This window comes from Allobosea sp. 05T439, assembly GCF_056396005.1.
Genome location: NZ_JBFTKP010000016.1, coordinates 57,672 through 115,342 on the forward strand (window position 1 = coordinate 57,672; position 57,671 = coordinate 115,342).

Annotated in this window: 53 protein-coding genes and 1 pseudogene (1 of these 54 only partly in view); 31 read left to right on the forward strand and 23 right to left on the reverse strand. The window is 66.2% G+C overall.

Annotation, left to right across the window (positions count from 1 at the left end):
• The 4 genes in view from AC1DIO_RS19385 to AC1DIO_RS19400 are tightly spaced (at most 12 nt apart) and all read left to right on the forward strand, a layout consistent with a single transcriptional unit that may run on beyond the window.
• Positions 1-682: the 3' portion of a carbohydrate ABC transporter permease gene (locus AC1DIO_RS19385; protein ID WP_476853925.1), read on the forward strand. It extends 194 nt beyond the left edge of the window; only the last 682 of its 876 coding nucleotides appear in the window; its start codon lies off the left edge, out of view; the stop codon is at positions 680-682.
• Positions 679-1,503 carry a carbohydrate ABC transporter permease gene (locus AC1DIO_RS19390; protein ID WP_476775962.1) on the forward strand — a complete coding sequence of 275 codons (825 nt, stop codon included), beginning with the start codon at positions 679-681 and terminating at the stop codon, positions 1,501-1,503. Before AC1DIO_RS19385 ends, AC1DIO_RS19390 begins: the two co-directional genes overlap by 4 nt.
• Positions 1,504-1,510: 7 nt before the next feature.
• Entirely contained in the window at positions 1,511-2,290 is a 780-nt protein-coding gene (locus AC1DIO_RS19395) for a metallophosphoesterase (RefSeq protein WP_476775963.1), read from the forward strand.
• A gap of 12 nt (positions 2,291-2,302) precedes the next feature.
• The gene (locus tag AC1DIO_RS19400) at positions 2,303-3,073 is read left to right on the forward strand and encodes an inositol monophosphatase family protein (RefSeq protein WP_476775964.1); all 771 of its coding nucleotides are present in this window, start codon (positions 2,303-2,305) and stop codon (positions 3,071-3,073) included.
• 97 nt (positions 3,074-3,170) lie between these two features.
• Here the strand turns inward: AC1DIO_RS19400 and AC1DIO_RS19405 are convergent, their stop codons facing one another.
• The 6 genes from AC1DIO_RS19405 to AC1DIO_RS19430 all read right to left on the reverse strand — a co-directional run bounded on the left by AC1DIO_RS19405 (position 3,171) and on the right by AC1DIO_RS19430 (position 11,250).
• Positions 3,171-3,890 carry a class II aldolase/adducin family protein gene (locus AC1DIO_RS19405; RefSeq protein ID WP_476853926.1) on the reverse strand — a complete coding sequence of 240 codons (720 nt, stop codon included), beginning with the start codon at positions 3,888-3,890 and terminating at the stop codon, positions 3,171-3,173.
• Positions 3,883-5,577 (reverse strand): ABC transporter permease, encoded by a 1,695-nt coding sequence (locus AC1DIO_RS19410; protein WP_476775966.1) that lies wholly within the window; start codon positions 5,575-5,577, stop codon positions 3,883-3,885. Before AC1DIO_RS19410 ends, AC1DIO_RS19405 begins: the two co-directional genes overlap by 8 nt.
• The gene (locus AC1DIO_RS19415; RefSeq protein WP_476775967.1) at positions 5,577-6,659 is read right to left on the reverse strand and encodes an ABC transporter ATP-binding protein; all 1,083 of its coding nucleotides are present in this window, start codon (positions 6,657-6,659) and stop codon (positions 5,577-5,579) included. Before AC1DIO_RS19415 ends, AC1DIO_RS19410 begins: the two co-directional genes overlap by 1 nt.
• A gap of 82 nt (positions 6,660-6,741) precedes the next feature.
• Positions 6,742-7,752 carry an extracellular solute-binding protein gene (locus AC1DIO_RS19420; protein WP_476853927.1) on the reverse strand — a complete coding sequence of 337 codons (1,011 nt, stop codon included), beginning with the start codon at positions 7,750-7,752 and terminating at the stop codon, positions 6,742-6,744.
• An 81-nt stretch (positions 7,753-7,833) separates the two neighbouring features.
• Positions 7,834-9,132, reverse strand: coding sequence for an L-rhamnose catabolism isomerase (gene rhaI, locus AC1DIO_RS19425; RefSeq protein ID WP_476853928.1), 1,299 nt, complete (start codon positions 9,130-9,132; stop codon positions 7,834-7,836).
• Between the two features lie 3 nt (positions 9,133-9,135).
• A complete protein-coding gene (locus AC1DIO_RS19430; protein WP_476853929.1) occupies positions 9,136-11,250 on the reverse strand; it encodes a bifunctional rhamnulose-1-phosphate aldolase/short-chain dehydrogenase in 2,115 nt (704 codons plus the stop codon).
• A gap of 227 nt (positions 11,251-11,477) precedes the next feature.
• Here AC1DIO_RS19430 and AC1DIO_RS19435 point away from each other — a divergent pair, with 227 nt between their 5' ends.
• Positions 11,478-12,293 (forward strand): DeoR/GlpR family DNA-binding transcription regulator, encoded by an 816-nt coding sequence (locus tag AC1DIO_RS19435; protein WP_476775971.1) that lies wholly within the window; start codon positions 11,478-11,480, stop codon positions 12,291-12,293.
• On the opposite strand, the gene AC1DIO_RS19440 is transcribed toward AC1DIO_RS19435, so the two are convergent.
• Both AC1DIO_RS19440 and AC1DIO_RS19445 read right to left on the reverse strand, forming a co-directional pair.
• Positions 12,288-13,655, reverse strand: coding sequence for an FGGY-family carbohydrate kinase (locus tag AC1DIO_RS19440; RefSeq protein WP_476853930.1), 1,368 nt, complete (start codon positions 13,653-13,655; stop codon positions 12,288-12,290). The genes AC1DIO_RS19435 and AC1DIO_RS19440 overlap by 6 nt on opposite strands.
• 296 nt (positions 13,656-13,951) lie before the next feature.
• Positions 13,952-14,857 carry a LysR family transcriptional regulator gene (locus AC1DIO_RS19445; RefSeq protein WP_476853931.1) on the reverse strand — a complete coding sequence of 302 codons (906 nt, stop codon included), beginning with the start codon at positions 14,855-14,857 and terminating at the stop codon, positions 13,952-13,954.
• Between the two features lie 177 nt (positions 14,858-15,034).
• On the opposite strand from AC1DIO_RS19445, the gene AC1DIO_RS19450 reads away from it, so the two are divergent.
• The 6 genes from AC1DIO_RS19450 (at position 15,035) to AC1DIO_RS19475 (ending at position 20,958) form a co-directional block, all read left to right on the forward strand.
• Positions 15,035-16,663 (forward strand): ABC transporter substrate-binding protein, encoded by a 1,629-nt coding sequence (locus AC1DIO_RS19450; protein ID WP_476853932.1) that lies wholly within the window; start codon positions 15,035-15,037, stop codon positions 16,661-16,663.
• 44 nt (positions 16,664-16,707) lie between these two features.
• Positions 16,708-17,553, forward strand: coding sequence for an ATP-binding cassette domain-containing protein (locus AC1DIO_RS19455; protein WP_476853933.1), 846 nt, complete (start codon positions 16,708-16,710; stop codon positions 17,551-17,553).
• Positions 17,554-17,556: 3 nt separating this feature from the next.
• On the forward strand, positions 17,557-18,528 hold the full coding sequence (locus AC1DIO_RS19460) for an ABC transporter permease (RefSeq protein ID WP_476853934.1): 972 nt from the start codon (positions 17,557-17,559) through the stop codon (positions 18,526-18,528).
• A gap of 2 nt (positions 18,529-18,530) precedes the next feature.
• Positions 18,531-19,394, forward strand: coding sequence for an ABC transporter permease (locus AC1DIO_RS19465; RefSeq protein ID WP_476775977.1), 864 nt, complete (start codon positions 18,531-18,533; stop codon positions 19,392-19,394).
• Between the two features lie 4 nt (positions 19,395-19,398).
• Positions 19,399-20,436, forward strand: coding sequence for an ABC transporter ATP-binding protein (locus AC1DIO_RS19470; protein WP_476853935.1), 1,038 nt, complete (start codon positions 19,399-19,401; stop codon positions 20,434-20,436).
• A 78-nt stretch (positions 20,437-20,514) separates the two neighbouring features.
• The gene (locus tag AC1DIO_RS19475; RefSeq protein ID WP_476853936.1) at positions 20,515-20,958 is read left to right on the forward strand and encodes a gamma-glutamylcyclotransferase family protein; all 444 of its coding nucleotides are present in this window, start codon (positions 20,515-20,517) and stop codon (positions 20,956-20,958) included.
• A gap of 153 nt (positions 20,959-21,111) precedes the next feature.
• Here the strand turns inward: AC1DIO_RS19475 and AC1DIO_RS19480 are convergent, their stop codons facing one another.
• From AC1DIO_RS19480 to AC1DIO_RS19505, 6 genes are read right to left on the reverse strand one after another with little or no spacing between them, the layout of a single operon-like run.
• Positions 21,112-21,993, reverse strand: a complete 882-nt coding sequence (locus AC1DIO_RS19480; protein WP_113511875.1) for an ABC transporter permease — start codon at positions 21,991-21,993, stop codon at positions 21,112-21,114.
• A 3-nt stretch (positions 21,994-21,996) separates the two neighbouring features.
• A complete protein-coding gene (locus AC1DIO_RS19485; protein WP_476775980.1) occupies positions 21,997-22,938 on the reverse strand; it encodes an ABC transporter permease in 942 nt (313 codons plus the stop codon).
• A 3-nt stretch (positions 22,939-22,941) separates the two neighbouring features.
• Positions 22,942-24,063, reverse strand: coding sequence for an ABC transporter ATP-binding protein (locus AC1DIO_RS19490; protein WP_476853937.1), 1,122 nt, complete (start codon positions 24,061-24,063; stop codon positions 22,942-22,944).
• The gene (locus tag AC1DIO_RS19495) at positions 24,060-25,076 is read right to left on the reverse strand and encodes an ABC transporter ATP-binding protein (protein ID WP_441507365.1); all 1,017 of its coding nucleotides are present in this window, start codon (positions 25,074-25,076) and stop codon (positions 24,060-24,062) included. Before AC1DIO_RS19495 ends, AC1DIO_RS19490 begins: the two co-directional genes overlap by 4 nt.
• 55 nt (positions 25,077-25,131) lie before the next feature.
• Entirely contained in the window at positions 25,132-26,652 is a 1,521-nt protein-coding gene (locus AC1DIO_RS19500) for an ABC transporter substrate-binding protein (RefSeq protein ID WP_476853938.1), read from the reverse strand.
• 57 nt (positions 26,653-26,709) lie between these two features.
• Entirely contained in the window at positions 26,710-28,542 is a 1,833-nt protein-coding gene (locus tag AC1DIO_RS19505; protein ID WP_476853939.1) for a gamma-glutamyltransferase family protein, read from the reverse strand.
• 210 nt (positions 28,543-28,752) lie between these two features.
• Here AC1DIO_RS19505 and AC1DIO_RS19510 point away from each other — a divergent pair, with 210 nt between their 5' ends.
• Positions 28,753-29,466 carry a GntR family transcriptional regulator gene (locus AC1DIO_RS19510; RefSeq protein WP_441507362.1) on the forward strand — a complete coding sequence of 238 codons (714 nt, stop codon included), beginning with the start codon at positions 28,753-28,755 and terminating at the stop codon, positions 29,464-29,466.
• A gap of 24 nt (positions 29,467-29,490) precedes the next feature.
• Entirely contained in the window at positions 29,491-29,907 is a 417-nt protein-coding gene (locus AC1DIO_RS19515; RefSeq protein WP_476853940.1) for a nuclear transport factor 2 family protein, read from the forward strand.
• A gap of 72 nt (positions 29,908-29,979) precedes the next feature.
• On the opposite strand, the gene AC1DIO_RS19520 is transcribed toward AC1DIO_RS19515, so the two are convergent.
• The gene (locus AC1DIO_RS19520) at positions 29,980-30,681 is read right to left on the reverse strand and encodes a L,D-transpeptidase (protein WP_476853941.1); all 702 of its coding nucleotides are present in this window, start codon (positions 30,679-30,681) and stop codon (positions 29,980-29,982) included.
• Between the two features lie 241 nt (positions 30,682-30,922).
• On the opposite strand from AC1DIO_RS19520, the gene AC1DIO_RS19525 reads away from it, so the two are divergent.
• From AC1DIO_RS19525 to AC1DIO_RS19545, 5 genes are all read left to right on the forward strand, one after another.
• Entirely contained in the window at positions 30,923-31,975 is a 1,053-nt protein-coding gene (locus AC1DIO_RS19525; protein ID WP_476853942.1) for an ABC transporter substrate-binding protein, read from the forward strand.
• A gap of 85 nt (positions 31,976-32,060) precedes the next feature.
• Positions 32,061-33,017, forward strand: a complete 957-nt coding sequence (locus tag AC1DIO_RS19530; protein ID WP_476853943.1) for a FecCD family ABC transporter permease — start codon at positions 32,061-32,063, stop codon at positions 33,015-33,017.
• Positions 33,010-33,474, forward strand: a complete 465-nt coding sequence (locus tag AC1DIO_RS19535; protein ID WP_476853944.1) for an ABC transporter ATP-binding protein — start codon at positions 33,010-33,012, stop codon at positions 33,472-33,474. Before AC1DIO_RS19530 ends, AC1DIO_RS19535 begins: the two co-directional genes overlap by 8 nt.
• Before the next feature lie 39 nt (positions 33,475-33,513).
• Positions 33,514-33,906: a hypothetical protein gene (locus AC1DIO_RS19540; protein ID WP_476853945.1), complete on the forward strand. Its 393-nt coding sequence runs from the start codon at positions 33,514-33,516 to the stop codon at positions 33,904-33,906.
• Entirely contained in the window at positions 33,896-34,702 is an 807-nt protein-coding gene (locus tag AC1DIO_RS19545) for a substrate-binding domain-containing protein (protein WP_476853946.1), read from the forward strand. Before AC1DIO_RS19540 ends, AC1DIO_RS19545 begins: the two co-directional genes overlap by 11 nt.
• Before the next feature lie 624 nt (positions 34,703-35,326).
• On the opposite strand, the gene AC1DIO_RS19550 is transcribed toward AC1DIO_RS19545, so the two are convergent.
• On the reverse strand, positions 35,327-35,875 hold the full coding sequence (locus AC1DIO_RS19550) for a GNAT family N-acetyltransferase (RefSeq protein ID WP_476853947.1): 549 nt from the start codon (positions 35,873-35,875) through the stop codon (positions 35,327-35,329).
• Between the two features lie 479 nt (positions 35,876-36,354).
• Here AC1DIO_RS19550 and AC1DIO_RS19555 point away from each other — a divergent pair, with 479 nt between their 5' ends.
• From AC1DIO_RS19555 to ltaE, 6 genes and pseudogenes are all read left to right on the forward strand, one after another.
• Positions 36,355-36,507, forward strand: coding sequence for a hypothetical protein (locus tag AC1DIO_RS19555; protein WP_476853948.1), 153 nt, complete (start codon positions 36,355-36,357; stop codon positions 36,505-36,507).
• Between the two features lie 238 nt (positions 36,508-36,745).
• On the forward strand, positions 36,746-37,264 hold the full coding sequence (locus tag AC1DIO_RS19560) for an alpha/beta hydrolase (protein ID WP_476853949.1): 519 nt from the start codon (positions 36,746-36,748) through the stop codon (positions 37,262-37,264).
• A 481-nt stretch (positions 37,265-37,745) separates the two neighbouring features.
• Positions 37,746-38,978: an HlyD family secretion protein gene (locus AC1DIO_RS19565; RefSeq protein WP_476853950.1), complete on the forward strand. Its 1,233-nt coding sequence runs from the start codon at positions 37,746-37,748 to the stop codon at positions 38,976-38,978.
• Between the two features lie 517 nt (positions 38,979-39,495).
• Complete coding sequence (locus tag AC1DIO_RS19570) at positions 39,496-41,148, forward strand: arylsulfatase (RefSeq protein WP_441507351.1); 1,653 nt, start codon at positions 39,496-39,498, stop codon at positions 41,146-41,148.
• A 177-nt stretch (positions 41,149-41,325) separates the two neighbouring features.
• Positions 41,326-41,476 (forward strand): annotated as a pseudogene (locus tag AC1DIO_RS19575) (L-serine ammonia-lyase); the annotation flags it as partial.
• 159 nt (positions 41,477-41,635) lie between these two features.
• The gene (gene ltaE / locus AC1DIO_RS19580) at positions 41,636-42,682 is read left to right on the forward strand and encodes a low-specificity L-threonine aldolase (protein ID WP_476775994.1); all 1,047 of its coding nucleotides are present in this window, start codon (positions 41,636-41,638) and stop codon (positions 42,680-42,682) included.
• Positions 42,683-43,205: 523 nt separating this feature from the next.
• On the opposite strand, the gene AC1DIO_RS19585 is transcribed toward ltaE, so the two are convergent.
• Positions 43,206-43,676 carry an NUDIX hydrolase gene (locus tag AC1DIO_RS19585; protein ID WP_476853951.1) on the reverse strand — a complete coding sequence of 157 codons (471 nt, stop codon included), beginning with the start codon at positions 43,674-43,676 and terminating at the stop codon, positions 43,206-43,208.
• Between the two features lie 294 nt (positions 43,677-43,970).
• On the opposite strand from AC1DIO_RS19585, the gene AC1DIO_RS19590 reads away from it, so the two are divergent.
• Together AC1DIO_RS19590 and AC1DIO_RS19595 are read left to right on the forward strand one after the other, a co-directional pair.
• A complete protein-coding gene (locus tag AC1DIO_RS19590; RefSeq protein ID WP_476853952.1) occupies positions 43,971-44,879 on the forward strand; it encodes a universal stress protein in 909 nt (302 codons plus the stop codon).
• Positions 44,880-44,979: 100 nt separating this feature from the next.
• The gene (locus AC1DIO_RS19595) at positions 44,980-45,840 is read left to right on the forward strand and encodes an ABC transporter ATP-binding protein (protein WP_476775996.1); all 861 of its coding nucleotides are present in this window, start codon (positions 44,980-44,982) and stop codon (positions 45,838-45,840) included.
• A 167-nt stretch (positions 45,841-46,007) separates the two neighbouring features.
• Here the strand turns inward: AC1DIO_RS19595 and AC1DIO_RS19600 are convergent, their stop codons facing one another.
• The 6 genes from AC1DIO_RS19600 to AC1DIO_RS19625 all read right to left on the reverse strand — a co-directional run bounded on the left by AC1DIO_RS19600 (position 46,008) and on the right by AC1DIO_RS19625 (position 52,569).
• The gene (locus AC1DIO_RS19600) at positions 46,008-46,685 is read right to left on the reverse strand and encodes an N-acetyltransferase family protein (protein WP_476853953.1); all 678 of its coding nucleotides are present in this window, start codon (positions 46,683-46,685) and stop codon (positions 46,008-46,010) included.
• Positions 46,686-47,210: 525 nt separating this feature from the next.
• On the reverse strand, positions 47,211-47,750 hold the full coding sequence (locus tag AC1DIO_RS19605) for a GNAT family N-acetyltransferase (RefSeq protein WP_441507345.1): 540 nt from the start codon (positions 47,748-47,750) through the stop codon (positions 47,211-47,213).
• 499 nt (positions 47,751-48,249) lie between these two features.
• Positions 48,250-49,827 carry a bifunctional aminoglycoside phosphotransferase/ATP-binding protein gene (locus tag AC1DIO_RS19610; RefSeq protein WP_476853954.1) on the reverse strand — a complete coding sequence of 526 codons (1,578 nt, stop codon included), beginning with the start codon at positions 49,825-49,827 and terminating at the stop codon, positions 48,250-48,252.
• A 507-nt stretch (positions 49,828-50,334) separates the two neighbouring features.
• Complete coding sequence (locus tag AC1DIO_RS19615; protein ID WP_476853955.1) at positions 50,335-51,030, reverse strand: RES family NAD+ phosphorylase; 696 nt, start codon at positions 51,028-51,030, stop codon at positions 50,335-50,337.
• On the reverse strand, positions 51,024-51,434 hold the full coding sequence (locus AC1DIO_RS19620) for an MbcA/ParS/Xre antitoxin family protein (protein ID WP_441491289.1): 411 nt from the start codon (positions 51,432-51,434) through the stop codon (positions 51,024-51,026). The genes AC1DIO_RS19615 and AC1DIO_RS19620 overlap by 7 nt, the downstream gene beginning before the upstream one ends.
• Positions 51,435-51,549: 115 nt before the next feature.
• Positions 51,550-52,569, reverse strand: coding sequence for a GlxA family transcriptional regulator (locus tag AC1DIO_RS19625; RefSeq protein WP_476853956.1), 1,020 nt, complete (start codon positions 52,567-52,569; stop codon positions 51,550-51,552).
• Positions 52,570-52,674: 105 nt separating this feature from the next.
• Between AC1DIO_RS19625 and AC1DIO_RS19630 the strand changes: the two genes are divergently transcribed.
• Genes AC1DIO_RS19630 through AC1DIO_RS19650 form a run of 5 tightly spaced genes read left to right on the forward strand, consistent with a single transcriptional unit; the run spans position 52,675 to position 57,493 of the window.
• Positions 52,675-53,718, forward strand: a complete 1,044-nt coding sequence (locus tag AC1DIO_RS19630) for an ABC transporter substrate-binding protein (RefSeq protein WP_476853957.1) — start codon at positions 52,675-52,677, stop codon at positions 53,716-53,718.
• Positions 53,719-53,764: 46 nt separating this feature from the next.
• Positions 53,765-54,823 carry an ABC transporter ATP-binding protein gene (locus AC1DIO_RS19635; RefSeq protein WP_476853958.1) on the forward strand — a complete coding sequence of 353 codons (1,059 nt, stop codon included), beginning with the start codon at positions 53,765-53,767 and terminating at the stop codon, positions 54,821-54,823.
• Positions 54,823-55,656, forward strand: a complete 834-nt coding sequence (locus AC1DIO_RS19640; RefSeq protein WP_441491285.1) for an ABC transporter permease — start codon at positions 54,823-54,825, stop codon at positions 55,654-55,656. Before AC1DIO_RS19635 ends, AC1DIO_RS19640 begins: the two co-directional genes overlap by 1 nt.
• A gap of 1 nt (position 55,657) precedes the next feature.
• A complete protein-coding gene (locus tag AC1DIO_RS19645; protein WP_441491284.1) occupies positions 55,658-56,443 on the forward strand; it encodes an ABC transporter permease in 786 nt (261 codons plus the stop codon).
• Between the two features lie 36 nt (positions 56,444-56,479).
• Positions 56,480-57,493, forward strand: coding sequence for a proline racemase family protein (locus tag AC1DIO_RS19650; protein ID WP_441491283.1), 1,014 nt, complete (start codon positions 56,480-56,482; stop codon positions 57,491-57,493).
• The last annotated feature ends 178 nt before the right edge of the window (positions 57,494-57,671 follow it).

A 57,671-nucleotide genomic window follows, 5' to 3' on the forward strand; every position in this document is an offset into this window, starting at 1 on the left:
GAAGGCACTGAGCAACAATGCGATCTATGCGCTGACGACGATCCCGCTCTCGATGGCGCTCGCGCTGGCGATGGCGCTGTTCGTYAATGCCAAGCTGCGCGGCCAGGGCCTGGTCCGGATGGCCTATTTCACCCCGACCGTGCTGCCGATGGTCGCCGTCGCCAATATCTGGATGTTCTTCTACGCCCCCGACTATGGGCTGGTCGACCAGGTGCTCGACCTGGTCGGGGCTGGGGGCAACAATCTGCTCGGCAGCAAGGAGACCGCGCTCGGCGCCCTGATCGTCATCACGATCTGGAAGGAGGCCGGGTTCTTCATGATCTTCTACCTCGCCGCCCTGCAGCAGATATCGCCGACGCTGATCGAGGCGGCCGAACTCGAAGGCGCCAGCCGCAGCCAGATCTTCCGGCGGGTCACGCTGCCACTGCTGATGCCGACGACGCTGTTCATTTCGATCAACGCCGTCATCGGCGCCGTGCGGCTCGTCGACCATGTCATCGCCATGACCAAGGGCGGCCCCGACAACGCAACGGTGCTCCTGCTGTTCTACGTCTACCAGGTCGGCTTCGCCTTCTGGGACACCGGCTATGCCGCGGCGCTGACGGCGGTCCTGCTCGTCATGCTGGCGCTGATCGCGCTCTTCCAGTTCGGCTATGCCGACAAGCGGGTCCACTATCGATGAGCCTGCAGCATCGCACCCCCTCACTGACGCTGCTGGTGACGCTTGGCGCCTGGCTGCTCGCCATCCTCTGGGTCTCGCCTCTGCTCTATGCGGTCTGGACGGCGTTCCATCCGCCGGCCTACGCGGCGCGCTTCGAGCTGTTCGCGCCGCTGACGCTCGACAATTTCGCCCGCGTCTGGAACGCGGCGCCGTTCGCGCACTATTTCCTCAACACCTTCATGCTGGTGACGCTGATCCTCGTCTGCCAGTTCGTGGTCTGCACGATGGCCGCCTACGCCTTCGTCTGCTTCCCGTTCCGCGGCTCGAACGTGCTGTTCATGGTCGTGCTGCTGCAGCTGATGATCATGCCGGAAGTGCTGCTGGTCGAGAACTACCGCACGCTCTCCAAGCTCGGCCTGCTCGACACCATCACGGGCATGGCCCTGCCCTATCTCGCCTCGGCTTTCGGCATCTTCCTGTTCCGCCAGACCTTCAAGAGCGTGCCGAAGGAGCTGGAGGAAGCCGCGAGGCTGGAAGGCGCCGCCCCGATCCAGATCCTGCTGCGCGTCTTCGTCCCGATCGCCAAGCCGACCTATGTCGCCTACGGCCTGGTGACCGTGAGCTACCACTGGAACAACTTCCTCTGGCCCCTCGTCGTCTCCAACTCCGTGCAGACCCGCCCGATCACGGTCGGCCTCCAGGTCTTCGCCACCGTCGAGCAAGGCATCGACTGGAGCCTGGTGACAGCGGCGACGATGCTCTCGGTCGCGCCGCTCCTTATCGCCTTCCTGATCTTCCAGCGCCAATTCGTGCAGAGCTTCGTGCGCGCGGGCATTCGTTGAGGACACCATGCTGATCGCGCATATCTCTGACCTTCATGTCTTCGCCGACAGCAAGGAAACCTCGCTGGTCCGCGACGATGCCGAACGGACGGCGCGCGCCGTGATCGCCGACATCGCGGCGCTGCCGGTGCGGCTCGATGCCGTGGTGATCAGCGGCGATCTGGCCGATGGCGGCTCGGAGCGCGATTATGCGCTGCTGCGCCAGATTCTTGCGCCGCTGTCGATGCCCCTTGTCGTCTCGCCCGGCAATCACGACAAGCGCCAGACCATGCGCGCCGCTTTCGGCGACATCGTGCCCTTCGAGCCCGGGCCCTATCTCCACTACGAGACCATGATCGCGGGCCTGCGCGTGCTGGCGCTCGACACGCTGTACGACGGCCATGTCGCCGGCAGGCTCTGCCCCGCGCGCCAGGCCTACGCGCGCGACCGGCTGTCGCGCCGGCTGGACGAGCCGCTGCTCCTGACCATGCACCACCCGCCCTTCGCCTCGGGCATGACCGCGCTCGACGACAACGCGCTGGTCGAGGGCCGCGAGCTGCTGGGCGAGCTCGTCGGCCAGCGCCGCGCACCGACCCGTATCCTGTGCGGCCATATCCACCGGCCCTACCAGTCGCTCTGGCATGGCGCGCTCGCCGCGGTCGGCGGCAGCCCGGCCTTCCAGGTCGGCCTGGAGCTGACGGGCGCCCATCACGAGCCCGGGCTCGTCAGCGAACCCTATGCTTACTTCATCCACCGCATCGAAGCGCAGGGCGGCGGCGCCGTACACACGCGCTACGTCTCACTCTGAGGACATGAAGCCATGCAACGCGACATCAAGGCCCTCGCCGAAGAGGCGGGCGAGATCGCATTACGCCATTTCAAGGAACTCAGCCCCAATGCGGTCGAGACCAAGGGTCATCTCGACCTCGTCACCGCCGCCGACCGTGAGGTCGAGCATTTCCTGACCGAGCGGCTGCACGCGCTCTATCCGGACGATGGCATCTTCGGCGAGGAAGGTGCGGCGATCGAGGGGCGCTCTGGCCGGCTCTGGGTGATCGATCCGATCGACGGCACCTTCAACTTCGTGCGCGGCGGCGACCAGTGGGCGATCTCGATCGGGTTGTTCGAAAACCGGCAACCGCGCTTCGGCGTCGTCAATGCGCCAGTGCGCCGGCAGATGCTGGTCGGCGGCGACGGGGTTGCGCCCACCATGAACGAGGCGCTGCTCGAACGCGGGCCCCGTTTCGACCTGAAGCGTGGCTGCATCGGCGTCGGGCTGCATCCTGCGGTCTCGCCGGGGGATCAGCACGCGGTGCTGGATTTCATCATGGCGCAGCGCATGGTGTTCCGGTGCTGCGGTTCCTCGACGATCTCGCTGATCGAACTCGCCCTTGGCCATGTCGACGGCTATATCGGCCTCGGCGAGGCAAGCTGGGACGTGATGGCGTGCCTGCCGATCCTGAGCGCGCTCGGGATCGAGAATACGGTCGACTGGCGCAGTGCCAAGCTCGACGAGAAGCTTCGCTATGCGGCGGGGTCGCCGGCGTTCCTCGCCCTGCTCGAGCCGGATCTGCTCATGGCGGATGCCTGACGGCTGCGCCTGCGGTCGAAGGCCGTTCGGCCTCAGGTTCCGCCGGCGTGCCGGAACCTGACACGCCCGCATCTCGGCGGAGACGCGCCCGCCCCTCCTAGAGAGTTGCCGTTTCCGGCAGGCGTTCGTCCATGCGCGAAAGCTCGTCATCGGGGAAGTCGGGCGTGCCGTAGCTGGCGAACAGGCCGAGCACGCCCGCCATCTCGTCCTCGTCCAGCGTCCCCGGGGAGCCGGCAGAGCGTGCGAGCAGGTAGGTGGCGGCCAGTTCCTCCACTTCTCGGGCGAGGACGAGGGCCTTTTCCGGCGTCGCGGCCAGCACGATCATGCCGTGATGGGCGAGCAGGCAGGCCTTGCGCGCGTCGAGGGCTTCGAGCGCCAGGTCCGAGAGAGCCTTGGTTCCGAAGCGCGCATAGGGCGCGCAGCGGATCGACGAGCCGCCTGCGACCGCAACCATGTAGTGAAAGGCCGGGATACCTTCGCCGAGGCAGGCCAATGCGGTCGCGTKGCGCGAATGCGTGTGCAGGATCGCGCCGGCATCGGGCCTGGCCCGCAGGATGTCGGCATGGAAGCGCCATTCGCTGGACGGTCGCAGCGGCCCGCGCCAGCGCCCGTCTTGCGCCAGGATGGCGATGTCGGCAGGCGCCATCGCGTCATAGGCGACGCCGGACGGCGTGATCAGGCAATGGTCTTGGTCGAGCCGGACACTGAGATTGCCGGAGGTGCCACGGTTGAGGCCGCCCGTATTCATCGCCCGGCAGGCTGCGACCATGCGCAGCCGCATATCATGTTCGAAGGGGGCGGCCCACGGATCAGACAAGGGCTTCATCCTTTTTCCCGAGCAGCGTGAACAGCACGACCAGCGGCAGGAAGGTCAGCAGGATGAGCACGGTGCCCAGCGCCGATGCCACGCCGAAATTGCCATTCACGACCTCGTTGAAGATCTCGATCGCGACCGTCGCCGTCGTCCCCGACTGCAGGATCAGCGTCGCGCTGAGCTCGCGGATCGTGTTCGACCAGGTCAGGAGCGCGCCCGACAGGATCGCGGTGGCCAGCAGAGGCACGGTGATCTTGACGAAGGTCCGCCCCGGACCGGCGCCCAGATTGATCGAGGCATCCTCGGTATCGCGCGAGACCTGCTGCAGCATGCTCACCGAGGACCGGACCGAGAAGGGCAGCCGGCGGATGAAATAGGCCAGGATGAGGATGGTCGCGGTGCCGGTCAGGGCGAAGGGCGGCTCGTGATAGGTCACCACCAGGCCCACGCCCAGGACGATGCCCGGAACCGCGTAGGAGAACATCACCACCGTATCGAGCACGCTCGAGACCGGCCCGGGACGGCGCACGATGATATAGGCGACCGCGGTTCCGACGACCGCGCAGAGCAGCGTGGCGACCGTGGTGTAGAACAGCGTGTTCCACAGCGGCAGCGAGATGCGGTCCATGATGCGGGCGTAGTTGTCCAGCGTGAAGCTTGCGACCAGCACCGGGCCGTTCGACTTCAGGAAGGACGAGACGACGATGTTGACGAGCGGCAGCAGAGAAAAGCCAATCAGCAGGAAGACGAAGGCCGTCGCGGCGATGCGCTTGCCGAGCGGCTGTTCCTGGACCTGCAGCGGGCGGATCGCAGCGGTCGCATAGGAAAACCGCGCCGAGAGCCAACGCTGGAGCAGCAGCGCTCCCGTGGTGACGAGCAGGAGCAGCACGGAAAGCGCGCTGGCGAGGACCGGCCGGCCGCCGAACTCGTTGACGAACTCGCCATAGATCAACACGGGCAGGACGCGGAAGCGCTCGCCCAGGATGATCGGCGTCCCCAGGTCGGTGAAGGACGCGACGAAGACGAGCAGCGCGCCCGTCGTGATCGAAGGCACCAGAAGCGGCGCGATCGCGGTGCGGAAAGTGCGGAACTCGCCGGAGCCGAGATTGCGCGCGGCGTCCTCGACGCTCTGGTCGATCGATTTCAGGCCCGACGAGACGAGCAGGAAAACGAAGGGGAAGAACTGCAGCGTGAAGACGAAGATGATGCCCGGCGCACCGTAGATCGAGGGCAGCGGCACGCCGATGGAGTTGAACAACTGGGTCAGGACGCCGCTGCGCCCGAACAGGACGACCCAGGAATAGGAGCCGATGAAGGGCGGCGAGACGAAGGTCAGCACCACGGCGGCGCGCACGAAACCGCGTCCCCAGATATCGTAGCGGTTGACGAAATAGGCCGCGGGGACGCCGAGGCAGACGGCGAAGATCATCGCCCAGATGCTGACCCAGAAGCTGTTCAGCAGCGTCTGGTAGTAGAAGCGTTCCGAGAAGAAATTGACGTAGCTCTCGAAGATGCTGCCGGTCTTGGCCCCGGCCGAGAGGCTGACGCCGACGATATTGCCGACGGGCACCAGCAGGAGCCCGACGATCAGCACGAGCACGATGCCCGTGACCACCGGCCAGAAGCCGAAATGGCGGGAGAACCCGGAGCCGCGCCGCGGCGGGCCGGCTGTCACGGTGATGGCGCTCATCAGGCGGCCTCGGGCGCGAACAGGGCGATGGCCGCCGGCGACACGCCGAGACGATGGCGCGTTCCGATTTCGGGAAGCGTAACGCCGGTGCGGCTCGAGCCCGCGACCTGGACGAGATGCCCACCCCCGAGATCGATGGCGTAGCGCACGGTGCCGCCGAGGAACTGGATGTCGGTCAGGGTTCCGACAAGCCCGTCGCCCTCCCCGTCGAGCGGCCGCAGTTCGATATCCTGCGGCCGGAAGGCAGCGTCCATCGCGCCGCCCGGCATCTCGCCGCGCAGCTTGACGGTGAACTGACCGCCGGGCAGTTCGATCCGGACATGGCCGGGATCGGCATGGCCACGATGCACCGCCGGCAAGAAGTTGTTCTCGCCGATGAAGCTCGCCACGAAGCGCGTGCTCGGCTTGTTGTAGATGTCGTGCGGGCTGGCCACCTGCTCCAGCCGGCCGCCGCGCATCACCGCGATCCGGTCCGACATCAGCAGCGCCTCCTCCTGATCGTGCGTGACATAGATCGTGGTGACGCCGATCTTGCGCTGCAGGGCGCGGATCTCGGTGCGCAGGTGCATCCGCATCTCGGTGTCGAGATTGGACAAAGGCTCGTCCATGAGCAGCACGTCGGGCTCGATCACCATGGCGCGCGCCAGCACGACGCGCTGCTGCTGGCCGCCGGACAATTCGCGCGGCTTGCGGTGGCCCAGATGCGAGAGGCGCGTCAGCGCCAGATAGGTATCGACCTTGTGCTTGACCTCGGCCGCCTTCAGGCCGCGCGCCCGCAAGCCATAGGCGATGTTGTCGACCACGCTGAGATGCGGAAAGATCGCATAGCTCTGGAACACCATGCCCGTATTGCGGTGCTGCGGCGCCAGATCGTCGATGCAGGCATCGCCGAACAGGATGCGCCCGCTCGTCTGCTTCAGGAAGCCGGCGATGATGCGCAGCAGGGTCGTCTTCCCGCAGCCCGACGAGCCGAGCAGCGTGAAGAACTCGCCCTGGGCGATGTCGAGGGAGACACCGTCGACGGCGACGGAATCGCCATAGCGTTTCGTCACCGTATCGATACGGACGGAAGTGGAGGCCATCTGGAAACCCGGTCGCTCGAGCATGTCACGGGAGACGGGCGAGGCGTTGCGCCCTCGCCCGTCATCGGCTGAGCAGCAGCGGTTACTGCTGCGTCTTGACGATGATCTTCTGCATCCTGTCGAGCACTTCGGCGCGGCTGGAGGCGGCCCATTTCGAGTCGTAGTCGATGACCTTGAGATCGCCGGCGGCCTTCATCTCGGGATGCGTCTGGACGCCCATGCGGGTCGGGCGGCGGCCCGGGAACTTGGCGGTGAGTTCCTTCTGGGCCTCGGCCGAGAGCAGGAAATCCGCGAAGAGCTTCGAGGCCTTCGGATTCGGAGCGCCCTTGACGATGAACATGCCCTCCGGCTCCAGCAATGTGCCGTCGGCCGGGTAGACGATGCCGGCAGTGCCGGCGAGCACGTAGTTGATCGCGCCCTCCTCGTAGGTCACGCCGATCGGATATTCACCGCGGCCGACCTGCTGGAACACCAGGCTCGATTTGAGGATGATGTTCATATTTTTGGTCATGTCCTCGACCAGCGTCCACGCCTTCTCGTCGCGGCCGTAGATCAGTAGCCAGGTGTTGAGTGCAGCCAGCKCCGAGCTCGACTTGGACGGGTCGGCATGGACAATCTTGCCCTTCCATTCCGGCTTGGCGAGGTCGGCCCAGGTCTTCGGCGCCTGCTCCGGCTTCACCTGGCTCTTGTTGTACATGATGACCATGGTGCTGGCGGCGAACGGCGTGTTGTACCCGCTGGCATCGAGCATCTTGGGTTCGACATTGGCGAGCTCGGGCGAGCTGTACTTGTCGAACAGATCGGGCGCCGACCCGCCGGTATCGGAGAAGCCGCCCCACATGATGTCGGCGGCCGGACGGTTGCGCTCGGCGCGGATGCGGTTCAGCAGCTCGCCGGTGCCGGCCTTCACGGTGGTGACGCGAATGCCGTATTTGTCACCGAACATCTTGGTGAAATGGTCGACCATCTCGGACGGATGGGACGCGTAGACGACGAGCTTGCCCTCGGTGGCCGGGGCCTGCGCCAGTGCGGCCGCGCCCATCGCAAACGAGGCCATGGCTGCCGTGATGATCGACTTGAAGATCGGCTTCATTATTTCCCTCCGCTTACGTTCGTTTTTGAGTGGTGCGCCTGCCGGCCGAACGATCCGGCGGCGCTTCGGGTTCGATAGATCTCAGACGATGCCGCCGCCGCTCCCCGTGCTCTGCGGGCGCCGCGCGGCTGCGGCCTTGCGGTAGCCGGACAGGCGATAGGCGCCGACGGGGTCGATCGCGCCGCCCGCCCGGCGGCGGGCCTCGGCGAGAAGCGGCGTCACATCGGTGCGGAAGGCGACGCGCAGGGTTTCCGCCGCCATCGCGACGTCGTTCTGCGCCTGGTAGTGCGAAAGCTGCTCCCGATCGACCAGGAGCGCCTGGGCATGGGCGCGCCTTGCGGCATCGGCGCTGAGCATCAGGCTCTCGATCGGGTCGGTGACGTTGTGCGACTGGTCGAGCATCAGCGCCGGCGCCTCGTCCCAGGCATGGCGCTGCTCGGCATCGACCAGCTCGTTGAAGACCAGGAAGAGCCGGAACGGATCGACCGAGCCGGCGTCGAGATCGTCGTCGCCGAAACGGGAATCGTTGAGGTGGAAGCCACCGAGCTTTCCCGCCGCGATCAACCGGGCGACGATCATCTCGATATTGGTCGAGGGGGCGTGATGGCCGAGATCGACCAGGCAGCGAGCGCGCGGGCCGACCGCCTGGGCCGCGAGCAGGCAGGACCCCCAGTCCTGCACCACGGTCGCGTAGAAGGCCGGCTCGAAATTCTTGTATTCGAGCAGCAGCAGCCAGCTGTCGTCGGGAAGAGCGGCCTCGATCTCGGCCACGGAGGCGATATAGCGTTCGAAGGCCCGCGCGAGATGGGACTGGCCGGCGAAGTTGCTGCCATCGGCGAGCCAGATCGTCAGTGCGCGCGCGCCCAGCGCCTGCCCCTTGCGGATGCAGTCGATATTATGCGCAACGGCCTGCGCCCGCACGGCCGCATCGGCATGGGAGAGAGAGCCGAACTTGTAGGAGAGCGCCTGGCCGGGCTGGTCCTGGAAGGTGTTGGAATTCACCGCATCGAAGCCGAGCCCGAGCGCCTCTCCGCGCGCCCTCACAGTCGCCATGTCGGCGACCGCGTCCCAGGGGAAATGCACCGAGACGCGCGGCGTCGCGCGGCCCAACTGCTGGATGACGGCGCAATCGTCGAGCTTGTCGAAGATATCGGCCGGCTCGCCCGGGCCGGGGAAGCGCGCGAAGCGCGTTCCGCCCGTGCCGACGCCCCATGACGGCACCGCGATGTCCAGCGCCGAGACGCGGGCCAGGATCGCTTCGCTGTCGATGCCCCGCCGCGAAAGGGAGCGCGACAGCGCCTCGTAATCCTGCGCGAGCGCTTCACCGGCTCGCCGGTTATGCGCTTCGACGAGCGCGGGATCGATCAGGGGCTCAGCCATCGCCTATCTCGTGAAGGCGGGCGCATGCCCGGCATCGACATTGAGGATATTGCCGGTGGATTTCGCCGAGAGGTCGGAGGCGAAGAAATACACCGCTTCGGCGATATCCTCCGGGAAGACGTTGAGCTTCAGCATGCTGCGCTGCCGATAGACCTCGTCCAGATCGTCGGGAGCGACGTTGTAGGCGCCGGCGCGCTGCRCGCGCCATTCGCCCTCCCAGATCCGCGAGCCGCGCAAGACGGCGTCGGGGTTGACCACATTGGCGCGGATGCCGTGTGGGGCGCCTTCGAGGGCGAGGCAGCGGGCAAGCTGGATCTCGGCAGCTTTCGCTGTGCAATAGGCCGAGGCGTTGGGAGAGGCGACCAGCGCGTTCTTCGACGCGATGAAGACGATGGAACCGCCGCGCGCCTGCACCTTCATGAGCCGGAACGCCTCGCGCGAGACCAGGAAATAGCCGGTGGCGAGAATGTCGATATTGCGCTGCCAGAGGGCGAGGCTGGTGTCCTCGAGCGGTGCGGCCGAAGCGATGCCCGCATTGGAGACCAGGATGTCGAGCCCGCCGAACGCAAGCGCGGCCTCGCTGAACAGGACGATGACGGTCTGCTCGTCGGTCACGTCGACCGGGAAGGCAGCGACACGGTCGCGGCCATGGCTCCCGACCAGAGCCGTCTCGGCCTCGCCCAACGCGGACCTGTCGATGTCGCAGATCACGACGCAGGCGCCTTCGCCGAGCAGCCTTTTCGCGGTGGCCAGGCCGATGCCGCCGGCCCCACCGGTGACTAGAGCGACGCGGCCCTCGAGCGGCTTGCCCTTGGGCAGGCGCTGCAGCTTGGCCTCCTCGAGCAACCAGTACTCGATGTCGAAGGCCTCCTGCTCGAGCAGGCCGACATAGGTCGACGCGGCGGAGGCGCCGCGCATGACATTGATGGCGTTGACGTAGAACTCGCCGGCGATGCGGGCCGTGGCCTTGTCGGCGGCGAAGGTGAACATGCCGATGCCGGGAACCAGGATCACGACCGGGTTGGTGTCGCGCACCGGCGGCGAATCCGAGCGCCTGCAACGCTGGTAATAGCCGAGGTAATCGGCCCGGTAGGCTGCGATGGCCTGCCGGAGCGCCGGGACGAGATCGTCGGCATCCAGGCGCGAGGCATCGATGTCCAGCACCAGCGGGCGGATCTTCGTGCGCAGGAAATGGTCGGGACAGGAGGTGCCGAGCGGCGCCAGCGCGGCGAGATCCCGGCTGCAGACGAAGTCGAGCACCGCGGCCTGGTCGTCGAAATGGCCGATTTTGGCCCGCCCTTCCGAGACGAGCCCCCGCAGGATCGGCATCAGCCGGGCAGCCGCCGCGCGCCGCTGCTCCGGCGCGCACGCCTCGACCGCTGCGCCGCCGAAGGCCGGCTTTCCGGCCTCGCGCCCGGCCAGCCAGGAGATCGCGCGGTTGATCACCTCGACGGTCGTCTCGTAGCAGCCGCGCTGCGTGTCGCCCCAGGTGAACAGGCCGTGGCTGCCAAGAATCACCCCGCGCGCGGCCGGATTGCGGCGCACGAAGCCCTCCAGCATGAGCCCAAGTTCGAAGCCCGGCCGCCGCCAGGGCAGCCAGCCGATATCGTCGCCGAAGATCTCGCGGGTGATCGCCTCGCCATCGACGGCCGCGGCGATGGCGATGATCGCGTCGGGATGGACATGGTCGACATGGGGACGGTCAATCAGTCCGTGAAGCGGGGTATCGATGCTGGCGGCGCGCGGATTCAGGCCGAAGGTGCAATGCGGATAGAGCGCAACGACATCGTCCTCCATCGCCGGCCCGGTATAGCCCTGCCGGACGCTGCGGAAGCGGGCCATATCGAGGGTCGCGAAACCGTCGCGCCGGATCGAGCCGAGATCACCGCCAGAGCCCTTGACCCACAGCACGTCGACCGGGGCGCCGGTCAGCGGGTCCGCCATCTCCAGCTTGGACGAGGTGTTGCCGCCGCCGAAATTGGTGATCCGCTTGTCGGCCCCGAGCAGGTTGGAGCGGTAGACCAGCAGGTCCTGCGGCGACAGCGTCTCCGCCAGCCTCTGGTCCCAGGCACTGGCAAGCAGACGCGACGGACCGCCCGCGATGGCGTGATCGGCCATGATATCCTCGACTTCGACGTTTCCGGCAGATGGCTCGTTTCGGCCACCTTGCGACGATCTGACCGCAAACGATCAACAAATGTCAAGTTCGATCAAATTCCGCCATCTGCTTGCAAGCATCATTGAAATGCGCGCGAAAAAATGGAGGATGCGTCTGGTATGGCCAGCGCCAACGCCAAGAGGATCTCCGAGAATCGGTCGGGGACACGTGCCAGGAAACGAGAACGATGCTCGAGCGCGAACGGCACAGGCTGATCGTCAAGCTGACCAATGAGCGCTCGATCATCGCGCTCTCCGATCTCGTCGACATGCTCGATGCCTCGGAGGCGACGATCCGGCGCGATATCGCGGCGCTCGACCGCAATGGCGAGCTGCGCCGGGTTCGCGGCGGCGCCGAAGCGCTGCGGCCGCGTCACCAGCACCATCTCGCCGGCGTCCCCTTCGCCATGAGCCGCGACGTCAATGTCGCGCAAAAGGAGGCGATTGCGCGCGAGGCGGCCAGGCTGGTCGAGGACGGCATGAGCGTGATCCTCAATGCCGGCACGACAACGTTCGAACTGGCGCGCCTGCTGCGCGGACGCAGCCTGGACGTGCTGACGAATTCCTTCTCGATCGCGGGGGAACTGCTCTCGGTGCGTCCGGGCTGCCGCGTGACGATTCCGAGCGGCACGGTCTATCCCGAGCACAACATCATCCTGAGTTCCTTCGAGCATGACGGCACCGAGAGCTTCGCCGGCGATGTGCTGTTCATGAGCTGCTACGGGCTCGGCCGCGCCGGAGCGACCGAGATGGACCCGCTGGTCGCGCGTGCCGCGCAAAAGCTGGCGCGCAGGGCCGAGCGCGTCGTGGTGCTGGCCGACAGCGCCAAGCTCAAGGTGCGCTCCTCGATGGTCGTCGCCCCGCTCGAGGCTATCGATGTCATCATCACCGATAGCGGCGCCGGCGCCTCCGAGATCGAACTGCTGCGCAGCCTTTGCCCCGATGTGCGGATCGTCGAGCCGGTCAGTACCAGCGAGCCGCCGGTGCTTCGTTCCGCCTCATGACGCCGGCTGCTCCGTGATCATTTCACGCCAGGTCTGGCGATAGGGTTCAAGGTCGAGGTCGAGCGGCGCGATATCCTGCACTGCGAGCGCATAGTCCGGCAGTTGCCCGCTCTCCGCCGGCCAATGGGCGAGCAGCGCCGCGCCGACGCCCGTGCCATGCTCGGCATGCGAGGCCTGCACGCGTACGTCCGGCAGGAGCGTGGCGAGCGCCCCGAGATAAAGCACATTCCTGGCGAAAGGGCCGTCGACATAGAGCCTGCGAACGGGGCCGGTGAGCGCGAGGCATTCGCAGGTCATCAGCGCGCAGTAGAGCGCAGCCAGCGCCGCACTCTGCGCCTCGCCTGAAGGCGCACCCAGAATGACGCCCTTGCTTCCGGGAAACGGGCCGCCGGCCGCGAAGGACGGCAGCGCGACAATCCCGGCAGCCACGAGCGCACGCAGATCCGCGATGCCGGCTTGCGCGCCCAATCCCGCCGCCCCGGCGATCTCGGCATAGTCCCGCCCGCCCATAAAACGGGCCGATGCGACGGGCCGGCCGAGCACGTCGACATTCGCCAGCGTGTMGCGCGTGGCCGAAAGGCCTTGGAGATGCCCTGCCGTATTGAAGCAGACGAACCAGGTGCCGGTGCTGACCAGCGCGAAAGGGTCTCGCGATCCGGCGAGATAGCGCACGAATGAGGCGTTGCTGTCATGGACGCCGGTCAGGATCCGGCACGAGCCGGGCAGGCCGAGCGCCGGCGTCGCCTCGCCCAGCGTGCTCCAGGCGGGCGCGACCGGCGGCATCAGGCGGTCCCAGCCCATCGCGGCGGAGAGCGAAGACGGGGCCGCTTTCAACGGAGCCCAGAGATCGGTGTGGCAGCCGAGCGACGAGACTTCCGAGGCCATCTCGCCGCCGAGCTTCCAGGCCCAGTATTGCGGATAGGCGATCAGCGCCTGCGCTTGGCCGAAGAGATGCGGGACGGCACGATCGAGCGCGAAGAGCTGCCGCCCGGCATTGAGTCCCAGCGGCAGGTTCGGCGAAAAACTCTCCGCGAAATCCGGCCGCAGCCTGTCATATTCTGCCGAAACGGCGTCGGGAACAGGCTGTTCGTAGTCGACGATCGCGTGGGCGAGCCCGCCTTTCCCGATGACGGCGAAGGCCGCGCCATGCGTGGTCGGGACGATCGCGGACAGGCCGAACCGCGCCGCGATCTCCTTCAGACTCGCCAGGACGAACTCCCAGCAGCGCGCCGTGTCGAGGCGCCCGCCAGCGCTGGTCGAGGCCATGCCATGGGCAGCGACGAGGGTGAGATCGGGGGCGAAGGCCAGGACCTTGCTGTTGGTCTTGCCGATATCCAGCACTGCTGTGACGCCGGAGCGCATGATCACTGTCCCCCACGGCATCAGGCCGGCTATCGCACTCTGTCCCACGCACCGTTCTGCTTGCGAATCGGGGCTTGCGAAGACCGACCATCGCGCATATCGCAGCCGATTCTCGAGGCTCCATCGGCACTTATCCGCGCCACGGGATCATTGCAGCGATTGTGACGGCGCAAATATACGCTCGTCAACGGCGGGGACATCGGCCAGGGGCCACCCCCAACGACGTGCGCAGAGCAGCCCTCCCCTGATCTGCGCTGGCCCGCATCCGACGTCGGTTCGTCGTCGCCCCCGCGCGCTCAGGTCGCCCCATCGTTGTAGACGCCGGCTTCGTCGCGGATCCACTCGACGAAGGCCTGAACGTTGACGTTCTCGTCGAAGCGCTTGGGGTAGACGACGAAATAGGCGTCCTCGCAGCGCATCCTGTGCGGACTGGCGACCACGAGCGCGCCCGACTGGATTTCCTCCCGCACCAGGAAGTCCGGAAGGATCGCGACGCCGATCCCGGCGATCGCGGCCTGGATGACCAGCGAGTAATATTCGAATTTCGGCCCGGCGATGCCGTTGACGCCGCTGGCTCCGGCATCGGCCAGCCAGTCACGCCAGAGATAGGGGCGCGTGGTGTGCTGCAGCAGCGGCAGCCGGGCAAAGCCCTCGGGGCTCGCCAGGGCCCTCCCCCCGATCAGCGTGGGCGCACAGACCGGGATCACATGCTMGTCCATCAGGTGGTGGATGCGGGCGCCTGGCCAGGTCGGGCTGCCGAAATGGATCGCGGCATGCGCCTTCTCCTCCTCGAAGCTGAACGGCCTGATCTTCGAGATCAGGTTGATGTCGACGGTCGGATGCTGGGCGATGAACCGGGCCAGCCGTGGCACCAGCCAGCGCGAGCCGAAGGTCGGCAGGCAGGCGACGGTAAGCACGCCGCCCTTGCGCCCATGCGACAGGAGCCGCGTGGTCGCGACTTCGACCCGGTTCAACAGGCTGCGCAGCTCCTCGGCATATTCCTCGGCTGCAACGGTCGGGGTGAGCCGCTGCTTGTCGCGCAGGAACAGATTTTGGCCGAGCAGCTCTTCGAGCGCGGCCAGCCGGCGGCTGACGGCGCTCTGGGTCAGGTTGAGCTCGGCTGCGGCGCGCGTCACGCTGCGATGGCGCGCGACGGCTTCGAAACAGGCGAGATCCCGGGTCGGCGGCAATGTCCTGCGCAAGGTCTCTCTCCGGATCGCTCATTCCAATTTGGAATGATCTGCATCGGAAAACAGCGATGGGCAAGCTGTGCGACCGGCCCTAGCCTTCCCCTAATGGAATGCAGCAGCGCCGACACCCACGCCCCCAGAACGGCGTGGGGCTGCTTGCAGGTGAAACAAGAACGAGGGGGAAAGACGATGAGGCTGGCGACGGCATTCGCAGGCACGCTGATGGGGCTCGGCGGTCTCCTGGTCACCGGCACGACAGCGGCCCTGGCACAAGGGCAGCCGGTTCCCGAGATCAAGCTGCTGACCTGGCCCGCCGCCAAGTACCAGCACTATTTCGAGACCTCGAACTATGTCGCCGAGGGCTGGCGCAAGCTCGGCCTCAAGGTCACGCTCAACCCGCAGCCCTTTCCCAGCCCGATGCTGTCGAAATGGTTCAAGGAGCATGATTTCGACGTGGTGATGTCGGTGCTGTCCGGCTCGCCGCAGCGTTCGGAGCCGGACTTCTTCACCAACGCCCAGTTCAATTCGCGCAACAGCGCGCCAGGCGATTCCAATGTCGGCTCCTTCTCCAGCGCGAAGGTCGACGAGCTCGGCGCCAGGCAGCTCGCGCTCTATGACGCACAGGAGCGCCGCAAGGTGATCCATGAAATGCAGCGCGTCCTGGCCGACGAGCGGCCCGAGGCGGTGGTCGCCTATGTCGTCAACACCTTCGCCATGAATGCGGCCAAGGTCGACATCCCCGGCTACGAGGACACCTCCGACGGCCCGCGCTCGCTCTGGAACATGCTGCGCCTGACCTCCAAGTCCGGCGCGGCGGTCAGGATCGGCCGGACGATCGATCAGGGCACCTTCAACCCGCTGGCGGCGACGATCGTCGAGGACTTCAACACGCTGAGCCTGGTCTACGACAAGCTCGTCGAGCTCGGCCCCGACGGCTCGCCGCGCATGTGGCTGGCGCAGTCGCTCGCGGTGGTCGATCCGACCACCGCGGTGGTGAAGCTCCGGCAGGGCCACAGCTTCAGCGACGGCAAGCCGGTCACCGCCGAGGACGTGAAGTTCTCCTTCGACTACTTGAAGCGCTGGGATGCGGTCTATTTCAAGAAGTACCTGGAGAAGCTCGCCTCGGTCGAGATCGTCGATCCGGAGACGCTGCGCTTCACGCTGACCGAAGCCTATGCGCCCTTCATCATCAACACGCTCGGCCAGGTGCCGGTCCTGCCGAAGCATGTCTGGGCGGACGTGGTCGAGAAGACCGGCATCGCCAAGCCGCAGGACTTCCGCAACATGCCGCTCGTCGGCAGCGGTCCCTATGTGCTGCGCTACTGGCGCGAGGGCCAGGAAATCTCGCTGCAGCGCCGCGCCGACCACTTCGCCAAGCCGGCTTCCGACCTGCTGATCATCGTCTTCGGCTCGGCCGAGCTCGTCGGCGCCTCTCTGAAGAAGGGCGATATCGACGTCTCCTTCCAGCCGATCGTGCCGACGGTGGTCAAGGAGTTCGCGGCCGAGAAGAACATCAAGCTCATCCAGGCGCGTTCGAACGGCCATATGTCGATGCGCTACAACACGGCGCGCCCGGCCCTCGCCAACCGGGCGCTGCGCCAGGCCATGGCGCATGCCATCCCCTATGAGGCGATCATCGAGGACGTGCTGGGCGGCGATGCCGGCCGCAGCGCCACGCCGATCGTGCCGGTCAACGCCTTCTGGCATGACAGCTCGATCCCGCTGCCCGCCTATGACATCGACAAGGCGAAGGCGATCCTGAAGGCGGCCGGCTTCAGCTGGGGGCCGGACGGCGCCCTGCTCATGCCCGCCAAGTGATGCGGCCGTCTGACACGGCAGCCGGATCCGCGAACCTTCCTGCGATGATCGACGTCAGGGACCTGACCAAGCACTACGCTGCAGCGGCGGGCCTGCGCTCGCTGCTGCCCGGCCGGGGCCGCGAGGTCACCCGGGCGGTCGAGGGCGTCAGCTTCGCGATCGGCGCCGGCGAGGTGCTCGGCCTCGTCGGGGAATCCGGCAGCGGCAAGTCGACCACCGGTCGCCTGCTGGTCGGGCTGGAGACGCCGACCTCGGGCTCGATGCGGATCGACGGCAGCGACAGCGCCGCCGCCCGCGCCCGCGACAAGAAGGCCTTCCACCGCCAGGTCCAGATGATCTTCCAGGACCCGTATGGCGCCCTCAACCCGCAGCACGTCGTCGAGGACCTGGTCGGGCGGCCGCTGCTCTATCAAGGGGTGCGCGATCGCGCCGCCATCGCGGCCAGCGTTCGCGCCGTCCTCGCCGAGGTCGGTCTTACCCCGGTGGAGAGCTATCTCGGCAAGCACCCGCACCAGCTCAGCGGCGGCCAGCGCCAGCGCGTCTGCATCGCCAGGGCCATCATCCTGGAGCCGCGCTTCCTGGTCGCCGACGAACCGGTCTCGATGCTCGACGTCTCGATCAAATGGGACATCGTGCGCCTGCTGAAGCGCCTCGCCCGCCAGCGCGGCATCGCGATGCTCTACATCACCCATGACCTCGCCACCGTCGGCGCCGTCTGCGACCGGCTCGCGATCATGTATCGCGGCCGCATCGTCGAGACCGGCCCGGTCGAGCAGGTGATGGCCGCACCGGTCGATCCCTATACGCGCACCCTGATCGCCGCGATCCCCTCCGCCGATCCCGATGCCGTGCGGGTGCCGCGCCCCATCCTCGTGCAAGGGCTGGGTTGAACCATGGCCGGCTATCTCCTGCGCCGCTTCTGGCACATGGTCCTGACGCTGTTCGCCATGGCGACGCTGATGTTCTTCCTGTTCCGGCTCCTGCCCGGCGACCCGACCGCGACGGTGATAAGCCCGTCGCTCTATCCCAAGGCGCAGGAGGCGATGCGCCAGCAATTCGGGCTCGATCGGCCGCTCTTCGAGCAATACCTGCTTTATCTGCGCAATCTCCTGGTCCTCGATTTCGGCTTCTCGTTCCAGACCAACCGGCCGGTCTTCGAGATGATCCAGGGTCGGCTGCTCAATACGCTGCTGCTGATCCTGCCCTCCATGCTCGCGGCCTATGTGCTCGGCGCGGTCATCGGCGCCATCGCAGCCTGGAAGCGCGGCAGCGCCGGGGAGGTCAGCCTCGTCTTTACCGCGACCGCACTGCAATCGGCCCCGCTGTTCTGGCTCGGCATGCTCGCGATCCTGCTGTTCTCGATCAAGCTCGACCTCTTCCCGATCGGCCATATCGTCACGCCTGGCCTGTTTCCCGAGCAGGACTGGCGGATGTATCTCTCGGCCGACTTCCTGCATCACCTGATGCTGCCCTTCCTCGTCAATACGCTCTACCAGCTCTGCTTCCCGCTGCTGCTGATGCGCTCGACGATGCTGTCGACCATCGGCGAGGACTATATCGAACTCGCCCGCATGAAGGGGCTGAGCGAGCGCCGCGTGCTCTTCGGCCATGCCGCCCGCAACGCCTTGCTGCCGCTGGCGACGACGCTGCCGATGATCCTCGGCTGGGCGGTCGCGGGCTCGGTGGTGATCGAGACGGTGTTCTCCTGGCCGGGGCTGGGCCTCTTGATGGTCGAGGCGATCAGCCGCGCCGATTATCCGGTGGCGCAGGCCGCCTTCCTGCTCATCGCGGTTTTAACCGTGTTCGGCACCTTCATCGCCGACCTGCTCTGCGGTCTGCTCGATCCACGCATCGTCTACACCTGATCATGCCGACCATCATCCTCGACTTCTTTCGCGCCGTCTGGCGCGGCCCCTTCGGCCCCACGGGCCTGGTGATCCTCGGGATCTGCCTCGCGCTCGCCATCCTGGGGCCGACGATCGCGCCCTATGATCCGGTCGCGCGCAATTACGACGCCGCCGGCAAGCTGCTGCGCCTGGCCTCGCCCTCCTGGCAGCACTGGCTCGGCACCACCCTGCTCGGCCGCGACGTGCTCAGCCAGATGCTGGTCGGCGCCCGTCCGGCGCTGCTCGTCGGCGGGCTGACGGCGCTCGGCACCGTTCTCATMGGGGTCAATATCGGCCTGATCGCCGGCTATTTCGGTGGTCGCATCGACTCCTTCCTGATGCGGCTGACCGACATGTTCCTCGGCCTGCCCTTCCTGCCCTTCATCATCATCGTGCTCTCGCTCACCGGCCGCAGCCTGACGACGATGGTCATCGCCATGACACTGGTGATGTGGCGCTCGACGGCGCGGGTGGTGCGCGCCCAGGTGCTCTCGCTGCGCGAGATGCCCTTCATCGCCGCCGCCCGGATCACCGGCGCCAGCGATCTCGCCATCATCTACCGCGAGATCGCGCCCAATATCATGCCAATCGCGCTGGTCAGCGTCGCCTTCGCGCTCGCCTGGGCGATCATCACCGAGGCCAGCATCGGCTTCCTTGGATTCAGCGATCCCTCGGTCGTGAGCTGGGGCTCGATCGTCTATGACGCCTACGCCTCGCAGATGATGTATCGCGCGCCCTGGTGGGTCGTGCCGCCGGGCATCGCGATCATGGTGCTGGTCTCGGCGGTCTATTTCGTCGGCCGAGCCTATGAGCAGGTCATCAATCCGCGCCTGAGGACGGGCTGACGCCATGCTGCCGAGCGACACCCATCCCTTGCTGTCGATCGCCGGTCTCGCGGTGAGCTACGGCACGCCACGCGGCCCGGCCAGCGCCATTGCCGACCTCAGCCTGGAGATCGGCAAGGGCGAGAATCTGGGCCTGATCGGCGAATCCGGCTGCGGCAAAAGCACATTGCTCAAGGCGGTTATGGGGGTGATGCCCGACAATGCGCGGATCGTCGCCGGCCGCATCGCGTTTCAGGGCCGCGATCTCGTCGCCGGCAGCGACCGGTTCCGGCGCTCCGTGCGCTGGGCCGGCATCTCGATGGTCACGCAGAGCGCCCTCAATGCGCTCAATCCCGTTCTGCGTGTCGGCGATCAGATCGCCGAGGCGATCCTGGCCCATCGCGATGTCTCCCGGGCCGAAGCCTGGCGCCGGACCGAAGCGCTGCTGACCATGGTCGGTGTCGCTCCGGAGCGGGCGCGCGACTATCCCCACCAGTTCTCGGGCGGCATGCGCCAGCGCGCGATCATCGCCATGGCGCTGGCGCTCGAGCCGCCGCTGGTGCTGGCCGACGAGCCGACCACGGCTCTCGACGTCGTCGTCCAGGACCAGATCTTCCAGAGCCTGCGCGCACTCCAGCAGCGGCTCGGCTTCTCCCTGCTGCTGGTGACGCACGACCTCGCGCTGGTCATCGAGAATTGCGAGCGCGTCGCGGTGATGTATGCCGGCATGATCGTCGAGACCGGGCCGACGCGGGATGTCATCCGCCGGCCGATGCACCCCTATACGCTCGGGCTCAAGAACGCACTGCCGCGGCTCGGCAGCCGCTACGAACCGATCGCGATCCCGGGCGGCCCGCCGGACCTGACCGATCCTCCGCCGGGCTGCCGCTTCGCCGCGCGCTGCCCCTTCGCCCTGCCGCTGTGCCGGACCGAGCCGCCCGCGCTCACTACCGTCGCGCCGGGTCGGCAGGCGCGCTGCCACCGCGCCGCGGAGATCGACGCACTCGCCCCCCTCGCCGCGCTCCCGCAGACCTGGGACGCGCTCGCCGCCGCGCCGCGATGACCTTCCCGATGCTCGGCCCGCAACGCGGGCAGATCATGGATTCCCGGAAGCAACCCCAAACCTGAAACGGAGATCGAAGTGAACTACTTCGCCTATGCCAATCTTATGGACATCAATTGCATCCACGGGGTCGCCCCGTCCGCGAAGGCGCTCACCATTGCCTGCCTGAAGGATTACGAGCTGACCTTCGGAAAAACCACGGACGGTTCGTATAACGGCGCGCGGCTCGCCCCCTCCAAGGGAGCCGAAACCTGGGGCGTTCACTACGAACTCTCCGAAAGCGACATGGCGGCCATGGACAAGTCGGCCGGCACGGATCAGGGCCACTGGGCTCACAAATCCGTGGTGCTCCATATGCCCGACGGCCAGCTCGTGAATTCGACGACCTACGACATACCCAATCCGTCAGGACCGTCTGGAGCACCGGCGCATTATATCGAGCCGTTGCTCAAGGGCGCGCGCGCCAACAACCTCCCCCCGGCCTATATCGAAAAGCTGGAAAGGCTCCTGAAGGTCGCTTGATCCGCTCGGCCGGTTCACGAGGCGCGGCCGGCGAGGCTCCGTGGCGCACACCGCTCAAACGGACCCTTCGCCAGTCGACGCGCTGCCGGCCCCGACCTGGCGGGATCGTCAGCTCGCGCTCCCGCATGCCGCAAGAGCGGTGCAGCGCGCTGGTCAGCGCGCCCGCGGGTCGAGGGCGTCGCGCAGGCCGTCGCCGAGCAGGTTGAACGACAGCACGGTTGCGAAGATGGCGATGCCGGGCCAGAGCGCCATCCAGGGCGCATTGCTCAGGAAGCGCTGCGCCGAATTCAGCATCGAGCCCCAGGAGGGCGCCGGCGGCTGCAGGCCGAGGCCGAGGAAGGACATGCTCGCTTCCGCGATGATCGCCGCTGCGATCGTCAGTGTCGCCTGGACCATGAGCTGCGGCAGGATGTTCGGCAGGATGTGGCGCACCGCGATGCGCCATTGCGGATTGCCGACCGCGCTTGCCGCCTCGACATAGTCCTCAGCCTTGATCGAGAGCACCTGGCCGCGCGTCAGGCGGATGAAGAGCGGCATGGCGGTAATGCCGATCGCCAGCATCGCGTTCGTCAGGCTCGGCCCGAGGAAGGCCGCGAGCGCGATCGCGAGGATCAGGAACGGGCAGGCCAGCATCGCATCGGTGAAGCGGCTGATCAGGCCGTCGACCAGGCCGCCGAGAAAGCCGGCGGCGAGCCCGAGCGGAACGCCGATCGCCATGGCGATGCCGACCGAGGTCAGTCCCGCCAGCAGCGAGGCCCTGGCGCCCCAGATGATGCGCGAAAGCATGTCGCGGCCGGCCTCGTCGGTTCCGAACCAGTGCGCGGCGGAGGGTGCCTTGCGCACCGCGGTCCAGCTCTGCGCCGCCGGGTCGTAGGGCGCCAGAAGCGGCGCGAAGACGGCGACGAAGACCATGAGCAGCACGACGGCGAGACCGACCAGCGCGCTCTTGCGCTTCGACAGGCGCCGCCATACGCGGCCGCGGAAGAAGTTCGCGACGGGATTGGCCGAAGGCTTGGGTTCCGAGATCGTCAGCACAGCTCAGCTTCTCAGTCTTGGGTTGACGAGGATGTATCCGATGTCGGCCAACAGGTTGAGGACGATGTAGAAGAGCGAGGTCACGAGCACGACGCCCTGCACCACGGGATAATCGCGGGTGAAGACGGCATCGACGATCAGCTTGCCGAAGCCCGGGATCGTGAAGATCTGCTCGGTCAGGACCGCGCCGGAAAGCAGCGCTCCGAACTCAAGCGCACCAAGAGTGATGATCGGCGTCAGCGCATTGCGCATCGCATGCTTGAACACGACGACCCATTCGCTGAGGCCCTTGGCGCGCGCGGTGCGAACGTAATCGCTTTCGAGCGCCTGGAGCATCGCGCTGCGGGTGTGGCGCATGATGACGCCGGCGATCGCGGTGCCGAGCACGCAGGCGGGCATGATCGTCGTCGAGAGGTTCATCCTGAGGTCCTCCCAGGGGCTGACGAAGCCCGAGGCCGGCAGCCAGCCGAGATGGACCGAGAAGAACATGATCAGCATGATGCCGAGCCAGAAATTCGGCACCGAGATGCCGGCAAGCGACGCGACATTGGTGGTGTAGTCGATGGCGCTGTTGGGGCGCAGAGCCGAAATGACGCCCGCCGTGATGCCGACCACGAGCGCGATCAGGATGCCCATGACCGCGAGCTGCAGCGTCACCGGCAGCTTGAGCAGGATCAGCTCGAGGACGGGGCGGTTATGGCGCATGGATTCGCCGAGATCGCCGGTCACCACACCCTTCAGCCAGTAGAGATACTGGACGATCAGGGGCTGATCGAGGTGATACTGGGCGCGGATCGCGGCCAGCGTCGCCTCATCGGGATTTTCGCCGGCGAGCACCAGCGCCGGATCGCCCGGCAGGAGATGCTGCAGCGAGAAGATGATCATCGACAGAAGGATGACCGTCGGGACGAGCTGCAGAAGGCGGCGTCCAAGAAGCGAAGACATGGGTCAGCCCTCCGTCACGGTCTGGGCCGGCCGCGCAGCCATGGCTTCAAAGGCCGCGAACAGCTTTTCGAGCTTCGGGTTGCGCGGTTCACGCGCAATCTCGGCTGCATCCTGTGCCGGCAGTTCGCGCCAGAAGGCGCAGGCATTGGCATGGCCGCCCGCTTCGACCTCGAGCACCATGCTCACGCTCTTGCAGGCCGGTCGCGCATGCGGGCAGCGTGTATGCAGCCGGCATCCTTCGGGCGGGGACAGCGGGCTCGGCAGATCGCCATGGAGTCTCGCCGCGCGCGAGCGCTGGTGGCTCGGCGGCGCCGCGACCGGAATGGCCGAGAGCAGCGCCCGCGTATAGGGGTGGCGCGGCGCGGCGAAGATCTCGTCGGAGGTGCCCATCTCGACGACCTTGCCGAGATACATCACGGCGACGCGATCGGCGATGTGCTTCACGACACCGAGGTCGTGCGAGATGAAGACGAAGGCAATGCCGAGCCGCTTCTGCAGGTTCTTCAACAGGTTGAGGACCTGCGCCTGGATCGAGACGTCGAGGGCCGACACCGCCTCGTCGCAGATGATCGCCTTCGGCTCGGAGGCGAGCGCCCGGGCGATGACCACGCGCTGGCGCTGGCCGCCGGAGAATTCATGCGGATAGCGGTCCGCCTGTTCCGGGCGCAGGCCGACCATGTCTAGAAGCTCCGCGACGCGCCTGGCGCGCTGCCCGGCCGGCACGATGTCGTGCAGCATCAGCGGCTCGGCGATCGTCTKGGCGATCGTCATGCGCGGGTTGAGCGAGGCATAGGGGTCCTGGAAGATCAGCTGCACATGCCGGCGCTGTGCGCGCACGGCCGCGTGGCTGGCGTGGGTGACGTCCTGCCCGTCGATGAAGACCTCGCCGGCGCTGGGCTCGATCAGGCGCATCAGCAGGCGGCCGAGCGTCGACTTGCCGCAACCGGATTCGCCGACGATGGCGAGCGTTTCGCCGGGCATCAGCGACAGGGTCACGTCATCGACCGCGCCGACGGACGCGAGCGGGCGGCCAAACAGCGAGCGCTTGACGACGAAGCTCTTGCCGAGGCCGCGGGCTTCGAGGATCGGCTTGGCCGCGGGGGAGCTGGAGGCGCTCTGGATCATGGGACGAGGTCCTGCATGGGCGCACGCCAGCAGCGGCTGAAATGGCCGGCCGTGACCTCGATGAGGTCCGGCATCTCGGCGCAGCGCGCGACGCGGAAGGGGCAGCGCGCCTGGAAGCGGCAGCCCGAGGGCGGATTGGCCATATCGGGCACGGTGCCGGTGATGGCGACCAGCTGCTCGCGCTTTTCGTCGAGACGCGGTAGCGAGCCGAGCAGGCCGACCGTGTAGGGGTGCTGCGGGAAGGTGAAGAGATCCTCGACCGAGCACTGCTCGACGACCTGGCCGGCATACATGACGATGACGTCGTCGCAGGATTCCGCGACCACGCCGAGATCATGGGTGATGAGGATGATGGCGGTGCCGGTCTTCTGCTGCAGCTCGCGCATCAGCTCGAGCACCTGCGCCTGGATCGTGACGTCGAGCGCAGTCGTCGGCTCGTCGGCGATCAGCAGCTCGGGATCGCAGGCGAGCGCCATGGCGATCATCACGCGCTGACGCATGCCGCCCGAGAGATTGTGCGGATATTGATGGTAGCGGGTCTCGGGCGACGGAATGCGCACCAGCTTCAGCATGGCGATGGCGCGTTCGGTCGCCTCCTTCTTCGAGATCGGGCGGTGGCGCAAGATGACTTCGTTGATCTGCTCGCCGACCGTATAGGACGGGTTGAGCGAGGTCATCGGCTCCTGGAAGATCATCGCCAGCCGGTTGCCGCGCAGGCTGCGCATGCCTGATTTGCTCTCGTCGAGCAGCTCGCGGCCATCGAAATTGACGCGGCCGGAAATGCGCGCGCTGTGCTCGGGCAGAAGCCGCATCACGGCGAGCGAGGTCACGCTCTTGCCGCTGCCGGATTCGCCGACGATCGCCAGCGTGCGCCCCTTCCGGACCGAGAAGCTGACGCCATCGACCGCAGTCACGGTGCGCGTGTCGCCTTCGAAGGCGACACGCAGGTTGTTGACGTCGAGGACGGACGCGGATGCGTCATCAGCCCGAACGGATCGGAGTGGGGTGCTCATCGCGTCCTTGGTACCGGTTCAGTTCTCGGTTCCGGCTCAGTTCCCGGGTGCCGGCTCAGTTCTTGCGGCTGACGTCAGCCAGGCGGATGATGCCATCCGGAGCGGGCTTGAGGCCGGTGATCTTGGAGCTGTGCGCGAAGATCCACTGCGAGTGGTAGAGATAGACGATCGGCAGGTCCTTGAGCAGGATCGCGACCGCCTTGGCGTATTMGGCCTGGCGCGCAGCGGGGTCCCCGAGCGAGCGGGCCTTGGCGAGGATCGCGTCGAGCGCCTCGTTGCAATACTTGGCGTCGTTCGTCGCGGCGCCGCAGGAGAGCATCGGGGTGACGTTCAGGTCGGGATCGACGCGGCCGCTCCAGCCGACGAGATGCGACTGGAACTTGCCCTGGCGGGCGACGTCGAGCAGCGTCATCAGTTCGGTCGGCTTGATCGAGACCTTGATGCCGATGTCCTGGACCATCGCCTGGATAAGCTGGGCGACCTGCTGGCGCTCGGCATCGGTGGGAACGAGCAGTTCCAGATTKACCGACTTCACACCGGCCTCGGCCATCTTCTTCTTGGCGGCGTCCAGGTCACGGGCCGGAACCGGGAAGCTCTTGTCGTAGAACGGGCTCGACGGCGGGAACGGCTGGTTGCCGATGCTGGCCTGGCCGTCGAAGACGACATTGCTGATGGCCTGACGATCGATCGCGAGGCTGAAGGCTTCGCGGATCGCGGCCTTCTTGCCGGCATCGAGATTGGCGCCATCGCCACCGATGCTGAAGGTGATGCCGTAATAGCCAAGGCCGACGACGGGATCGACGGCGAGCGCCTTGTCGGCCTTGACGGCGTCCACGTCGGTCGCTGCCAGACGCTCGATCAGGTCGAGCTGGCCCGAGCGCAGGTTCAGCAGGCGGACGTTGGAATCCGGCATGCCGCGATAGATCAGGCGATCGAACTTGTACTTCGCCGCATCGTAATATTGCGGGAATTTCTCGAGGACGATGCGGTCCTGGACCACGCGCTCGAGGAATTTGTAGGGACCGGAGCAGACCGGCGCATCGGTGAACTTGTCGCCGAGCTTTGCACCAGCCGCTGGGCTGATGATCATGCCGGCGCGGTCGCTGAGCGCGGCGAGCAGCGGAACCGAAGGCTCCTTGAGGCTGATCTTGACGGTGGTCGGATCGACGGCTTCGACGCTCTTGATCGCGCTGATTTCAGCCTTGCGCCGCGAGATGCCCGAGGTGAGCGCGCGCTCCAGATTGTACTTGATCGCCGCGGCGTCGACCTTGGTCCCGTCGTGGAAGACGGCATCGCTGCGCAGCGTCAGGGTCAGCACGGTGCTGTCTGCGCTCCATTCCCAGCTGGCCGCCAGCATCGGGATGATTTTGCCGTTCTGGTCGATGTCGACGATCTTGTCGCAGAGCGACTGCAGCACGTGGCGGCCGACGAAGCTCCAGTTGGACACGGGGTCGAGCGTATCAGGATCGTCCTGCAGGCCGATCTTGAGAACGGTCTGGGCGGCGGCGGGCGCCACCGTCACGGCCATGGCGCCGAGCGTCAGGCTGGCTGCGAGTGCAAGATAAGTCGGTTTCATCGATAGTCCCCTCTCCTGTTCCGGAATGCTTGTCTCATTGGGGTCAGCGGGTCGGGATCAGCGGGCGACCGCATAACCCTGGACGCCGCGCGGGTTGGCGCCGGCCTTCACCAGCTGCACATCGCCATCCATCTCGCGGGCGACCGCCGAGAGGCGTCCTTCGGACCAGGCGTCGCCGACGGTGATCTTGTGGCCCCGCGCCGCCAGATCGTCGCGGACCGCCTGCGGGAAGCGGTCTTCGAGCGTGACCGCGCCGAAGCTGATCTCGCGCGGCCAGAAGGAGCTCGCGAGATGGTCGGTATGGAAGGACGGGGCGTCGATCGCTTCCTGCAGGTTCATGCCCTTGTGGAGATGGCGCAGCAGCATGATCAGCTGCCATTGATCCTGCTGGTCGCCGCCCGGCGTGCCGAAGGCCATGTAGGGCTGGCCGTCCCGGTAGACGGTGGACGGGGTCAGCGTCGTGCGCGGCCGCTTCGACGGCGCGAGCGTGGAGTTCAGGCCCTCTTCGAGCCAAAACATCTGCGCACGGGTCGTCAGGCTGAAGCCGAGACCGGGAATGACCGGGCTCGACTGGAACCAGCCGCCCGACGGCGTCGCGGACACCATATTGCCCCAGCGGTCGACGGCGCTGACCTGCACGGTGTCGCCGCGCTGGGCGCCTTCGCGGGTCAGTGCCGGTTCGCCCTGCCTGTCATTCGGCAATTTGGCTTCGCGGGCGACCGTCGGCTCGCCGCCGCCAAGGCCGGGCTGTGCAATGGTGCCAACCGTGCGCAGCGGCGGCAGATTGGGATTGCGCCCCTCAGGGGTGCCGGGGAGGACGTCCATCGACGCCTTACCCGTGATCAGCGCGCGGCGGATATCGGCATAGCCGGAGGAGAGCAGCGCCTTGATCGGTACATCGGAGCTGTCGCCGTACCAGGAATCGCGGTMGGCCATCGCGAGCTTGGCCGTCTCGACGACGAGATGCACGAAATCGGCGCTTGTCGGATCGAGATCGGCGATATCCGTGCCCTTGAGGATCTGCAGCATCTGCAGCAGGACCGGTCCCTGCGACCACGGCCCACATTTGAAGACCTCGCAGTCGCCATAGGTCACGGAGACCGGCTTTTCGATCTGCGGCTGATAGTCGGCCATGTCCTGGGCGGTGATCAGGCCCTTGTGGCGGCGGCCCGAGACGTCCCAGACCTCTTGCGTGGCGCAGAATTCCTCGATCCGCTCGGCGACCGGGCCGCGATACCAGAAGTCGAGCGCCGCATTGATGCGTGCCTCGCGATTCCCGGCCGATTTCGCGTGGTCGAGGATTTGCTGGTAGAGCGCGGCGATCTGCGGATTGCGGAAGAGCTTGCCGGACTGAGGCGCCACGCCGCCCGGCAGGTAAATCTCCGCGGAACTCGGCCAGTGGGTCTCGAACAGCTCGCGCATCGAGGCGATCGTCCGGGCGATGCGCGGCACCAGCGGATGGCCGGTCCTGGCATAGTAGATCGCTGGCGCCAGCACGTCCTCGAGCTCGGCCGTGCCGTAGTCGCGCAGCAGCGTCAGCCAGGCGCCGAACGCGCCGGGAATGCAGGCGGCGAGCAGGCCGGTGCCCGGAATGATATCGAGGCCGAGATCCTTGAAATGCTTGATGGTCGCCTTCGCAGGGGACGGCCCCTGCCCGCAGATGACGATCGGCTGATCGGCTTCGGCCGGGGTCACGATGATCGGCACCTCGCCGGCGGGGCCGTTGAGATGGGGCTCGACGATCTGCAGGACGAAACCGGTGGCGACCGCGGCATCAAAGGCGGTGTGGCCCTTTTCCAGGATGGACATGCCGACGGTCGAGGCAAGCCAATGCGTCGAGGAAACGGCTCCGAATGTGCCCCTGAGTTCCGGTCGCGTCGTAAAAGTCATGGCAATTCCTCATTTCCAGCCATCCGCGACCGCCTTGAGGAAGGCTGTCGACAAGGCCGGAGATCCACGCGGGGATGTTAGACAAGCCTCAGGATTTTGTGCCGCTGCTCATGCGGGAGCGGCTCGTTTTGTATATTTTTTGTCTACATTGCAATAGGATTGTGTACTCATCGGGATCAGCCGAGATGGTCAACTCAGGGGATGGCGAGCTTGGGAATTGAAGATCGCGCGATGCTGGACGTGCCGGCCGCCACCAAGAAAAGTCGCAGTGATTTCATCGCCGAACAGCTCGAAGAGGCTGTGATCAACGGCGAATTTCCGGCGGGCTCCCGGCTCGATGAAGCCTCCATCGCCCTGCAGTTCGGCGTCTCCCGCACGCCCGTCCGGGAAGCACTGCATATCCTGTGCGGCCGCGGACTGGCCGAGCGCGAGCCCTATAAGGGCGTGGTCGTGACGCAGATTTCCACGGAGCGCATCGACGAGATGTTCGAGGCGATGGCCGAGCTCGAGGCGACCTGCGGCCGGCTCTCCTCACACCGGATGACGATGCGGGAGCGGGCCGAACTCGAAAGCCTGCACCGCCAGATGAATGCGCTGGCCGACGATGGCGACCTCGATGGCTACACCGAGCTCAACACGCAGTTTCACAGCCTGCTCTTCCAGGGCAGCCATAACAGCGACCTGATCGCGGTTGCCCAGACGCTACGGCTGAAGCTCGCGCCCTTCCGCAAATTCCAGCTCAAGGACAAGGGACGCATCAAGCGCTCCTGCCGCGAGCATCAGCAGATCGTCGACGCGATCCTGGATCAGGACGCCAAGACTGCGGAAAACGCGCTGCGCCGCCATCTCGTCTCGGCGGCCCAGGAAGTCCTGATCAAACGGCAGCGGCAGGAAGACGAGGCCGTCGCCAAGAATGCGCTCTGACGCGCTCTGAAAGGTACGTTCCAAATGACTGATAGCATTGAGAAAGAGGCGATCCGTGCGGTGATCGCCACGATGCAGGCGGCCTGGAACCGCGGCGATTTCGCGGGCTATATGGCTGGCTTCGCCAATCCCGATGTGATCTTCGTCTCGCGCGGCCGCATCCAGAAGGACTGGCAGGGAACGCTCGACCATTACATCGCCGATTATGGCGGCGGGCCGGGTTCGCAGGGCGAGCTCGCCTTTTCGAACATCCGCATCGAGATGCTGGGGTCCGATGCCGCCCAGTTGATCAGCGACTACAAGCTGGTGCGCGCGGCGGGTAACCAGACCGGCGTCAACACCCGCCTGATGCGCAAGCGCGACAATGGATGGGTCATCGCCCTCAACCACGTCTCGCAGATCGAAAGCAACACGCAGGCGGGAAAGGCCCCTGGGAACTAACCCGGATGCGGCCGACCGTCGGAGCCGAGCACGGGTCGCGGCGTGAACAGCGCCGCGCCGCCCAGCCGAGTGTCACGCAGCCAGTACGGTAACAGGCGTTCCGGGGGCGACGCGTGCGTAGAGATGCACGATATCCTGATTGATCATCCGGATGCAGCCCGACGAGACGTTGGTGCCAACACTGTAGGGCTCCAGAGTGCCGTGAATTCGGTAGCCAAGATCCCGACCTTCCCCGAAAAGATACAGGGTACGCGCGCCCAGCGGACTATTGGGGCCACCGCGCACGCCAAGGCCCCTCGGCGTCTTCTCGAGCTGGGCCTTGATGGCTGGCTCACGCTCAATCATTTCGCGGGGCGGAACCCAATCGGGCCAGTCCCGCTTCATGTTGACCCGCGCCAAGCCGGACCAGGCGAAGCCCTCACGTCCAACACCGACGCCGTAGCGGGTCGCAACGCGGGGCGTTTCGACGAAATAGAGATGGTAAGAGGCCGGATCGACGATGATCGAGCCCGGGGCCTCCTCTCGCGTAAGCTCGACGGTCTGGCGCAGATAGGCCGGATCAACCTTTCGATAATCCACCGTCCGGACCGCAAACCGCTCACCTGGATAATCCGTATAGACTTCGGCGTAGTTCGGCCGCGCCAATGTACGCGTCGGGCTCGCTCTGGCTGGGGAAACAGCCGGCAGGCCGACGCCGCTTCTCGTGCCGCATCCCGCGAGCCCGGCAGCGGCAAAGGTCAAGGCAGACATGGTAAAGCAACGGCGGGTCGGCATGGATGTCTCTCAGGCAAGGCTTTGGAGAAACATGGACTTAGATCGTTAGGGCGACGTTAAGCCGACTCAGGAGGGCGAAGCCGCTGTGGAGCGAGGAGGCGGAAGCTGAAGAACCAAGCCTCCAGCCAGCTTGCCGCCCAAGGCATCGCACGCTATTCCCGGTTGAATACAGCGCCTCGATGCCGATCCGGCATCCCGGCATTGCACGTCCGACGCTTCATCGGCTTGCGGGAGGATAGTCATGAGATCGCGCGTCCCGGCTCTTCTCCTCGCCTTGTTGCTTGCGCCGCTGATGGCGACGTCCGGCCATGCCGAGCGGATCGTCACGGACCAGCTCGGGCGGACGGTGACGCTGCCCGACACTGTCTCGCGGGCCGTCGTGCTCCAGCACCAGACGCTCAATCTCGTCGTCCAGATGAACGCGACCGGCAAGCTCGCCGGCATCCTCGACCAGTGGAAGCAGCAGCTCGGCGCGAACTATGTCCGCCTTGCTCCCGAGCTCGCAAAATTGCCGATGCCGGGCGGCCTGACCAAGCTCAATATCGAGGCCCTGCTGCAGCTGAAGCCCGACGCGGTCTTCGTCACCAACTACGCGCCGGCGGAGATGATCGGCCAGATCGAGAAGGCCGGCATTCCCGTCATCGCGATCTCGATGCTGAGCGCACCGCCGGGCGAGGCGACCAAGGTCAGCCCCGTCGTCGCCGATGAGCAGGCGGCTTATGAGAGCGGTTTCGCCGAGGGCGTCAGGCTGGTCGGTACCGGGCTCGACCGCAAGGACGAGGCCGAGGCGCTGGTCGCCTATGCCCAGGCCAAGCGCAAGCTGGTCGCAAAGCGGCTCGCTTCGGTCGCGCCGGGGCAGCGCGTCAGCGCCTATATGGCCAATCCCGACCTCAACACCTATGGCTCGGGCAAATATACCGGCATCATGATKAACCGCGCCGGCGCGGCCAATGTCGCCAGCGCGTTGCAGGGCTTCAAGCAGGTGACGATGGAGGATGTCCTGAAATGGAATCCCGCCGTCATCTTCGTGCAGGAGCGCTATCCTGAGGTGGTCGAGGAGATCCGGCGCGCCCCGGCCTGGCAGCCGATCGAGGCGGTCAAGGCGGGCCGTATCTACCTGATGCCGGAATATGCCAAGGCCTGGGGCTATCCCATGCCCGAGGCGATGGCGCTGGGCGAGCTCTGGATGGCCAAGAAGCTCTATCCCGACCGTTTCGCCGATATCGACATGCAGGCCGAGGCGGACGCCTATTACAGGCGCTTCTACCGCACCGGCTACGATTCCTTCCATTGACGGCGGGGGCCGACCGCCGCGTGGCGCGCACAAGACGTCGCGCGCCGCCTCCGGCCTTGTTCTGGCGCTGCTGGCAGGCGCGCTCATGCTCGTCCTGCTGGTCTCGCTCGGCATCGGCCGCTACGGCATTTCGCCGGCACGTGTCGGGCAGATCCTGCTCGCAATCGACGGCGCGGATGCGATCGAGCGCCATGTCGTGCTGACGGTCAGGCTGCCACGCGTCCTCACCGCGCTAGCGGCCGGGGCGGGGCTCGCCCTGTGCGGGGCGGCGCTGCAAGGGGTGTTCCGCAACCCGCTGGTCGGCCCGCATATCATCGGCGTCTCGACCGGGGCGGCCTTTGGCGGCACGCTCACGATCCTGATGAGCGGGTCGCGCGGGCTCCTGCTGCTGCTGGCCTTTCTCTTCGGCATGCTGGCCCTGCTCATGGTCTACGCGCTGAACGCGCTGGTGGCGCGCCGCAACATGCTGGTGCTGGTGCTGGCGGGCGTCGTGGTTAGCGGCTTCTTCGGGGCGCTGGTGAGCCTGGTGCAATATCTCGCCGACGCCGAGGAAAAGCTGCCGCGCATCGTGTTCTGGCTGCTCGGCTCCTTCGCCACCGCCGATTACGACAAGCTCGCGCTGATGCTGGGGCTGCTGGCGCCKGGCGCCGTCCTGCTCCTGCTGCTGCGCTGGCGCATCAACATCCTGTCGCTGGGCGAGGAGGAGGCACGGGCGCTCGGCGTCCGGACCGAGCCGACGCGCTGGCTCGTGCTGGCGCTGATCGGCCTGATCGTCTCGGCCCAGGTCGCGGTCAGCGGCGTGATCGGCTGGATCGGCCTCGTCATCCCGCATCTGGCGCGGATGCTGGTCGGCCCAGACCATCGCGTGCTCCTGCCGGGCGCGATGCTCGCCGGCGGGCTCTTCATGGTGCTGGTCGACGATGTCGCGCGCAGCTTGAGCCAGAGCGAGATCCCGCTCGGCATCCTGACGGCGCTGATCGGCGCGCCGGTCTTCGCCCTCGTCTTCCTGCGCGCCACCGGCTCGGAGCGCGGCCATGGCTGAACCCCGCATCCGGGCAGAGCAGGCCGGCCATTCCTATGACGGCCGGCGCTGGCAGTTCCGCGCGCTCGACCTGACGGTTTCTGCGGGCGAGATCGTCGCGGTGCTCGGCCCCAACGGGCGCGGAAAATCCACGCTGCTGCGCGCGATCGCCGGGCTGATCGCGCCCAATGCCGGCCGCATCGCGGTCGCGGACGCCGTCGGCTTCGTGCCGCAGGCCTTCATGCCGGCCTTTTCCTACAGCGCGTTCGAGATCGTGCTGATGGGGCGAAAGCGGCATATCCCGCTGTTGCGGGCACCCGGCCGACGCGACCGCGAGATCGCGGCCGCCTGCCTCGCCGAACTCTGCATCGCGGCGCTGGCGGAACGCGCCTTCACGTCGCTCTCCGGCGGTGAGCGGCAGCTCGTCCTGATTGCCCAGGCGCTCGCCGGCGAAACACCGATCCTGCTGCTCGACTAGCCCGCCGCCGCGCTCGACCTGCACCATCAGGATGAGGTCATGGCGCTGATCCGCACCATCTGCGACGACCGCCAGCTCGCGGTGCTGTTCACGACGCATCATCCCGACCACGCCCTCGCCATCGCCGACCGGGTGCTGCTGATGGGCGACGACGAACGGCATCTGATCGGCCCGACCGCCGAGACGATGACGGAGGCCCATCTCGCGGAACTCTACAAGGTGCCGGTGCGCCTTCTGCGCTTTGCAGCCGAGGGCCGGAAACTGACTGCCTTCGCCCCGGTTTTCCGCAGTCAGGTCTTGCGCAGCCGGGTCTTGTGCGACCAGGTCTTGTGCKACCAGGTCTTGCGCGACCAAGTCTTGCGCGACCAAGTCTTGGACAGCCAAGTCTTGCACGGCGGCAAGCCGGTTCCGGGAGACAGCCATGCCAAGTGAGGTCGCCGCGGCCGATCCCGTCAGGCTCTATGCCGCGGGCAGCCTGCGCCGCGCTTTCGGAGAGATCCTGCCGCTGTTCGAGCAGGCCCACGCGATCCGTGTGGAGGCGCTCTTCGGCCCGGCCGGATTGCTGCGCCAGCGCATCGAAGCCGGCGCGGCGCCCGATGTCTTCGCGTCCGCCAATCTGGACCATCCCCGCCGATTGTTCGAAGCTGGTCTGTTCGACGAGCCGATCTGCTTTGCCCGCAATCCGTTCTGTGCGGTCGTCCGCCGCAATCTCGGCATCCAACCGGCCGGGCTGATCGACGCCATGCTCAATCCGGCGCTCATGCTCGCGACCTCGACGCCGGGCGCCGACCCATCGGGCGATTATGCCGAGCTGGTCTTCGCGCGGATCGACCGGCTGAGGCCGGGCGCCGGCGCGCTGCTTGCCGCCAAGGCTCGACGGCTGCTCGGCGGCGGCTTCGCGTCAGAGGTGCCGGCTGGGCGCGCGCCGGCCGCATGGCTGATCGAGACGGGACAGGCCGATATCGTCCTCGGCTACCAATCCGGCACATTGGGGCTCGATCCGTCCGGCCCATGCGCGCCCGTCGATCTGCCTCAGGGCTGCGCGGTGACGGCGTCCTACGGTCTGGCCGTCGCGCGCGGGACCGGGCAGCGCGGGTATGGCCTTGCTGCCTTCCTGACAGGCGGCCAGGCCGGGGCGCTGCTCTATCGCAATGGCTTCATCGCCCCCAACCACGTTTCGCAGAGCCAGACCATCCATGTCGGTGCGAAGGCACCGGCTCGCGAGTGAAGGGATGAGCCGGAGCATGTCTCACGGCACCACCCTGCCCTGTCGCCATTGATACGCGGCGCCCGCGACAGGTCGCGGTCAAGGTCGGGCAAGGGCCAGCCTCGCACGAGCGGGAAGCGGTGTTTCACACGCTGACAGCCGGTCCCGTCATCTCAGACCCAACGGCAGCGGCGGATCTGCCTGCCAAAGCTGTCACGATGCACACGGCAGACCTGGCGCCGATGGCGGCGGTGATGTCTGCGATGCTGCGGCGGACGGTGATGCCGACGATCCCAATCCGAACCACGCTGTTGGGCCCAATCCAATGGCGTTCCGTCCGGAAGCGTCAGATCAGACAGATCTGCGTTTGGCGCCTCGGGCGCCTGGAGCCGTGGGGCGGCCTGCGCGCCCTGGGGCCGCAAAGCGAGGGCCAGGCCAAGACTCATGCCCAGAAATCCAGTGAGGAATGCCCGGCGTTCCATGGTTTCGCCTCCTGCTGCGAGYCAGTGGCCTCACACAGTGCCATTGAGCTCGAGGCGGCCTGATCTGCCGCCTCCTCGGGAACGCGTGGGGAACGCGTGGCCGCCCGATTTGTTCGGCACTGAGGCTCACGAAGACGATGCGGGCAAACCATAAGGGCTTTGTTCACGTTGATGGCGCAGCGATCTCAACCGTGCTCATGGCGTGTCGGTATGTGTCCAGTTGCAGCGTCATGTCCACGCGGTCCATGCCCGGCGCAAAGCCGTCCGGTACGCGGGTGGTTTCGACGAAGCCATAATGCGCGAAGAACCCGCAACTATACTGGGTGGTCTCGATGGTCACCGTCTCGAATACCGGTTCCGCGGCGATCTGCGCCAAGCGTTCGCTCAGCAGGCGCTCGCCCAGCCGTCGACTGTGCAGGTCGCCCCGCACCATGCCCCAGCATAGGAAGGCGACCGAGGGGTCTTCGCCCCCGCCGGCATAGCCGCCGCAGCCCAGCGCCTCGCCGTCCATCGACTCCAGCAGGAAATAGGGCCCCGGCATGTCGTCGAGAAAGGTGAGGAAATCGGGCCTCTMGGCCGCTGCGAAGTAGCGGGGCACATTGCTCTCGAACAGCGCCAGACCGAGTTCACGGTCCTCCATCCGCCACGGGCGCAGGCGCACCCTGGCGCCCGGTGCGTTCGGGTTCAATTGGGCGTGACGGATCCTGGACATGAGCAAACCTCAACCGTGAAGACAGGCCTCGCCGCGCACTGACACCCGTGGACGGCGAAATCGTACAGGGCCAGTCGATCATGGCGCGTATTTGTCGGCCGCATCGCTCAACTCATCCGGCCCCACAGCTATTGCAGGCCTCCCGAAAACGGGGCCCCGAGAACCGCGCATCCGGCCGGCCGAGGGATTGATGGTGGCGATGATGCCGGTGTCGCCGATCTCGGCAGACAGGAGCGACCGAGGTGGCGTAGCTTGGTCCGCCTCTGGCTGGGTCGCACTCCGCCAGGCCCGAAGCCCCGCCCGCCGCCGCCCTCTTTCTTCCTGACCGGCAGACCAAGGGCGCCATCGAGCGGGCGGTCACCGATCTCGGCTTCGAGCGGGTCGACCTGATCCGGCCCGGTTTCCTTCTCGGCGGGCGCGCGGAGCGGCGCGTCTGGGAGGCGATCGGCCAGCGCATCTTCGCGGCACTCACCCCGATCATGCTCGGCCCGCTGTCCCGCTACGGGGCCATCCCTGCGGAAACGGTGGCGGACGCGATCGTCACGCTCATCGGCAATGCCGCGCCCGGCCGGCACCTGCACGAGAACGCCGAGATGCGTCGGCTTTCCCAGGCGACGCGAGTCAGCGGATAGAGGCGGGCCACGCCGCCCCGTGAACGCCATCCGGGTCCCCGCGGCAGTGTCAGCATCTGCCGCAATGTCGGAGATGGCTGCCAGGCTGACACGCCATCGTCATGCCTGTGGGATCTCTGCCGATCCACTCCACAGGTCGAAGCCCGCTGACCCCATGCAATTCAGTTTCGTTGAGCCCAGCGATCCATCGGCGCCGCCACTGATCCTGCTCCACGGCTCCGGGGGCAACGAAACGGACATGCTTCCCGTCGCGGCAGCTGCAGCTCCGAGCGCGGCTGCATTCTCGCTGCGCGGGGCGGTCGCATGGGAGGGCGGCCATGCATTCTTCAGGCGCCTGCCCGATCGAAGCATCGACGAAGACAGCATCCGGGCCGAAGCGCCGGCTCTCGGAGCCTTCATGGCAGAGATCGTCGCAAGGCATCCTAGCCGGAGCAAACCGATCCTGGTCGGGTTCTCTAACGGCGCGATCATGACTGCCGCCCTGGTGATGCTCTTTCCCGATCTGGTCAGGGGAGCCGCGCTGCTGCGCCCGCTTTCGCCGTTCGCGACGCCAGGGGAAACACGATTGCCGGCCACGCCGGTGCTCGTCGTCGATGCGACCCATGATGCTCGCAGGCGGGCGGAAGACGGTATCGAGATGGCGGCGCAACTGCGTCGCGCAGGGGCGATTGTCGATCACCAGAGCCTGAATTCCGGCCACGCCCTGACCGACAATGATCTCGCACTGCTGCGCGGCTGGTTGGCGAAGGTCGTTTGACGTCCGCTAAGGGGCCGAAAGTCCCCGTTGGCCTCCGTGGCCGGAGACGCTGGCCGATCGGCTCCAGACACTGCCCCCTTGAGGTCCTGGCCAAGACCCTGTCCGGTTCGAGCGCAGAAACCGCCGGCACTGGCTGCCCGCTAGCGCCCTCCCCAGCCGACCTGATTACCAAGAACTGGCGCACGCTCGTTCGCGCCGGAGAGAAGATCCGTTCCGACGAGGACGGGCGCCGCTCGGAGATCGGCGCGGCAGTGCTGGCCGGCTGCTTGCAAGCGCGAAACGTCTGGAGTGAGTGATTGCTGACGCTGTCGAGAAGCACTAGCCTCTTGCGACGTCGTCCAGCGTTCGTGGAAATGAAGTGCCAGCAGTCACCATCACCGCGGCGATGGCCCACCCGTTGAGCCACTTCGTCGGTTGAATCCCTCGTAGACGCACGCCGATCGCGCGTCGAAGCGCGACGCCGAGCAGAAGGAGCCCTCCCATGCTTGAGCTCTTGTTCTGCTCGCTTCTGACGATCCTGCCCGACTACCTGTTTCGCCGCTACGGTCAGGGCCGTCGGATCGGCAAGGAGATCACGCTCTTCTCGGTCTGGTTCGAACTGCGCTGGGGCATCACGGCTTGCGCGATGCTGACCGTCGGGTTGATCACGGTGGTCTTCTACAATCATCCCTCGACCACGAACGCGACCCTGTTCTTCAGGGCCGTGCCGATCATGCCGGAGAACAGGGGAAAGGTCGCCGAGGTCTTTGTCGGGCTCAGTGGCAGGGTMGAAAAGGGCGCGCCGATCTTCCGTCTCGACAGCAGCGCGCAGGAAGCGGCAGCCGAGACCGCCCGCCGCAGGATTGCMGAGACCGAGGCAGCGCTTGTTGTCGCCCGGTCCGACCTCGCCTCGAGTGAATCCAAGATCCAGGAGGCGAGGAGCGACCTCCAGCAGGCACAGGACGAACTGCGGACCAAGCAGGAATTGATGCGACGGAACGCGAATGTCGTCGCGCAGCGTGAGATCGAGAGGCTGGAGGTCCGCGTCGCCGGGCGAGAAGCCGCTGTGAACTCGGCAACCGCGGCGCGCGATACCGCGCAGATCCGGATCTCGACGCAGCTTCCGGCAGAGAGGGATAGTGCCCAGGCGGACCTGGCTTTGGCCCAGATCGATATCGACAAGACGGTGATCCGGGCCGGCTTCACCGGCCGTGTCGAACAATTTGCGCTTCGTGCCGGCGATCTCGTCAACCCGAACATGCGCGCGGGCGGCGTCCTGATCCCCGAGGAGGCCGGGCGCTCCTCCCTGCAGGCCGGCTTCTCCCAGATCGAGGCGCAGATCATGAAGGTCGGCATGGTTGCCGAGGCCACCTGCGTCTCAAAGCCCTGGGTCATCATTCCGATGGTGGTGACCGGGCTGCAGGATTTTATCGCAGCTGGGCAGTTTCGCGGCGGCGAGCAGCTGATCGATGTTCAGCAAATTGCCAAGCCCGGCACGATCCTGACATTTCTCGAGCCGCTCTATCCCGATGGGCTCGACGGCGTGACGCCGGGCAGCAGCTGTATCGTCAATGCCTATTCGAGCAACCATGATCGCATCGAGGCGAAGGACACCGGCTCAGTCAAAAGGGTCGCTCTGCATGCGGTCGACGCGGTCGGGCTCGTTCATGCCATGATCCTGAGGATCCAGGCGCTGCTGCTACCGATTCAGACACTGGTTTTCTCCGGACACTGATCCGGCAGCGCAAACCGCCGATCGGCGCCCTTACGGTTTCCGTCGAGCGGACATCAGAAACTCTCCGCGCCCGACAGGTGGAAACGCCGCGGCGCTGCATGGATCCGGTTTCCGCGCGTGAGGGCCGCTGAGTGATACTCGCGCCTGTACCTGTTGGGCGCGCATTGGAGCTCTACCCGAAAGCTGACATTCCTGATCGTGGGGGTGACTGCTGCTCCCGACCCAACAGAGACGTTTGCGGCGAGGCCGGTGACGGACGAAGTTTGGCTAGGCCCGACCCTCAGAATGTCCCTTCCTGGGGCATCGAAGCGCCAATGGATCCGTTCGCTACTGCCCCAAGGTACAGTAGCACGCAGCCCTGCTATCCCGGTAAATCGGCGCGGCCGCCATTTTGAATAAATTCTTAAGGTGCCCGCGGAGGCCCATGGGCACGAGGTGCGGCCACAAGCATCATCCTGGAGGGTCGGACATGAAGATTGGTCGACGCGAATGGCTTGGTCTCTCTGCGAGTATCGCCATGCTGACCGGGGCGAGTCTCCCTGCGATAGCGCAGCAACCTCAGCCCCAGCAGCAACAGCGGCCTAACATACTCGTGATMATGGGCGACGACGTAGGCTGGTTCAATGTCGGGGCCTACCACCGGGGTATCATGTCCGGGAAGACGCCCAACCTCGACAGGCTGGCGGCGCAGGGAATGATGTTCACGGATTACTATGCCGAAGCCAGTTGTACCGCCGGCAGGGCAAGTTTCATCACCGGCGAAATCCCCTTGCGCACGGGTTTGACCACCGTTGGACAAGCGGGTGCGGATGTCGGCATGCCGGCCCAGGCAGCGACGATCGCCAGCGCTCTGAAAACTCAGGGATATGCCACCGGCCAGTTCGGAAAGAACCATCTGGGCGACCTGAACAAGTTCCTGCCGACATTGCACGGCTTCGACGAGTTCTTCGGCTACCTCTACCACCTCGACGCGATGTCCGATCCGTTCTGGTATTCGTTCCCGGACGAGCAGTCCTATCGCGACAAGGTCGGCCCCCGCAACTTGGTGCATACCTTTGCCACAACCGTGGACGACGCGACCGAGATGCCGCGCTGGGGCAAGGTCGGCAAGCAGAGGATCGTGGACGAGGGACCTCTGGCGCCCTACCCCAACATGGCCAACGTGCCAAACATGCACGACATCACGCCGAAGGCTAAATACGACATGACGACCTTCGACGAAATACTGGTCAAGTCGTCATGTGACTTCATGGACAAGGCCAAGGCTGACAAGAAGCCGTACTTTGTCTGGCACAACACGACGCGCATGCATGTCTGGACCTTCCTGTCGCCGAAATATCAGTCGCTGATGAACAGCAATACCAATTACGGCCTTGAAGAGGCGGGCATGGCGCAGCTCGATGACGGCGTCGGCGCCCTTTTGAAATGCGTGGAGGATTCAGGCCAGGCGGACAACACGATCGTCATCTTCACCACCGACAACGGTGCCGAAGTCTTCACTTGGCCCGATGGCGGGATGACCCCGTTCAAGGGGACCAAGGGAACGGTCATGGAAGGCGGCTTCCGGGCGCCCGCGATCATTCGCTGGCCGGGCAAGGTCAAGTCTGGCACGGTCGAAAACGGGATCTTTTCGGCGCTGGACTGGTTCCCGACGCTCCTGGCTGCGGCCGGCAATAGCGACATCACCGGCCAGCTCCTGAAGGGCGTGGCGTTGGGCGAGAGGACCTACAAGAACCATCTCGACGGCTACAACCAGATCGATCTGCTCCAAGGCAACGGTCCGTCCGCACGGCATGAGTTCTTCTATTTCGGCGGTCCGCAACTCGGCGCCGTTCGGATCGACAACTTCAAGTACCAGTTCTTCCAGCAGCCGCAGGGTTGGCCCGGCGCGAAGGTCACCACCGACATGCCGACCATGGTCAATATCCGCCAGGACCCGTTCGAACGAACCCCGTCGATCGGCGGGCAGAGCCTCAATGACCTGGGTGGCGGCTATATGAACGACTTCTACGCCCGGGAGTTCTGGCGGTTCGTCTCCGTTCAGGACGAAGTCGCCAAACTGGCTCGTACTGCGATTGACTACCCACCGATGCAGGACCCGGCCTCGTTCAATCTGGAAGCCGTAAAACGGCAAATCGATCAGGCGATCAAGAACAAGCCCGGGAACTAAAGCATCGGCCCGAAAGTGGATTGCGGTTTTCGGGGCAAAGCCGACGCAAAGACAAAGGGTTAGATCATCGGACCCGATACGATATCCGGTCCGATGATCCAAGGAAACGCGAAGCAAGTGGCGGGCAGCTCCGAGCGAGCCGCCCGTCTTTTTTGCGGTCGCGGCCGGTAGCCACCGGTGCTGGGCGGATCGCCCGCGCAGATCGGGGATGCCGTGGAGATTGCCCTCGAACATCATCTCGGCCTGGAGATTTGCATCGAAGCCATGCGGCAGACGGGCGAAGCCATGATCGCGCTTCAAGCAGACCAGCCTCGGCGGCCTGGAGTGAACCGGCCGAAGGGCCGAGCCTGATGCCGCGTCAAGTGCTTATCGTGAGGTGCCGGAGGTCCAAGGCAGGGCTGGCTCCAACGAAGGGCTTGCGTCATTTTCCATGCAGTAGCCGGTGCGCCCTCGCGGGGCACGTTCACGCTCAACCAGGATCTGATCGATGCTAGTGGATGACTTCCGTTCGGATACGGTCACACGCCCCGATGAGGGGATGCGGGCTGCCATGGCTACGGCCGAGGTTGGCGACGCCGTCTATGACGACTGCCCGACCACCAGTCGCCTGGAAGCGATGGTCGCCGAGCGATTGGGAAAGGAAGCCGCCCTTTTCTTCCCCACCGGCACGCAAGCGAACCTCGCCGGGCTGATGGCCCATTGCGGCCGCGGCGATGAATATCTCGTTGGCCAGATGGCTCACACCTATCGGCTCGAGGGCGGCGGCGCCGCAGTCCTCGGCTCGATCCAGCCGCAGCCCTTGCCCAACGAGGCTGATGGGACGATCGCGCTGGACGCCATTGCGAACGCGATCAAGCCGGACGACTTTCACTTCGCGGTCACGCGGCTGCTGGCGCTGGAAAACACCTTCAACGGCCTGGTCCTGCCCGACGCCTACCTGCAGGCCGCAACGCACCTCGCCCGCTCGCGCGGGCTTGCGACGCATCTGGACGGCGCCCGACTGATGAATGCCGCGGCGGCGAGCGGTCGGGACGCGGCCTGGATCGCGGCGCAGTTCGACACCCTGTCCCTGTGTCTCTCCAAAGGGCTGGGCGCGCCGGTCGGCTCCGTCCTCGTCGGCCCCAGAGACTTCATCGAAAAGTCCCGCCGGATCAGGAAAATGCTGGGCGGCGGCATGCGTCAGACCGGCGTGCTCGCCGCGGCCGCGATCTACGCCCTGGAGCACAATGTCACGCGGCTTACTGACGATCATCGGCGCGCCGCAGCTCTTGCGACCGTGCTGGCGCGTTTTCCCGAGCTTGGCGCGGGACCGTCACGCACGAACATGGTGTTCATGACCCCCAAGGGGCTCGACACCAGCGCTTTCGTCGCCTTTCTGCGCGGTCGCGGCATCGCCGTCGGCGGGCGCTACGGAACGCTGCGTTGGGTGACCCATCTCGATGTGGATGACGCGTCCGTCGCGCGGGTTGCCGAGGCCTGCGAGGTCTTCTTCGACAGGCAAAGCGCGCCTGCCGGCTTGAGAGCTCAGGCCTGAGGGTCAGGCGCCGGTCGCAGGATTGCGGGCGGCGTCAAGCTGACCTGCCACGCAGGGTCGCGATCGACGCTGTCGTCGGCGAACGAGACGAGCCGCATTCCAGGACCATTCGCCCAAAAAGAGACCCGCCATGGCGGCGGGTCCAGATTGGGAGGGTGTGCGACCTTACCGTGAGCGCCTGCCGGTCCGTCTGTGACCGAAGTCACAGAGCCGGCGATTGCCGGGTTGCTTGACCTGCTCGATGCTGATGCGGACGGGTTGCACTTCCTTGCCATGCCGGTGAAGCAGATGCTGCGCATCATCCCTTATGACGCGCCGCTGGGTGTTTGGGTTGGGGCTCTGATCTGCTCTTGCGTGTACTTTCGCGAAGCGGCTGCGCTTTACGTTCTGGCCCTGCGAGAACGGACTTCAAGCTGGATTGGAAGCGACGGCCAAGGTCAGAGCCACCGCGGACGAGACCCCGGCGAGATAGTGGGTGCATGCTCGCGATCCAGGCAAGGCCGGTGCGAAAGGGACAGCCGGCCTAGCTCTTGTTGGCCAGCCTGTCCTCGAGGCGGTCGAGCAACTCGCCCTGAGCGGCCAGGATGCGCAACCGCGCCTCGGGAAGGGGAAACCAGGCCGCCCGGTCGATTTCGGGGAAGCGCTGGATCAGGCCACTGCCGCGCGGCCACTCGATCTCGACAAGGCTGCTGCAACGAACATCCCCCGGTGTCAGGTCGCCCCGCAGCGCGAAGGCCTCGACCACCTTCCCCCCCCTTTGCCGAATGCGCCCAAGCGGCACGAGGGCGCCTGTCGGCGGGATTCCGAGTTCCTCCTCGAATTCGCGCTGCGCCGTTTCGGCCGGGCTCTCGCCCTGCCCCAGCTCGCCTTTCGGTATCGACCACGCCCCATTATCCTTGTGCCGCCAGAACGGCCCGCCGGGATGGACGAGAAGGACTTCGACCTCCGCGCCCGTGAGGCGATACATCAGAATGCCGGCGCTTTGGGAGGACATGAGCCGCGACACCAAAGAAGGTCAGTCGGCGGCCACATTCGTGTTCTGTCAAGGACGGGCGACGCACCCCGTCGACATTCCGATCCACAGAAGGCGCCGGCGCAGGGGCCGGGGCGGCGCCAGCCATCCTTGGCCCGGTCAAGGACAGCCCCGGGCCTCACCCCTGCGCTTGTGTCGCCGAAACCGGATCGGACGTGCGCAGCGCCGCCGGACTTGACCAGAATCAATGCGCGAATACCGCAACTGCCGCTTCATCATCGCTGCGCGGCCAACGCGACGCATCAGGAGGTCGAGATGAGCGACAGCGCCTTATCTTCCAAGCCCGCTGCCTCCTTCCAGCCCGCTGCAGCGTTGCGGCCCGCCCCGGGCAACGTCTTCAGGGATATCGCCGTTCATCTCGACGGCATGCCGGAAGACGAGCTGCGCCTGGCCCATGCCGAAGCGCTCGCGACGCGCTGTGACGCGCGACTGACCGGCCTCTACACCAACCTTCTCCCCGACCCGGCACTCTATGCCGGTGAGTTCGGGATCACGGCGATCGGACAATTGACCGAGGCGATGATCGAGGACGGCAACAGCGTCGAGCGGCGCCTCAGGGAGCGCCTGGCTCGTCTCGGGCCGACGCATGAGCTGAGGCGCATCGACGCCTTCCCCGGGATGCTGGCACAGGCCGTCGCGACGGAGGCGCGATGGAACGACCTCTTCGTCGCCACCTGCCCCCGCGAAGACGGGCTGACGCGCTGGAACGCGCTGATCGAAAGCGTGATGTTCGATGGCGGGCGCGGTCTCTACCTGCTGCCCCCTGGAACGATGCCGAGACAGGCGATCCACACGATCCTGATCGGTTGGGTTGACAGCCGGMAGAGCGCCCGCGCCATCGCCGAAGCCATGCCTTTGCTCGGCGAGGCGACGCAGGTCCATATCGTCACGGTCAGCGAAGAAGCCCACGGGCGGATGGGCGGGGCGGAGGCGCTTGCCGATGTCACCGCCCATCTCGCCCGACACGGCGTCGGTGCCACGGCAAGCGTCCTGCGCAATGACATATCGCCAGCCGAAAGCCTACTGGCCGAGGCGGGCAGGATTTCTGCCGACCTCATCGTTGCCGGCGCCTATGGCCACTCGCGCTTCAGGGAGTGGATTCTGGGCGGCGTCACACAGGACCTGCTCGCCGCCTCCCCCGTGCCGCTGCTTCTCGCGCATTAGCCCGGAAGTTGCCCGGGACGCCGCCGACCCGACGGGCGGGCCGAACCGGCGATCGGGATGACGGCGAGCGCGGAGCGCTCGCCGTGGGGAAGAGGCTGTTATGGCCGAGCTCGGACATGGCGCAGCGACACGAGAGGCGGACGCGATCATCAGCGCCCGCGGGGTCGTGGTCGCCTTCGACAGCAAGATCGTGCTGAACCATCTCGATCTCGAGATCATGAGCGGCGAGATTCTCGGAGTGATCGGCGCCTCCGGGTCAGGCAAATCGGTCCTGGCCCGCACCATTCTTGGGCTCCTCCCCAAGAAGGAGGGGGTCATCGAGATTTTCGGGAGGGATGTCGATGCCCTTTCGGAGGGCGAACGTCGCATGCTGCAACAACGCTGCGGCGTCATGTTCCAGCAGGGCGCCCTGTTCTCATCATTGACGATCGCAGACAATATCCAGCTGCCGATGCGGGAAACCCTGCATCTCTCGCCAGGTCTTGCCGACGAGATGACCATGCTGAAGCTCGAGATGGTGGGCCTGCCACGCGATGCAGCGAAGAAGCATCCGGCGCAGCTATCAGGCGGCATGACCAAGCGGGCAGCTCTGGCGCGCGCTCTCGCCCTCGACCCCGAGATCCTGTTTCTCGACGAGCCGACTTCGGGCCTCGATCCCATCGCCGCTGATACCTTCGATCAATTGCTGCTGGCCCTGAAGGCCAGCTTGAACCTGACGGTGATGATGATCACGCACGACCTGAGCAGCCTTCATGCGACCTGCGACAGGATTGCGGCAATCGCACGGGGCAAAGTCATCGCGATCGGAACGCTGCAGGATCTGCTGGCCCACGATGACCCATGGCTCAGGGACTATTTCGCGGGCGAGCGCGGCAGGACCATCTTTGCGGATGAGACGATCGGACCCAATGCATCCTTCGACCGCGATCACCAGGGGCCGATGGCGCTGGGCGCCCGCTGAACGACATAGGCGCCGCCGTGCACGGGTGGCAAGCGTGTTCGCCGCGGAGCACCGCCCCGACCTTGCGCTTCGGCCTTCAAGACGCGAAGTGCCGGAGCGGGATTTTGCCTGCTGACACTGGCCGGCCGCCGTGATGGCCACGGGGCAGCAGCATGGGCAGATCGTCTTCAGGTCTTTCCAATGGTCTTTCTCAAGATCACAAGGTTGGGATCCTCCGGATGGTCGCCCATCTCAAAGCCTTGCTCCCGTTCAATATCAATCGCTTCGCGGTTTTGGCGGCTCTCGAGCGACTCGACGACCTTGACCCCCTTCGCCTCGGCAAATCTGCAGATATGGCCGAGCGGCTCCCACCCGACACCGCGGTGCTTGTCCTCCCTGCGGATCGAGATCGCGACCTCCCCCTTTTGGAGAGCGGCATCGCAAGCCAGCATAGCCGTGGCGATGATCGATTTTCCGTCGTCCGCAAGCGCCACGAAGCTCTCGGTCTGGCGATGATCGATTTGCGTCATCGCAACGAGCCGATCATGGCTCACCTCCCGGATCGTGCTGAGAAAGCGGAAGCGCAAATCCTCAGGCGTCACATGCCTGAAGAACTCCGCCAGTCCCGCCTCATCATCGGGCCGCGCGGGCCGGACATGAAACCTGAAGCCCGTTCGCGTGGTCAGTACCCGGTTCGATTCATCCATCGCCATGCGATTGTCCTCCCAATTGCCACGCCCCCGCCCCCTATTTCTACAGCCTGCTGCTGTTGTTACCCGTTCGCGGGACGGCGTTCCTTGTTCTGGCTCAATTATGCCGAACCCGCCTGCTCGCCAGGAAACAATGGGCCCTGATCCTTGAGCCACCGCTCGCCCCCCGCTCCGCTCGGTCGTACCTGTCGTTGTCGGCTATCCCTGGCGACTGCTCTTGCCCTCACGCCGAGGCTTGCACGGACACGCGATTGAGAGCCTCGGCCGTCGACATGATCGTGCGCAACATTCCCGAAGGTTTCCAATTGTCACCGATGTCATCGACCGGGTGCTGAAGTGCGGGGGGAACGCCGTCTCTGCCAAGCAGGCGATCTGCGACAAGCTGATCGAGCCCGCATGCTCGCTCCGCGAGTGCGGGATCACCATTCCGGTAGCGAGCGCCTGACGCCGGCCCGCGAAGGAGTGAGAGCGGGTACGCGCTCCCTCCGGCCCGCCCGAGAACCGCGGACAGCTGCATGAGGACGAGAGCCAGGTCCTTCGCGCCCGAGGCGCCTGCCAGCATGCGGTGGCATCGGCGCGTCCTTCCAACCGGGCCGCGGATGACAGGGACCTGCGCAGCATCGCCCGGCGGGACCGCGATCTGGCCCCGGGGGCGGCTTCGCAGCCGCCGGCCGTTGCAGGTCAGATGTCGTATTTCATCACGATCTCACCGTCGATGACATCGCCAGTGATGCGAAATCCAACGCCTTCATAAAGCCTGCGCGCCTGCTTGTTCTCCGGTTTCACACCTAGAATGACGCATGGGCAGTCCGGCAACTCTGCAAGGGTATTGAGGATCTGCGTGAGAGCAGCCCGCCCGTAACCCTTGCCCTGAAAGCGCTCGTCGACCATGAGGCGATAGATCCAGTATTTTCCATCGTCCTCATCCAAAGCGTACATGGCAAAACCAACCGGTTCACCCGCCGCTCGAATAATGAGCGGCACGCAGGCAGGATTGTCTTCTGCCTCTTCGAGTGAATCACTATTGCTGGCTACGAACGACGCCTGGTTGGCGTGCACGCGCAATGAAAGAACACAGTCGTGTTCCTCAACGCAAAGCTTCTCTACGGCGACAGAACGCATTTCGGCAGCGAAATGCTGCCTTTCTTCTTTCAACATGGCATATTCCTGCGATGCACTTAGATTCGCACCCATCTTGAGATGGTGGATATGGGTGGCCAACGATGCGCCAGAGCGCAGATGTGGTGTTGGCGACACGATCCCGGCGATGCTCGCCGCGGCAGGAATTAGCGCTTGAAGCGAATCCCGACACCAGCGAGCGCTGATTTAGCAAACAGTCTGACCATCGCGCGCCTCCCTGATAATCGCTGAACAGGCTGCCGCGTACACGGCTCTTCGATCTCTGACAACTGGATCACTGACAATTGTCGACGACGCTGCCAGGGGACGCTCGCAGAGCACTTTTATTCAGATCCGTCGCGAGCTTCGGGCGTCCTGTCTGCAGGCGAGGAGCCTGGCACGCCTCGGGCCCGGTCACTTGCTCAGCCCTTGGAGGCCTTTGCGACCGTCTGCCGGATCGTCGCGACGTGGTGCCCGGCCGCATCGGTCCCTGCCGCATAGCCTGCCGTCTGCGCTCGCAGTGACGTCCAGGCGCAGAGTCCGGGAGCCCCGGCACGATGGCGATGGATTTCGCCATGGCAGTCCCCTGTCTCGATCCTGTTCACTTGACCTGGACCCTCTCCTGCCGGCTGAAGCCCGCAGCCGGCCAGATCGCCTGCGCCACGGCTTGCGAGCCGATCGCGGTCAGAGCGGCAGCAGTGACGACGCCGGTGTCTTCCCCGGCGGCAATTCTCGTCCAGTCGCTCGCAGCACCCCGCCGCGCGAGCTGGGCCATGACGACCTCCGGCGTGGCATCCGATACGTCGCCGCGCCGCGCCGCGACACGCTCGACCAGCATCTGGGCCGGAGCATCAAGCCAGAGCCCCCGAAACGGCACACCGACATGTCGCGCCGTCTCCTCGATCCGCTCCCGTTCGACCCGACGGTCGAAGACGGCGTCGGCGATCGCGGCATGGCCCTGCACAATCATGCTCCCGGCAAGCTCCGCCATCGCGCGATAGGTCCGGGTGGAGACGTCATCGGCATAGGCGCTGGAGGGCAACCGCGTCTCGGGCGCGACGCCGTGCATGTGTTTCCGGATGCGGTCGCTCGCAGCGATGCGAGCGCCCGGAACGGGCCCGAGGCTCGATGCGAGCCTGGCGGCGAGCGTCGATTTCCCCGAGCCCGAATAGCCGCCGATCGCGACGAGGATGGCCGGCCTTGGCTTCAGGAGGTCGCGGCAAAGCTGGAGATAGGCCTGGGCTTCGGACATCCTCGCGGCGGCCGCCTTGCCGCTGTCGATCGCGGTGACATGAGCCCGAACGGCCGCTCTCACCGCCATCAGGAAGGGCAGCAGGCGCAGGCCGGTTTCATCGCCAATCGTGTCGAGATAGCGATTGAACAGGACATTGGCGAGGCTTTCGAGCTTGCGGTGCCAGAGATCCATCAGAACGAAGGCGAGGTCGTAGAGGATATCCGCCGTGGCGAGATCCTCGTCGAACTCCAGACAATCGAAGAGCAGCGGCTTTCCGTCGATCAGGCAGATATTGCGCAGGTGCAGATCGCCATGCCCACGCCGTACCTTGCCATCGCCCGCCCTCTGGTCGAGCAATCCGGCATGGCGCGCCAACGCCTCGCGGCAGGCTGCGGTGACCGCCTCGACCTCGCGGCAAGGCAGGATGTCCGCGCTGGCGAAGGCACGCTCGTTGACCGCGAGCACGCGCTCCATCCGCCTGGCGCCCTCGCCATCCGTCGAGACGGGCGCCGAGCGGTGGAACCGGGCGATGTCGCCGCCGAGATCGGCCGAGATGGCCGCGGTGAGCCCTCCTCCCTCGGCCATGCGGTCGAACAGGAAGCTGTCGTCGAAGCGTTTCATCTCCACGACCGCGTCGACCAGTTCTCCCTGGCCGTTCAAGGCCAGGCTTCCGTCAGGCTCGCGGGTGACGCGATGAACCATGCGATACAGATCCGGCGCCGTCCGGCGGTTCAGCACCAGCTCATGCTCGCACATCGCCAGCCGCAATTGCGGCGTCGACAGATCGATATAGGGCAGTTTGACGGAGCGCTTCAGCTTGAGGGCCCGCGAGCCGATCAGCAGAACGAACGAGATATGGGTGGAAACCATCTCCGCCGCCTCGCAGCCGAAGGCATTCGGCGACGTCAGAAAGGAGATCGTCTCGTTCTGACCGGGGGTCTGCATGGTTGAGGCTCCGAACCCTGGACGCCATCATCCTCCTGTTTCGCAACACAGCATTGATTTCCATCAAGTTTTCCTGCCCGCCGCGCGCGCAGTCTCGGGCGATTCTTGGAATGGCGCCGAACGGACCTGCGGGCGCCGACCTCGGCCGGCCCCAGCCCTGTCGGCGTTCGACTTGATCCGGATCAAGGACAGCTGATGGTTTTGCGCCATTCTGCGGACCGAAGCTCATATCGCGCAGAACCGCCGCCATGACCGAAGGAAGCGTGTCCCGCTGGAATGCCAGGTTGAGGTCCTTCTGGCGGGCCCTTCGCAGGGATCCTGCAACCCAGGTCGCAGCCGAGCTGGACCGGAAGCCCACCATCGCGTTCTGGCTGCATCTTCGGGGCTTCGTCAGCCTTGTTCGCGAAATCATCTCGCGCTGACGCGAACGCCGCCGGCGACCATTCCGTGATCGATCCTCTCGGAAAGAAAGCGTGACCGGCCAAGGACTTGAGTCCGCTTCTTCGGCTACAGCGCCAGGATCGTCCCTGTCCGGCAGTTCCGCACCCTGTCAACGCGGGCGCCGTCCCAGTGGAAGTCGTAATGGTCGCCCTGCACCGGGATCGGGACGAGATCCGGCCAGAAGATCGCGATGCACTCTGCGCCGGGGCAGCGCACGCTCAGATACAAAAACCCGTTCGATCCCGCCGCCCGCATCTGCCGCGCAACCGCCTGGGAGGCGGAATAGTCGTCCGCGTCGTGCAGGTCGGCCCGGGCCCGGACATCATGCAGGTCGAGATCGACCTGGTTGATCAGCACGCGGAACTGCGAGGTCCAGCCGCCCTCCTCCCGGCTCGCCGCCATCGCCCGGCCATGGTGATGCGCGACCTCGCGGATCGCGACCTCATCGCTCTGGCCGGCGGAATAGACGCCCCAGGTGCCGTCGGTGAACCGGCCTGGCCGATCCGTGCTGATATGGACGAAGGGCGCCATCAGGTAGCTCGCCCCATGTCCAGCGACACGTCGCGCCGGCGGAACGAGATCGAGCCGGCCGATCTGCTCCCAGATCCGTGGGTTGGTCTTCGACTCGATCGAGGCCAGCGCCTCCCAGTCGCTCGGGTCGGCGATGTCCTCGAACAGGTCGATCGGCGGATAGATCGAGCGGATGATCCGGTACGCCTTGAGCCAATGGACGCGGATGACGGGCGGAGCGTCGCTCACCAACCACCACGCTCGGCATCGAGATAGGAGCGCACCCGGGCCAGCGAGAAGATGTCGCCCTGCGCCATGATCTCGACCGGGGCCCGGCCGCCAAAGGCGTCGTTCGGCTTGCCGACCCAGGCATAGCCGCGCTCAGGCTCCGTGAAGAGCGTGCGCAGGCCCTTGTGGATGCCCATCAGCAGGGACAGGCGGGTGGCGAGGTCCCGGTCGATCCGGCCATGGTCCCCTGCCTTCCAGCGGGCATAGGTCCGGGCGGAAAGCCCGCCCAGGATCTCGCGCGCGACGGCGTCGGTCAGGCCCCATTTTTCGAAGAGCCTGATCACCGCCCGGGCGGCCGCAGCGGCCTCCTCGACCGTAATCTCCGGCACCGCCGGGGTCGCAACAGTCCGGGGGATCTCGACAAGCATGGCGCACCTCACTTCGGCATAAAATAAGGATACTTATGCCAAATGGCAATATCTGCCCCGCTTCGGCCGATGATGCTGCCTCAGAGCTGAAGACGACAGGTATCGGTCGGCCGCGCTACCMCTTCTGCCGGAGCGCGCGCGGCGATTCCCCGAAGCTCGCCTTGAAGTCGCGCGACAGATGGGCGCTGTCGGCAAAGCCTGCGCCCATGGCGATGTCGGTGAGCGAGCGCTTGCTGTTCAGGATCAGCCAGCGCGCATAGTCCAGCCTGAGCTTGCGCTGGAACGCCGCGGGACTCTGGCCCAGCGAGGTGCCGAACAGGCGCTCGAGTTGGCGCGGGCTGACGCCGACATAGCGCGCAACCGCGGCGATCGGCGGGGGATTGTCGAGGCGCTGTTCGATGAATTGCGCGGCCTGCTGAACCCGGACGTCGAGATGGGAGCCGATCTGCGCGTAGAAATGCGGCTGCGGCATCTCGGCCGGCCGCATGTCCTGCAGCATCATGTGGCGCATCGCCTGCTGGGCCTTGTCCCGGCCGCAATGGCGCGCGACGAGATAGAGGCCGAGATCGATCGCGGCCGTCGAGCCGGCGCAGGTGATCAGGTCGCCCTCGTCGATGAAGAGCCGCTCCACCCCTGCCGAAACCCTGGGGAAGCGCTGTTTGAAGGCATCCAGCACGTTCCAGTGCACGCAGACCCGGCGCGGACCGACCAGCCCTGCCCTGGCGATCGCAAAGGTGCCGGTGCAGATGCCCAGCAGCCGCGCGCCCGACGCCGCCGCCCGCCTGAGATAGTCGAGCAGGCTCTCGGGCAAGGCGTCGTTGAGATAGTCGTTGCCGCCGCAGACGGCGACATAGTCGAAGCCGGCCGGATCGAGCAGGGCCGCATTCGGCGCAACCGAGACACCGCAGCTCGAGCGTCGCGGCTCTCCGTCGAGGCTCATCACGGTCCAGCTCGCATGGAGCTGGCGACTGCGGCCGCCATGGTCCGCCGCCAGGCGCAGCACATCGATCAAGCCGGAGAAGGCGGCGAGCGTGAACTGGTCGAGCAGGACGAAGCCGATCCGCAGCCGCGAAACGGGAATGGGCGCGGATTGCGGCCGCTCGCTGGCGGATGGCGGAAACTGCGCTGTGTTCATGTCGTGATTATTCAAATTTCCGGCCGGCGAATTCTAGTGCCTTTCGTGCGCCGCGCCCACCATGATCGTAGAAGCGCGAAGACGCTCAGGCAGAGGAGAACGACGATGAACAGACCCGTCCGGCTGGCGAGCGCCATGCTCGCGACCACCCTGCTGACCGCGCCGGCGCTGGCCCAGCAACCCGCCTCGATCACCGTCGCCTGGTATGGCGGCAACTGGGGCGACGCCTTCCGCGCCTGCGTCGCCGAACCCTTCACCAAGGCGACCGGCATCGCCGTGAAGGCGGAGATCGGCACCTCGACCGTCACCCTGTCGAAGCTGCAGCAGCAGAAGGCGGCTCCCACCATCGACGTCGCCTGGATGGATGGCGGCATCAGCGAGCTGGCGCTCGCCGCGGAGGTGACCGACACACTCGACGCCGCAGCGATTCCCAATCTCGCCAACACGCTGCCCGAGGCGCTCTACAAGAGCGGTTCGACCACCTATGCGGTCGGCACCGGCTATTACTCGCTCGGGCTCACCTACAACACCCAGAAGGTCAAGACCGCCCCGACATCGTGGAACGACCTCTGGAAGCCGGAATTCGAGGACGCGGTCACCATCCCCTCCCCGGCGAATTCGGCGGGCGTGCCTTTCGTCATGTTCCTCTCGAAGATCTGGGGTGGCGCTCCCGGCGACCTCGCCCCGACCTTCAAGAAGATCAAGGAGCTGAAGGCCGCCCTGTTCTTCGATTCCTCGGGCGCCGCGACCAATGCCTACCAGAGCGGCGAAGCGATCATCGGCGCGCATTTCAACGTCGGCGCCTGGGACCTTGCCGACAAGGGCCTGCCGATCGGCTTCGTCGTGCCCAAGGAAGGCGCCTGGGCGACCGATGCCCGGCTCCATCTGGTGAAGGGCACGCCGAAGAAGGACGCGGCTGCAAAGTTCATCAACCAGGCGCTGACGCCGGAGGCGTCCGGCTGCCTCGCCGAGAAGCTCTATCTCGGCCCGTCCGTGAAGAACGTCGTCGTCAAGCCCGAGACCGCGCGCAAGCTGCCCTGGGGCGAGACCGGCTCGGTCAAGACCCTGCAGCTCTTCGACTGGACGGAGATCAACGCGCTGCGCTCAGGCGTCGTCGACGCCTGGAACCGCGAGATCGCGCGCAAGTGAACGACCTGCGCGCGAACGACTGGGCACGATCACCACGAGCCGCAGCATGAGCACCCCCATCCTTGCCATCGACGGCCTGTCCAAGCATTTCGGCGGGCACGCGGCCCTGACGGACATCGCCCTCTCCGTCGAGCAGGGCGAGTTCATCGCGCTGCTMGGCCCGTCGGGTTGCGGCAAGACCACGCTGCTGCGCTGCATCGCCGGATTCCTGACGCCGGAGGCCGGCACGGTCAGGCTCGCCGGCGAGGATGTGACACGGCTGCCGCCCTATCGCCGCCCGCTCAACACGGTGTTCCAGAACTACGCGCTCTTCCCGCATATGAGCGTCCTGGAAAATGTCGCCTATGGCCCGCGCCGGCAGGGCACGCCGAAGGGCAAGGCAACCAAGCGTAGCACCGAGGCGCTGGAGCTCGTCGGCCTCGCAGGCTTTGGCGAGCGCCTGCCGGCCCAGCTCTCCGGCGGCCAGCAGCAGCGCGTGGCGCTGGCGCGCGCCATCGTCAACCGGCCTCAGCTGCTGCTGCTCGACGAGCCGCTGAGCGCGCTCGACCTGAAGCTGCGCAAGAAGGTCCAGGGCGAGCTCAAGCAGATCCAGCACCGGCTCGGCATCGCCTTCCTGTTCGTGACGCATGACCAGGACGAGGCGATGAGCATGGCCGACCGGATCGTGCTGATGAACGGCGGCCGCATCGAGCAGATCGGGCGCGGCCAGGATATCTATGCCCGGCCGGCGAGCCGCTTCGCCGCCGACTTCATCGGCGACGCCAACCTGCTCCAGGTCGAGCGGCGCGGCGACGGCAGCCTGTCGCTGCTGGGCGGCGCGATCATCCGTCCCGCCTGCGACGCTCCGCAAGGCGTGCTGACCGGCGTGCTGCGGCCCGAGGATATCCTCATCGCGCCGGAGCCCGCCGCCGATCGCCTCTCCCTGCCGGCCGTGCTCTCCGAGATCACCCATGTCGGCAGCCATGCCCTCGTCACGGTCCTGGCCGGCGGCACCGTCCTGACGGCCAGGCTTGCGCCGTCGGCGCTGGCGGGCCTCGCGCCGGGCCAGCCGGTCTTCGCCACGATCCGCCTTGGCGATCTCAGCCTCGTGCCGGGGGACGCGTGATGAGCGGGAGGCTGCGCACGGTCGTGCTGCTTTGCGCCCTGCCGGCGGCGTTCTTCGTCGCCTTCTTCCTGGCGCCGATGGCGGTCGTCCTGATCGCGAGCCTGACCACGCCGGACGGTCACCTGACCTTCGCGCATTACCTGCGCATCCTCGCCGACAGCTATCACTGGGACGTGCTGTGGGTGACGTTCCGGATCGGCGCGCTGACCACGCTCGTCTCAGTCGTGATCGGCTATCCGCTCGCCTGGTATCTCGTGCGCGTGGTGCGCTGGCGGCCCTGGCGCCGGTTCTGCGTCATCCTGCTCATCGTGCCGCTGTTCACCAGCAATATCGTGCGCTCCTTCGGCTGGATGGTGCTGCTCGGCCGCAACGGCCTTGTCAATGACGGCCTGATCGGGCTGGGCCTGATCGAGCGGCCGATGCGCTTCCTCGGCACCGAGCTCGGCATCCTGATCGGCCTCGTCTACATCCTGCTGCCCTTCATCGTGCTGGCGGTCGGCAACGCGCTCGCCAAGGTCGATCCGGCGCTCGAACACGCCTCCGCCGATCTCGGCGCGACGCCGGCCGGCACCTTCTGGACGATCACCTTCCCCCTCAGCCTGCCCGGGCTGATGGCCGGCGCGGTCATGGTCTTCATGCTGGCGGTCAGCGCCTATGTCACGCCGGCTCTGCTCAGCGGCGGGCGGATCACCGTCTTCTCCATGCTGATCTTCCAGCAATACAGCTCGGTCTTCGACTTCAACTATGGCGGTGCGCTCAGCATCACCATGCTGGTGCTGACGCTGGTGCTCGTCACCCTCGCCGGGCGCCTCAGCGAGCCGAGGAGAGCCTGAAATGGTCACGCACCTCGTCAGGATCATCTCCCTTGCAGCGCTCGCCTATCTAGCCCTGCCGCTCGTCGTGCTCGTCGGCGCCTCGCTGACCACGACCAGCTTCCTCGCCTTCCCGCCGCAAGGGCTCACCCTCGCCTGGTACGGCAAGATGCTGGGCGACCCGTCCTATGTCTCGGCCTTCATGACCAGCACGCTGCTCGCGATCGCCGCGACCATCGTCGCGGTGGTGCTGGCGGTGCCCGCCGCGATCGCGATCGCCCGCTATCGCTTTCCCGGCCGCCGCCTGCTGTCGGAAATTCTGATGTCGCCGCTGATCCTGCCGCATGTCGTGCTCGGCGCGGCGCTGCTGCAATATGGCAGCGCGATCGGCCTCGTGCGCAGCTTCACGGCCCTGCTCGTCGGGCATGTCGTGATCATCATGCCCTTCGTCCTGCGCGCCGTGCTGCCGCAGCTCAGCGAGGAGCAGCGCAGCCTGGAGGAGGCGTCGGCCGATCTCGGGGCCAGGCCGCTGACGACCTTCTTCCTGGTGACGCTGCCGCAGATCCGCAGCGGGCTCGTCAGCGGCGCGATCTTCGCCTTCATCGCCTCCTTCATCAATGTCGAGCTCAGCATCTTCAACACCACGGCCGAGCTGACCACGATCCCAGTCAAGCTGTTCAACTACGTCCAGTACACGATCGACCCGACGATCGCGGCGGTCTCCGGCCTGACGATCATCGTCGCCGCGATCGTGATCGTGCTGCTCGACCTCACCATCGGCCTCGACGTGCTCTCCGAGCGCCGCTGATCCCGTCCACCCCGTTTAGTCCCAAGGAGCCCGCACATGCGCCAGCAGAATGTCTTCGACGTCGTCTACACCCATACCGAGGGCGAGCCCCTCTGCATCATCCATAGCGGGATTCCCTATCCCGCCGGCTCKAACATCCTGGAGAAGCGCCGCTTCCTCGAGGAGAACTACGACTGGCTGCGCTGCGCGCTGATGCGCGAGCCGCGCGGGCACAAGGACATGTTCGGCGTGTTCCTGACGCCGCCGTCGAGCCCGGACTACGATGCCGGCCTGATCTATATCGACGGCACGCAGTATTCCCATATGTGCGGCCACGGCACGATCGCGGTCGGCATGGCGATGGTCGCGCTCGGGCTCGTCCGGCGCGGCGCCAATGGCGTCACGACGATCCGCTTCGAGACCACCGCCGGCCTGGTGACGGCCGAGGTCGCCAATGACGGGCCGGACGTGCTGTGGACCCGATTTGAGAACGTGCCGGCCTATGTCGCGGCGCAGGACGTGCCCTTCGACCTGCCGGGCATCGGCCAGCTCAAGGCCGACATCGTCTGGGGCGGCAATTATTTCGGCATCATCGACCTGCGCGGCACCTCGCTGCGGATCTCGCCGGAGAACGGCTCGGAGCTCTCCCGGCTCGGCATCATCGCCCGCGAGCAGCTGCGCCAGAAGGTTGCCATCCAGCACCCGGCGTCGAGCCACATCAACAACTTCAACTTCGTGACCTTCTGGCACGAGCCGACGATCGAGGGGGCCTTCTACAAGAATGTCCACGTCTTCTCCGCCGGCCAGCTCGACCGCTCGCCGGGCGGCACCGGCACGAGCGCGATGATGGCGATGTATGAGGCGCGCGGCCTGCTCGCGTTGCACCAGCCGATCCGCTCCGAAGGGCTGCTCGGGTCGGGAACCTTCGAAGGCTGCCTGATCGGCGAGGCGAACCTGAACGGCACGCGCGCCGTGCGCCCGACCGTGAAGGGCACCGCCGGGCTGCTCGGCACCGCACGCTGGACGATCAACCGCGACGATCCGGTCGACGCCGGCTTCCTCGTCGCCTGACCGGCATCGCGCCGGGACAGCCAGGCCAGGCTGTCCCGGCGCGATCGGCTTCATGGCGCCGCAAAGCCCCGGCCTGCGCCAGAGCCGCGCGCCCCTCGCCCGGCCCGAATGCGCAAAATGCCGGGCGAATGAGCCGAGGCGCCGCTGACCCGAGCGGTGCCGTGACCTGCACGTTTTT

Coding starts and splice junctions, on each gene's coding strand:
- AC1DIO_RS19390 (WP_476775962.1), top strand. CDS start 679: ATGAGCCTGCAGCATCGCACCCCCTCACTGACGCTGCTGGTGACGCTT.
- AC1DIO_RS19450 (WP_476853932.1), top strand. CDS start 15,035: ATGAGGCTGGCGACGGCATTCGCAGGCACGCTGATGGGGCTCGGCGGT.
- AC1DIO_RS19535 (WP_476853944.1), top strand. CDS start 33,010: ATGGCTGAACCCCGCATCCGGGCAGAGCAGGCCGGCCATTCCTATGAC.
- AC1DIO_RS19520 (WP_476853941.1), bottom strand. CDS start 30,681: ATGCCGACCCGCCGTTGCTTTACCATGTCTGCCTTGACCTTTGCCGCT.
- AC1DIO_RS19595 (WP_476775996.1), top strand. CDS start 44,980: ATGGCCGAGCTCGGACATGGCGCAGCGACACGAGAGGCGGACGCGATC.
- AC1DIO_RS19410 (WP_476775966.1), bottom strand. CDS start 5,577: ATGAGCGCCATCACCGTGACAGCCGGCCCGCCGCGGCGCGGCTCCGGG.
- AC1DIO_RS19555 (WP_476853948.1), top strand. CDS start 36,355: ATGCTCGGCCCGCTGTCCCGCTACGGGGCCATCCCTGCGGAAACGGTG.
- AC1DIO_RS19400 (WP_476775964.1), top strand. CDS start 2,303: ATGCAACGCGACATCAAGGCCCTCGCCGAAGAGGCGGGCGAGATCGCA.
- AC1DIO_RS19610 (WP_476853954.1), bottom strand. CDS start 49,827: ATGCAGACCCCCGGTCAGAACGAGACGATCTCCTTTCTGACGTCGCCG.
- AC1DIO_RS19560 (WP_476853949.1), top strand. CDS start 36,746: ATGCTTCCCGTCGCGGCAGCTGCAGCTCCGAGCGCGGCTGCATTCTCG.
- AC1DIO_RS19515 (WP_476853940.1), top strand. CDS start 29,491: ATGACTGATAGCATTGAGAAAGAGGCGATCCGTGCGGTGATCGCCACG.
- AC1DIO_RS19630 (WP_476853957.1), top strand. CDS start 52,675: ATGAACAGACCCGTCCGGCTGGCGAGCGCCATGCTCGCGACCACCCTG.
- AC1DIO_RS19455 (WP_476853933.1), top strand. CDS start 16,708: ATGATCGACGTCAGGGACCTGACCAAGCACTACGCTGCAGCGGCGGGC.
- AC1DIO_RS19645 (WP_441491284.1), top strand. CDS start 55,658: ATGGTCACGCACCTCGTCAGGATCATCTCCCTTGCAGCGCTCGCCTAT.
- ltaE (WP_476775994.1), top strand. CDS start 41,636: ATGCTAGTGGATGACTTCCGTTCGGATACGGTCACACGCCCCGATGAG.
- AC1DIO_RS19620 (WP_441491289.1), bottom strand. CDS start 51,434: ATGCTTGTCGAGATCCCCCGGACTGTTGCGACCCCGGCGGTGCCGGAG.
- AC1DIO_RS19640 (WP_441491285.1), top strand. CDS start 54,823: ATGAGCGGGAGGCTGCGCACGGTCGTGCTGCTTTGCGCCCTGCCGGCG.
- rhaI (WP_476853928.1), bottom strand. CDS start 9,132: ATGGCTGAGCCCCTGATCGATCCCGCGCTCGTCGAAGCGCATAACCGG.
- AC1DIO_RS19485 (WP_476775980.1), bottom strand. CDS start 22,938: ATGTCTTCGCTTCTTGGACGCCGCCTTCTGCAGCTCGTCCCGACGGTC.
- AC1DIO_RS19495 (WP_441507365.1), bottom strand. CDS start 25,076: ATGAGCACCCCACTCCGATCCGTTCGGGCTGATGACGCATCCGCGTCC.
- AC1DIO_RS19460 (WP_476853934.1), top strand. CDS start 17,557: ATGGCCGGCTATCTCCTGCGCCGCTTCTGGCACATGGTCCTGACGCTG.
- AC1DIO_RS19585 (WP_476853951.1), bottom strand. CDS start 43,676: ATGTCCTCCCAAAGCGCCGGCATTCTGATGTATCGCCTCACGGGCGCG.
- AC1DIO_RS19415 (WP_476775967.1), bottom strand. CDS start 6,659: ATGGCCTCCACTTCCGTCCGTATCGATACGGTGACGAAACGCTATGGC.
- AC1DIO_RS19545 (WP_476853946.1), top strand. CDS start 33,896: ATGCCAAGTGAGGTCGCCGCGGCCGATCCCGTCAGGCTCTATGCCGCG.
- AC1DIO_RS19435 (WP_476775971.1), top strand. CDS start 11,478: ATGCTCGAGCGCGAACGGCACAGGCTGATCGTCAAGCTGACCAATGAG.
- AC1DIO_RS19470 (WP_476853935.1), top strand. CDS start 19,399: ATGCTGCCGAGCGACACCCATCCCTTGCTGTCGATCGCCGGTCTCGCG.
- AC1DIO_RS19395 (WP_476775963.1), top strand. CDS start 1,511: ATGCTGATCGCGCATATCTCTGACCTTCATGTCTTCGCCGACAGCAAG.